General features: G+C 52.0%; 49 protein-coding genes, 1 tRNA gene and 1 riboswitch (2 of these 51 running past the window's edge). Of the genes, 31 read left to right on the top strand and 19 right to left on the bottom strand.

The window, feature by feature from the left end; translation table 11 throughout:
• The 5 genes from BN6471_RS02585 to BN6471_RS02565 all read left to right on the top strand — a co-directional run.
• Window positions 1-351, top strand: partial view of a DUF4340 domain-containing protein gene (locus BN6471_RS02585; protein WP_082903294.1) — the end only. The gene continues 954 nt to the left of window position 1, outside the view; 351 of the gene's 1305 nt are visible here — the last part of the coding sequence; its start codon lies off the left edge, out of view; its stop codon occupies window positions 349-351.
• A 48-nt stretch (window positions 352-399) separates the two neighbouring features.
• Complete coding sequence (locus tag BN6471_RS02580) at window positions 400-1605, top strand: sugar ABC transporter substrate-binding protein (RefSeq protein WP_066645234.1); 1206 nt, start codon at window positions 400-402, stop codon at window positions 1603-1605.
• Window positions 1606-1720: 115 nt separating this feature from the next.
• Window positions 1721-3217 (top strand): sugar ABC transporter ATP-binding protein, encoded by a 1497-nt coding sequence (locus tag BN6471_RS02575; protein WP_066645233.1) that lies wholly within the window; start codon window positions 1721-1723, stop codon window positions 3215-3217.
• A complete protein-coding gene (locus tag BN6471_RS02570; RefSeq protein ID WP_066645232.1) occupies window positions 3210-4187 on the top strand; it encodes an ABC transporter permease in 978 nt (325 codons plus the stop codon). Before BN6471_RS02575 ends, BN6471_RS02570 begins: the two co-directional genes overlap by 8 nt.
• A gap of 16 nt (window positions 4188-4203) precedes the next feature.
• A complete protein-coding gene (locus BN6471_RS02565; protein WP_066645231.1) occupies window positions 4204-5181 on the top strand; it encodes an ABC transporter permease in 978 nt (325 codons plus the stop codon).
• Between the two features lie 57 nt (window positions 5182-5238).
• Here BN6471_RS02565 and BN6471_RS02560 read toward each other — a convergent pair whose 3' ends face one another.
• From BN6471_RS02560 to BN6471_RS02550, 3 genes are all read right to left on the bottom strand, one after another.
• Entirely contained in the window at window positions 5239-5904 is a 666-nt protein-coding gene (locus BN6471_RS02560; protein ID WP_066645230.1) for an anaerobic ribonucleoside-triphosphate reductase activating protein, read from the bottom strand.
• The gene (locus tag BN6471_RS02555) at window positions 5901-8000 is read right to left on the bottom strand and encodes a ribonucleoside triphosphate reductase (RefSeq protein ID WP_066645229.1); all 2100 of its coding nucleotides are present in this window, start codon (window positions 7998-8000) and stop codon (window positions 5901-5903) included. Before BN6471_RS02555 ends, BN6471_RS02560 begins: the two co-directional genes overlap by 4 nt.
• 99 nt (window positions 8001-8099) lie before the next feature.
• Window positions 8100-8286, bottom strand: a riboswitch (cobalamin riboswitch).
• Between the two features lie 113 nt (window positions 8287-8399).
• On the bottom strand, window positions 8400-8609 hold the full coding sequence (locus BN6471_RS02550) for an Arc family DNA-binding protein (protein ID WP_066645226.1): 210 nt from the start codon (window positions 8607-8609) through the stop codon (window positions 8400-8402).
• A gap of 125 nt (window positions 8610-8734) precedes the next feature.
• On the opposite strand from BN6471_RS02550, the gene BN6471_RS02545 reads away from it, so the two are divergent.
• Window positions 8735-8947, top strand: coding sequence for a hypothetical protein (locus BN6471_RS02545; protein WP_066645222.1), 213 nt, complete (start codon window positions 8735-8737; stop codon window positions 8945-8947).
• Window positions 8948-9065: 118 nt separating this feature from the next.
• On the opposite strand, the gene BN6471_RS02540 is transcribed toward BN6471_RS02545, so the two are convergent.
• Window positions 9066-9803: a 4Fe-4S binding protein gene (locus BN6471_RS02540; protein ID WP_162270165.1), complete on the bottom strand. Its 738-nt coding sequence runs from the start codon at window positions 9801-9803 to the stop codon at window positions 9066-9068.
• A gap of 5 nt (window positions 9804-9808) precedes the next feature.
• A complete protein-coding gene (locus tag BN6471_RS02535) occupies window positions 9809-10513 on the bottom strand; it encodes a TetR/AcrR family transcriptional regulator (RefSeq protein WP_066645220.1) in 705 nt (234 codons plus the stop codon).
• A 160-nt stretch (window positions 10514-10673) separates the two neighbouring features.
• On the opposite strand from BN6471_RS02535, the gene BN6471_RS02530 reads away from it, so the two are divergent.
• Both BN6471_RS02530 and BN6471_RS02525 read left to right on the top strand, forming a co-directional pair.
• Complete coding sequence (locus BN6471_RS02530; protein WP_066645217.1) at window positions 10674-12986, top strand: ABC transporter ATP-binding protein; 2313 nt, start codon at window positions 10674-10676, stop codon at window positions 12984-12986.
• Window positions 12979-14862, top strand: a complete 1884-nt coding sequence (locus BN6471_RS02525; protein WP_066645212.1) for an ABC transporter ATP-binding protein — start codon at window positions 12979-12981, stop codon at window positions 14860-14862. Before BN6471_RS02530 ends, BN6471_RS02525 begins: the two co-directional genes overlap by 8 nt.
• A 56-nt stretch (window positions 14863-14918) precedes the next feature.
• On the opposite strand, the gene BN6471_RS02520 is transcribed toward BN6471_RS02525, so the two are convergent.
• Window positions 14919-15368 (bottom strand): aminoacyl-tRNA deacylase, encoded by a 450-nt coding sequence (locus BN6471_RS02520; RefSeq protein ID WP_082903289.1) that lies wholly within the window; start codon window positions 15366-15368, stop codon window positions 14919-14921.
• A gap of 252 nt (window positions 15369-15620) precedes the next feature.
• On the opposite strand from BN6471_RS02520, the gene BN6471_RS02515 reads away from it, so the two are divergent.
• The 3 genes from BN6471_RS02515 (at window position 15621) to BN6471_RS02505 (ending at window position 18290) form a co-directional block, all read left to right on the top strand.
• On the top strand, window positions 15621-16088 hold the full coding sequence (locus tag BN6471_RS02515; protein WP_066645208.1) for an RpiB/LacA/LacB family sugar-phosphate isomerase: 468 nt from the start codon (window positions 15621-15623) through the stop codon (window positions 16086-16088).
• Between the two features lie 133 nt (window positions 16089-16221).
• On the top strand, window positions 16222-16950 hold the full coding sequence (locus tag BN6471_RS02510; RefSeq protein WP_066645206.1) for a LytR/AlgR family response regulator transcription factor: 729 nt from the start codon (window positions 16222-16224) through the stop codon (window positions 16948-16950).
• On the top strand, window positions 16947-18290 hold the full coding sequence (locus BN6471_RS02505; protein WP_066645204.1) for an ATP-binding protein: 1344 nt from the start codon (window positions 16947-16949) through the stop codon (window positions 18288-18290). Before BN6471_RS02510 ends, BN6471_RS02505 begins: the two co-directional genes overlap by 4 nt.
• A gap of 329 nt (window positions 18291-18619) precedes the next feature.
• On the opposite strand, the gene BN6471_RS12815 is transcribed toward BN6471_RS02505, so the two are convergent.
• From BN6471_RS12815 to BN6471_RS02480, 4 genes are all read right to left on the bottom strand, one after another.
• Complete coding sequence (locus BN6471_RS12815; protein WP_147553969.1) at window positions 18620-19297, bottom strand: hypothetical protein; 678 nt, start codon at window positions 19295-19297, stop codon at window positions 18620-18622.
• A gap of 210 nt (window positions 19298-19507) precedes the next feature.
• Window positions 19508-19599 (bottom strand) — tRNA-Ser (locus BN6471_RS02490).
• A 98-nt stretch (window positions 19600-19697) separates the two neighbouring features.
• The gene (locus BN6471_RS02485) at window positions 19698-20309 is read right to left on the bottom strand and encodes a TetR/AcrR family transcriptional regulator (protein WP_066645198.1); all 612 of its coding nucleotides are present in this window, start codon (window positions 20307-20309) and stop codon (window positions 19698-19700) included.
• Window positions 20310-20328: 19 nt separating this feature from the next.
• The gene (locus BN6471_RS02480) at window positions 20329-21021 is read right to left on the bottom strand and encodes a TetR/AcrR family transcriptional regulator (RefSeq protein ID WP_066645192.1); all 693 of its coding nucleotides are present in this window, start codon (window positions 21019-21021) and stop codon (window positions 20329-20331) included.
• Between the two features lie 296 nt (window positions 21022-21317).
• Between BN6471_RS02480 and BN6471_RS02475 the strand changes: the two genes are divergently transcribed.
• The gene (locus tag BN6471_RS02475; protein WP_066645191.1) at window positions 21318-21596 is read left to right on the top strand and encodes an HU family DNA-binding protein; all 279 of its coding nucleotides are present in this window, start codon (window positions 21318-21320) and stop codon (window positions 21594-21596) included.
• Between the two features lie 2 nt (window positions 21597-21598).
• On the top strand, window positions 21599-22348 hold the full coding sequence (locus BN6471_RS02470) for an MIP family channel protein (RefSeq protein ID WP_278287588.1): 750 nt from the start codon (window positions 21599-21601) through the stop codon (window positions 22346-22348).
• A 100-nt stretch (window positions 22349-22448) separates the two neighbouring features.
• Here the strand turns inward: BN6471_RS02470 and BN6471_RS02465 are convergent, their stop codons facing one another.
• Both BN6471_RS02465 and BN6471_RS02460 read right to left on the bottom strand, forming a co-directional pair.
• On the bottom strand, window positions 22449-23102 hold the full coding sequence (locus BN6471_RS02465) for a potassium channel family protein (RefSeq protein WP_066645189.1): 654 nt from the start codon (window positions 23100-23102) through the stop codon (window positions 22449-22451).
• 52 nt (window positions 23103-23154) lie between these two features.
• On the bottom strand, window positions 23155-24525 hold the full coding sequence (locus BN6471_RS02460) for a TrkH family potassium uptake protein (RefSeq protein WP_066645184.1): 1371 nt from the start codon (window positions 24523-24525) through the stop codon (window positions 23155-23157).
• A gap of 178 nt (window positions 24526-24703) precedes the next feature.
• On the opposite strand from BN6471_RS02460, the gene spo0A reads away from it, so the two are divergent.
• From spo0A to BN6471_RS02445, 3 genes are all read left to right on the top strand, one after another.
• Window positions 24704-25480: a sporulation transcription factor Spo0A gene (gene spo0A, locus BN6471_RS02455; protein WP_082903288.1), complete on the top strand. Its 777-nt coding sequence runs from the start codon at window positions 24704-24706 to the stop codon at window positions 25478-25480.
• 450 nt (window positions 25481-25930) lie between these two features.
• Window positions 25931-26272 (top strand): PadR family transcriptional regulator, encoded by a 342-nt coding sequence (locus BN6471_RS02450; RefSeq protein WP_066645178.1) that lies wholly within the window; start codon window positions 25931-25933, stop codon window positions 26270-26272.
• On the top strand, window positions 26273-27334 hold the full coding sequence (locus BN6471_RS02445) for an HAAS signaling domain-containing protein (RefSeq protein WP_066645177.1): 1062 nt from the start codon (window positions 26273-26275) through the stop codon (window positions 27332-27334). It begins immediately after the preceding gene.
• A gap of 78 nt (window positions 27335-27412) precedes the next feature.
• On the opposite strand, the gene BN6471_RS02440 is transcribed toward BN6471_RS02445, so the two are convergent.
• The 4 genes from BN6471_RS02440 to BN6471_RS02425 all read right to left on the bottom strand — a co-directional run bounded on the left by BN6471_RS02440 (window position 27413) and on the right by BN6471_RS02425 (window position 33315).
• Entirely contained in the window at window positions 27413-29071 is a 1659-nt protein-coding gene (locus BN6471_RS02440) for a phosphoenolpyruvate carboxykinase (ATP) (RefSeq protein ID WP_066645176.1), read from the bottom strand.
• 195 nt (window positions 29072-29266) lie between these two features.
• Entirely contained in the window at window positions 29267-30853 is a 1587-nt protein-coding gene (pckA, locus tag BN6471_RS02435) for a phosphoenolpyruvate carboxykinase (ATP) (protein ID WP_066645175.1), read from the bottom strand.
• 112 nt (window positions 30854-30965) lie between these two features.
• The gene (gene rsmA, locus BN6471_RS02430) at window positions 30966-31811 is read right to left on the bottom strand and encodes a 16S rRNA (adenine(1518)-N(6)/adenine(1519)-N(6))-dimethyltransferase RsmA (RefSeq protein ID WP_066645174.1); all 846 of its coding nucleotides are present in this window, start codon (window positions 31809-31811) and stop codon (window positions 30966-30968) included.
• Between the two features lie 64 nt (window positions 31812-31875).
• Window positions 31876-33315 carry a 3D domain-containing protein gene (locus BN6471_RS02425; protein WP_066645172.1) on the bottom strand — a complete coding sequence of 480 codons (1440 nt, stop codon included), beginning with the start codon at window positions 33313-33315 and terminating at the stop codon, window positions 31876-31878.
• Between the two features lie 299 nt (window positions 33316-33614).
• Here BN6471_RS02425 and BN6471_RS02420 point away from each other — a divergent pair, with 299 nt between their 5' ends.
• Together BN6471_RS02420 and BN6471_RS02415 are read left to right on the top strand one after the other, a co-directional pair.
• Window positions 33615-35753 carry a penicillin-binding transpeptidase domain-containing protein gene (locus tag BN6471_RS02420; protein WP_066645170.1) on the top strand — a complete coding sequence of 713 codons (2139 nt, stop codon included), beginning with the start codon at window positions 33615-33617 and terminating at the stop codon, window positions 35751-35753.
• Between the two features lie 24 nt (window positions 35754-35777).
• On the top strand, window positions 35778-36407 hold the full coding sequence (locus tag BN6471_RS02415) for an HdeD family acid-resistance protein (protein WP_066645168.1): 630 nt from the start codon (window positions 35778-35780) through the stop codon (window positions 36405-36407).
• A 3-nt stretch (window positions 36408-36410) separates the two neighbouring features.
• Here BN6471_RS02415 and BN6471_RS02410 read toward each other — a convergent pair whose 3' ends face one another.
• Window positions 36411-36947 (bottom strand): DUF2284 domain-containing protein, encoded by a 537-nt coding sequence (locus BN6471_RS02410; protein ID WP_066645162.1) that lies wholly within the window; start codon window positions 36945-36947, stop codon window positions 36411-36413.
• A 208-nt stretch (window positions 36948-37155) separates the two neighbouring features.
• Window positions 37156-39531 carry a glycoside hydrolase family 3 C-terminal domain-containing protein gene (locus BN6471_RS02405; protein WP_066645160.1) on the bottom strand — a complete coding sequence of 792 codons (2376 nt, stop codon included), beginning with the start codon at window positions 39529-39531 and terminating at the stop codon, window positions 37156-37158.
• A gap of 322 nt (window positions 39532-39853) precedes the next feature.
• Here BN6471_RS02405 and BN6471_RS02400 point away from each other — a divergent pair, with 322 nt between their 5' ends.
• The 7 genes from BN6471_RS02400 to BN6471_RS13065 all read left to right on the top strand — a co-directional run bounded on the left by BN6471_RS02400 (window position 39854) and on the right by BN6471_RS13065 (window position 49290).
• Window positions 39854-41422: a peptidoglycan-binding protein gene (locus BN6471_RS02400; RefSeq protein ID WP_082903284.1), complete on the top strand. Its 1569-nt coding sequence runs from the start codon at window positions 39854-39856 to the stop codon at window positions 41420-41422.
• Window positions 41423-41749: 327 nt separating this feature from the next.
• The gene (gene tilS, locus BN6471_RS02395) at window positions 41750-43132 is read left to right on the top strand and encodes a tRNA lysidine(34) synthetase TilS (RefSeq protein WP_066645156.1); all 1383 of its coding nucleotides are present in this window, start codon (window positions 41750-41752) and stop codon (window positions 43130-43132) included.
• Window positions 43132-43680, top strand: a complete 549-nt coding sequence (gene hpt, locus BN6471_RS02390) for a hypoxanthine phosphoribosyltransferase (RefSeq protein ID WP_066645154.1) — start codon at window positions 43132-43134, stop codon at window positions 43678-43680. The genes tilS and hpt overlap by 1 nt, the downstream gene beginning before the upstream one ends.
• A gap of 97 nt (window positions 43681-43777) precedes the next feature.
• Window positions 43778-45790 (top strand): ATP-dependent zinc metalloprotease FtsH, encoded by a 2013-nt coding sequence (gene ftsH / locus BN6471_RS02385; protein WP_407919470.1) that lies wholly within the window; start codon window positions 43778-43780, stop codon window positions 45788-45790.
• A 146-nt stretch (window positions 45791-45936) separates the two neighbouring features.
• Window positions 45937-46767, top strand: a complete 831-nt coding sequence (locus BN6471_RS02380) for a PHP domain-containing protein (protein ID WP_066645150.1) — start codon at window positions 45937-45939, stop codon at window positions 46765-46767.
• A gap of 67 nt (window positions 46768-46834) precedes the next feature.
• Window positions 46835-47860: a ribose-phosphate diphosphokinase gene (locus BN6471_RS02375; protein ID WP_066645148.1), complete on the top strand. Its 1026-nt coding sequence runs from the start codon at window positions 46835-46837 to the stop codon at window positions 47858-47860.
• 158 nt (window positions 47861-48018) lie between these two features.
• Window positions 48019-49290, top strand: coding sequence for a carboxypeptidase-like regulatory domain-containing protein (locus tag BN6471_RS13065; protein WP_066645146.1), 1272 nt, complete (start codon window positions 48019-48021; stop codon window positions 49288-49290).
• A gap of 55 nt (window positions 49291-49345) precedes the next feature.
• Here BN6471_RS13065 and BN6471_RS02365 read toward each other — a convergent pair whose 3' ends face one another.
• Window positions 49346-50836, bottom strand: coding sequence for a phosphohexomutase domain-containing protein (locus BN6471_RS02365; RefSeq protein WP_066645144.1), 1491 nt, complete (start codon window positions 50834-50836; stop codon window positions 49346-49348).
• Between the two features lie 211 nt (window positions 50837-51047).
• On the opposite strand from BN6471_RS02365, the gene mreB reads away from it, so the two are divergent.
• The 6 genes from mreB to glmM all read left to right on the top strand — a co-directional run.
• On the top strand, window positions 51048-52097 hold the full coding sequence (gene mreB / locus BN6471_RS02360; protein ID WP_066645142.1) for a rod shape-determining protein: 1050 nt from the start codon (window positions 51048-51050) through the stop codon (window positions 52095-52097).
• A 175-nt stretch (window positions 52098-52272) separates the two neighbouring features.
• Window positions 52273-53355 (top strand): LCP family protein, encoded by a 1083-nt coding sequence (locus tag BN6471_RS02355; RefSeq protein WP_162270164.1) that lies wholly within the window; start codon window positions 52273-52275, stop codon window positions 53353-53355.
• A gap of 92 nt (window positions 53356-53447) precedes the next feature.
• Entirely contained in the window at window positions 53448-54587 is a 1140-nt protein-coding gene (locus BN6471_RS02350; RefSeq protein ID WP_066645136.1) for an LCP family protein, read from the top strand.
• Window positions 54588-54717: 130 nt separating this feature from the next.
• Window positions 54718-55296, top strand: a complete 579-nt coding sequence (locus BN6471_RS02345; RefSeq protein WP_066645134.1) for a YcxB family protein — start codon at window positions 54718-54720, stop codon at window positions 55294-55296.
• Window positions 55297-55365: 69 nt separating this feature from the next.
• A complete protein-coding gene (gene trxB / locus BN6471_RS02340) occupies window positions 55366-56319 on the top strand; it encodes a thioredoxin-disulfide reductase (protein ID WP_278287586.1) in 954 nt (317 codons plus the stop codon).
• Between the two features lie 28 nt (window positions 56320-56347).
• Window positions 56348-57671, top strand: partial view of a phosphoglucosamine mutase gene (glmM, locus tag BN6471_RS02335; protein WP_066645131.1) — the 5' portion only. 23 nt of this gene lie beyond the right edge of the window; 1324 of the gene's 1347 nt are visible here — the first part of the coding sequence; it begins with the start codon at window positions 56348-56350; its stop codon lies off the right edge, out of view.

The raw sequence follows: 57671 nt of genomic DNA, 5'->3' as shown, positions 1-57671 counted from the left end.
ATGAAGATAGGCGGAAAAGATTATATCTTCGAGGTCAACAGCGGGGCGAAAACAGCTTCGGTAAACGGCAGGCTGATCGACTATGACGATTTCGTAAGCGTCTACTATAAATATGTGCTGCTCTTAGCGGACGGCCGCGACGAGGCGGGGGCAAAGGAAATGGGTGCCGTGGCACAGATGAAAACGACACTTATGGACGGGCAGCAGCTCTCGCTTAGCATCGTGCCAAGGGATGAGCAGACCTACTTCATGATCCTTTCGGACGGAACGTCCGTCTATTATATGGACAGGGAACGGCTGGATGCGCTGTTGGAGCGCGTTGCGGCCGTGACCGGGGATACATCCGCGTGATACCGGTTTTCCGGTATTGAATATAAATAAAAAGGAGGAATAAAGAAAATGAAAAAGAGTACAAAATTGGTGGCGGTCGTTATTGCGATTATGCTCGTAGCAGTAGCTTTGATCGCTTGTACGGCTGCTCCGGAAGCATCCGGTAGTGCTGCTGCGTCCGAGTCTGCTGCCCCGGCGGCATCTGAAGGCGGGCAGGCATCTGCATCCGCGGAGGGCGGCGCAGCGAAAACGGACGTTGTGATCGGTAAGGTGCCGATCACATTAAAGCACGACGTTCACGGCAACGATGCGAAGTGGGCGAAAATCTATGCGGACGAAAAGTATGGCGCTACATACGAAGTAATCGATCCGGATAACGACCTCAATAAAGAAATCGCTGCGGTAGAAACGTTCATCAGCAAAGGCGTTGACGGGATCATCCTTCATCCGGTAACGGAAGACGGCGTTGACGAGATCATCAACGAAGTGCGCGATGCCGATATCAACATCATGACGTACAATGTGAAGGCGAAAGGCGAAAAGGTTCCTTTCCTCGGCATTGACGAAGCGGAAGTTGCTTCCCAGATGGGCGCGGACATGGCGAAACAGTGGATCGAGCTTTATCCTGACAAACCGGTTCAGGTAGGTCTTGTAAGCTGGACGGATATCGCGTTCTGCTTCGATAACCGCAGCGGCCCGTTCCTGGAAGGCGTTAAGACGGTCGTTGACTACCTGCCTACAGAGGACAGAGGCTTCAAGAACAGCGCCGGCGAAACGCTGACAGGCGCTACTTATTGGGAGCATGCAGGCGGCGACCTTGAAAAAGCTACGAAGGTCACTTCCGATGCGATCACAAAGTACCCGGATGTAAACGTCGTTTACGGCGACAACGTTTCAAACGGCCTTGGCGCACTGGCGGCATATGAAGCGGCCGGCCGCGGCAAAGCGGTAGACGGCGTTCCGCAGACGGAGATCATCGCTTCGACAGATGCTTCCGACGGCGAGCTCAACAAAATCGCTGACCCGACGTCTTCGCTGAAGTACTGCCTCGGCATGCAGCCGCAGACATTCGCGTATGCACAGGTCGACATGATCATGAAGCTGATCAATGGCGAAATGGACAACGACGTATACGTAGAAGAAATGGTTCCGGATACCTATTTCAACTACTACAAGGATTCCGTACAGTCCATGCAGGATTGGTACAACACACAGTACATGCCTGAAAACAAGCTGGATCTGGTTGGTACGTTCGGAGACAACAAAGTAGCGTAAGCTGCAAGGCTGAAAGAAGCAAGAAACAGATTGCAGGCAGGGGAGCGGTAGCTCCCCTGCCTGCAAAAAGTTAAAGATTTGCCGTTCGCGGTAAAAATCAGAAATGGAGGTTCAAATGCCTGAGCATATTTTGGAAATAAAAAACATTTCAAAACATTTCACCGGTGTCAAGGCGCTTGACGACGTTAGTTTTAACATTGTAAAAGGTTCATGCCATTGTCTGGTTGGTGAAAACGGTGCGGGGAAGTCTACGTTGATCAAAATATTGACGGGCGCGCATCCAAAAACCTCCGGTACGATCCTGTATAATGGAAAAGAGTTCAATCCTTCCAGCACGAAAGACGCGATGAAAAGCGGTATCGGCTGCCTGTTCCAGGAATTGAATGTTGTTGAGAAGCTGCGGGTGGAAGAAAATATTTGCCTCGGACTTGAGGAAACAAAATTCGGCATCATCAAAAAAAGTTCCAACCAGAAGGTTTTCGACGTACTGCGCAGGATCGACGCTACAATCGAGCCGAAGCAGTATATTGAAGAGCTGAGCGTTGCCAAGAGGCAAGTCGTCGAAATGGCGAAGGCGCTCGCAATGGATTCGGACGTTATTATCATGGACGAACCGACTGCGGCGCTGACAGAAGAAGAAGTCAACCGCCTGTTCGAGATCATAGCCGATCTTAAAAAACAGGGGATTACGATCATATATATTTCCCACCGTCTGGAAGAGATCATGGAGCTTGCGGACTACATCACAGTCCTGCGCGATGGAAAACATATTGAAACAAAACCACGCAGCGAGGTCGCGGATCGCAGCGACCTGATCCAGATGATGATCGGTAAGGTCATTGTGGAGGATTACGTTCCCAACGATGTGGATAAGACTAAAAAAGCGATCGAAGTAAAGAGCCTGACGACGGATAAACTGAAAAACATCAATTTTGATCTTTATAAAGGCGAGATACTTGGGTTTTACGGATTGATCGGCGCGGGCAAGACGGAGATTGCGCGGGCGCTTTTCGGGGCAGACCCGTTTATCGGCGAGGTGCTGGTGGACGGAGAGGCCGCAGACCTGAAAACGCCGGGCAAGGCGCTTGCAAAGGGGATTGCCCTCGTGCCGGAGGAACGCCGTACGCAGGGGATCTGCACGGCGCTTTCTATCGCTTCCAACACGCCGATGATGAATTATAAGACGGTTTCCAAAAACGGGATGCTCAACAAGGCAAAGCAGGCGGAGATCGCCAAAGAGTACATTGAATCGATCGGCATCGCCTGCCGCAACGAAAACCAATCCGTTGCCTACCTCTCGGGCGGAAACCAGCAGAAAGTCGTTCTGGCTAAGTGCCTGAACGCCGATCCGAAGGTGCTTTTGCTGGACGAGCCGACAAGGGGCGTTGACGTAGGGGCAAAGCAGGAGATATACCAGATCATCCGCAAGATGGTCAAGGATGGATGTTCGGCTGTCGTATTCTCCAGCGAACTGCCGGAAATCCTTGGGTTGTGCGACCGGATCGTGCTTTTGTTTGACGGCGAAGTCAAAGCTGTGATGAACAACGATGAAACGCTCAAAACGCAAGAAATCATGCACATTGTTACGGGAGGAGGTACGGATCATGAATAAAGAGAAAACGCTGACACAGAAAAAAGGCCTGAAAATGACCTCCGACGGCGTACAGAACCTGACGATCTTCCTGATTTTTGTGGCGGCATGTATTGTAGGTTTTATCCTGCAGCCAGACCTGTTCTTTGGGTACACGAATATATTGAACATTTTTGTAAACTCGTCCAGCATCATCATGGTCGGTGCGGCGGTCACGCTGGTACTGATTTCGGGGAACCTTGACCTGTCGGTCGGCGGCGTCGGCGCAATGGGCGCCGTATTGTTCGGCCTGATGTCCATTGCCGGCATACCTGTCCTGCTGGCGGCGGTTCTTTCGGTATTGGCCGGCGCAGGCTTTGGATTTTTGAGCGGATATTCCATTGCGAAGTTCAAGCTGCCGTCTTTTATCATTTCATTGGCATTCAGCTATATCTGCCGCGGCGTGGCGCTGATCGGCGCGGGCGGCGCGGTGGTATTCAACCTTCCGCAGGATATCGGCGTCATCGGGCAGACGATCGGCGGCGTTCCGCTGCCTATGGTATATGCACTGATCGCTGTCGTCATCTTTATGATCATCCAAAGCAAAACGACGTTCGGCAGCAAGGTTTATGCAGTCGGTTCCAATATGACGTCTGCAAAGCTTTCGGGTATCAATGACAAGAAAGTCGTTTCAAGGGTGTTTATGGGTTCGGGCATGATGGCGGCTTTCGCCGGCGTTGTCCTGACTTCCCGCCTGGCTGCCGCCGACAGCGGTATCTTTCCGGAACTGCATGCGGACTGTATCATCGTTGCGGTACTTGGCGGTACGGATATCAACGGCGGGCGCGGTACGGTGTTCGGCATGCTGATCGGCGCACTGTTCATTGCGGTGCTGACCAATATCATGAACATGCAGGGCATGACGGAATATATCCAAAACGTGGTACGCGGCGTGGTACTGATCCTTGCGATCCTGATGAACAACATCATCCGCGACCGGATCAAGGTTTGAGAAGGGAGGAAGAACAATGAGTAAATTAGGAAGATCTTCAAAACAAAATATTGTCCTTCTGATTATTTTGGTTGCATTATGCGTGTTCTTTTTCTCGCAGAATGATCGGTTTATCAGTATGCGCAATATGATGAGCATGGTTCGCCAAAGCCTGCCCAACCTGCTTCTTGCCTGCTCGATGATGTTCGTGATCGCGAGCGGCGCGATCGACCTGTCGGTCGGGGGCGTCATGGGGCTTTCGGCAATGTTCTATGGCTACCTGTGTATCTGGGGCGTGAACCCGTGGCTGGCGATCCCGATCATCATGGTGTTCGGCGCAGGCATCGGCGTGCTCAACACGGTCATCATGGAAAAGCTGAAAATCCCGGCGATCATGGCGACGCTCGCTACGTGGATCATTACCGCAGGCATGGCGCTTACGGTTTGCAACGCGATCCCGATCAGCGACGAGCTGGTGAAGCCGATCACAGCATGGAACTCGATGAAGTTCTTTGACAGTATCCCGCTGGCGTTGTTTATCGTAGTGGCGGTTATCATCGTATTTATTTTCCTCGAGAAGAAAACGCTCCTCGGTAAGTATGCGATCGCCATCGGCGGAAACGACAGCGCAGCGTATTATGCAGGTATCAACGTATTTAAGATGCGCATGATTTTCTTCATCTTAAGCGGTGTGATCGCGGCGTTTTCGGGCATCTGGCAGGTGGGCCGCCTTGGCAGCGCCGACCCGACCATCGGCGTGGGCATGGAGTTTTCCGTCATTGCAGCCGTCATACTGGGCGGCGTCAACATCAAGGGCGGGGAAGGAACGATCTTAGGGGTCGTGATCGGTACGCTGATCCTGATGATCCTCACCAACGGTATGCAGATGATGGGTATCGATTCCTTCTTCCAGCAGATCGTAACGGGTATCGTGCTGTATGTGGCGGTGCTTGTGAACAGCTTGGGAGGCGCTAAGAAAAAAATCAATAAAAAAATGGTTGCGGCAAAGGAGTGACCGAAACAGTTGGAGGATAGAAAAGCCCCGGCCAAAAGGCCGGGGCTTTTCCTTTGGTCAACACCTGGAAAAGGTGTTTGGCTGACTGCCGGAAAGCTCTTTTGCAAAAGCTTCGAGCTCCCGCGGGGAATAGATGCGGAGCTTTTCCACGCCTACGGGCCGGTAAAGCTGCAGCGCATAGGCGGGAAGCGTATCCACTTCGCGGGCCATGGTATGCAGGTCGCGGATGGTAAGCTGCGGGATCACAGTCGTGCGTAATTCCCACTCAACATCCGAACCAAACAGGATATCGAGCGTTTCGCGCACGGGAGCAGCATCCGCCAGCCCGCCGCAAATCTCCGGATAGCGCGCAAAGGGAGCTTTATAGTCCATGGCGATGTAATCAAGGAGATTACGCTCAAGCAGCGTTTTAACCACAGCAGGATTGCTGCCGTTGGTATCCAGCTTGACATCGTAACCTAACTCTTTCAGCTGTCCTGCAAACGCGGCGATATCCTTTTGCAGCGTGGGCTCGCCGCCGGAAAGCACGATTCCGTCGAGCAGGCCCGCCCGCTTTTTCAGGAAGGCCATGACCTCTTCGTTGTCCATGAAGTCTGTGGCGGTGAGGAGCTCCCGGTTATGGCAGAAGCTGCAATCGTAATTGCAGCCTGCCGTAAATACCACCGCCGCAAGGCGGTGCGGAAAATCGATGGTTCCGTTTTTTAAAAGCCCCGCGATGTTCACAGCGTATTTTCTTTGACCGCGTACTTGATACGCTCGTCGTATTCCATCTTTTTGCCTTTGTGGAAGTTCTGCACCGGGCGCAGGTAACCGACGACGCGGCTCCATACCTCCGTATCGTTTCCGCATTCCGGGCAGGTGAACTGCTCGCCGTCCAGGTAGCCGTGCTCCTGGCAAATGGAGAACGTGGGCGTCAACGAAATATACGGGAGCTTGTAGTTGGTGAAAATCTTACGGATGAGTTTTTTGGCGACCTCGATATCCGAGATGCGCTCGCCCATGTAAAGATGCAGCACCGTACCGCCCGTATACAGGCTTTGCAGCTCGTCCTGCAAGTCCATCGTTTCAAAGATGTCGTCCGTGAAGCCGACGGGAAGCTGCGTGGAATTGGTATAGTAAGGAACCTTTTCGTCACCCGCGCAAATGATTTCAGGATATTTTTTGCGGTCAAGCTCCGCCAAACGGTAGCTGGTACCTTCTGCCGGCGTTGCTTCCAGATTATAGAAGTGGCCGGTCTCCTCCTGGATCTGCGTCATTAAATCGCGCATGTAATTCATGATCGAGACGGCGAATTCCTGCCCTTTTTCCGTGGTCAGGTCCGTGCCGTCGCCAAAGAAGTTTAAGAGCGCTTCGTTCATGCCCAGTACGCCGATCGTATTGAAGTGGTTGAACCAATACTGGCCGGTACGCATTTTGATGTTGCGCAGATAGTGGGCGGAGAACGGGTATAAGCCCTTATCCGTCTGGTCTTCGATGATCTTACGCTTGATTTCCAAACTGTTTTTGGCCATCATGACAAGCTGCCACAGCCGTGCTTTGAATTCGCCTTCGGATTTGGAAAGGTAACCGATGCGCGGCAGGTTGATGGTCACAACGCCGATGGAACCCGTCATGGGGTTGGAGCCGAACAGGCCGCCCCCGCGTTTCCGAAGCTCCTTGGTATCAAGCCGCAGGCGGCAGCACATGGAAAGCGCGTCCTCCGGGCTTAAGTCGGAATTGATATAGTTGGAGAAATACGGGATACCGTATTTACAGGTGATCTCCATGAATTTATTGACCACCGGGCTGTCCCAGTCAAATTCGTTGGTCACGTTGATGGTGGGGATGGGGAACGTGAATACGCGGCCTTTGGAATCGCCCTCCAGCATCACCTCACAGAAACATTCGTTGAAAAGATCCATTTCCTTCTGGAACTCCCCGTATGTCTCGCGCCGCACCTGGCCGCCCGTGATGACCGCTTCGTCCTTTAAGGTGCGCGGCACGACGATATCGAACGTCAGGTTGGAAAACGGGCACTGGAAGCCTACGCGCGTGGGCACGTTGATGTTGAAGATGAATTCCTGCAGCGCCTGCTTGACTTCCTTTTTGGTCATGTTGTCGTAGCGGATGAACGGGGCGCAATAAGTGTCGATGGAGGACCATGCCTGCGCGCCTGCCGTCTCGCCCTGCGTGGTGAACGTGGAATTGACGACCTGCCCTAAGAAAGAACGCAGGTGGTTTGCCGGGGAAGACTCCACCTTGCCCGGAACGCCGCCGAACCCGTCCATCAAAAGCTGTTTTAAATCCCATCCCGCGCAATAAGGGCCGAAAAAACCGAGGTCGTGGATATGGAAATCGCCGCCCGTATGCGCCTCGCGCACTTCCTGCGGATAGATCTCATGCAGCCAGTATTGCTTGGTGAACGTCTCGCGCACATAGTTGTTCATGCCGTTGATGGATTTTTGCGTGTTGGCGTTTTCCTTGATCTGCCAGTCCTTATCGTCGAGATAGTCGGAGAACATATCGATGGTCGCGCCGATAAGGGCGTTTGATTCCCTTGCGGCACGGCGTTTTTCACGGTACAGGATGTAGGCTTTCGCCGTTTTTGCGTGTCCGCCCTCGATGAGGACTTTTTCCACGAGATCCTGGATCTGCTCGACGTCCGCGACTTCCGTTTTCAACTGCAGGTTGGCAAGGTCGACAACATCGTCGCTGATTTTCTGCGCGGTATCAAAATCGTCGCCGCCTACCGCGGTAACGGCCTTGAAGATGGCCCATGTGATTTTTTCTTTCTGGAAAGCCTGTGTGCTCCCATCCCTTTTTTTGATTTGTGTGATCATGATTCTTCTCCTTGTGTGATAAGTGTGGATAAGGCGCAAGAATAAAAAAACGCCCGGATCAAGAGCGTATAACTCTTTTGCCATACTCCGTGGCAGTATTTGAGTGAATTTTTGCGGGCTGGTATTCTGGCTCGAGCTTCAAACGCCGCACGCCCCTTCCCGGGACTTGCCGTCCCAGTGGCATTTTGCATGTGGCTACACTCTTACAGCGGCGGGACCGCGCGGGATTTGCACCCGTCTTCCCAATTATGACCCCAAGGGGATCACCCGCAAGACACAATATACTGTATGATAGTATTTAATCAATCCATAGATATTGTATTGCTAATGTATAGAAAAGTCAATAGGATATTTTACAAAAAAGTTACAAAAAAGCGCCCGCGCCGGGCGCTTTACTTTTTATTCGTTGATTTTGCCGTGCTTTGCCTCGAATTCGGCGATGTGTTTTTTGATCAGTTGGATCATTTCCATGTTGGCGGAACGCCCATTGTAGCTCGCGACAAAGTGAAGCTGATCAAGCAGCTCTCGTGACAGGCGCAATGTATAAGTGGTGCCCGCAGTCCGGGCGGGCATTTGTAAAAGATGTTTTTCATTCATCCTTTGTTTCATTCCCCGTTTTCATGACAGTTTCTATATGAACTCATTTTATAGTTATTATAACTATATTTATCATTCGATTGTGAAAAATGAATGCAAATATCATTTATTATGCATTCATAAGGAGGTTGGTTTTTATGAAAATCTTATTATTTACGGATGATGAAATAGAAATCGAGCATTATAATACAATGAAGGTTTTGCTTCCGCCGGACTGCGCCCTCGCAGCGGCAGACCGCGCCGTGGTTATCGTAACTGACGAACAAAGCTGGTTTGTCGGGGCGGTAGGCACGGCGGCGGAGCTGGCGGGCAAACCGTGCGATGTGCTGCAAATAAAAAAGCCCCGCTAGGGGCGTACCGGATGGTATCAAAATAGCCATCCGAGACTGCGGTAAACTACGTCTATCGGGAGCGCGACGACTGGCGGCAACAAGTATTGGCAGAAAGCTTACTCAAGGCAAAAAGCCCTCACACTGCCGGTCGGCTTTGGTGAGGTTGTCCTCCAGCTTCTTTGCCGCGACGCGGAAAAGGGGATTGGAAAGCTTGCGCGCGCGCCGGGCACTGTTTTACGCAGGCAAAACAGCGGATGCACTTTTGCGTATCCGTTTTCCTGGGGGCAGCCGCGTCGATCGCGCCCGCAGGACAGATCTTTGCGCATACGCCGCAGCCGGTACACGACTTATCCCCCTTGGGGGCAAACGGCACGCTGCCGTACGGACGGTAGGGATGCCCGCCGGGAAGGGCCGGACGGAAAGCGGGAAGCGGATCCAATTTTGCGGCAAACGCCCTCGCGAGCGCGAGATCGTCCGCGTTCGGGCGGCCGGAAGCGATTTTTTCCGAAAAGGTATGCTGCGCAAGTCCCGCAAAGGCGGCGACCGTATCAAAATCCTGCTTGGCACAAACGTCTGAAAGCTCCAGCAGCGCATCGTCAAACGCGCGGTTCCCGTAGCTCACAACAAGAATGGCGGGCGTGTGGTCGCCGTGCAGATGGTTCAAAAGACCGCCGTCAATTTGGGGGATACGGCCATAATAGACGGGCACGCCTAAAACGACCAGGTCGTCCTTGGTAAAAAAGTGCTCCTTTAGCCGCGTCTCCCGGTCTGTCAGGCCGACATGCGCATATCCTGCGTCCAGTTTTCCGGCGATTTCTTCCACATACTTTTTCGTCCCGCCGGTGGGACTGAAATAAACTGCCGTTGTTTTCATATGGGTCATTCTCCTTTTTCGGACGGATCGCGCCTGGGATGGCAATGCTTGTGCATTTCACGCATCTTGCGGCGGCGTCCGTCGCGATCCCAATTCCGCCAGATTCCATCGAGGTTGATATGCTGCGCTTTGCGCAGCTCGGCTTTTACATCGAACAGCACTTCCATCTCTCCTCGGCTCGCTTCCTCAAAGCTGAACCCGCCGCCGGACATCACCCAGGCAAACGATGTGCTCATCAAAAGCTGGTGCATGAGCGAGAGCAGCATCTTAGGGTCGGACATGTTACGCATTTCGCCTGCGGCCTGTGCCTTTTTTATAATGTCCTGCTGCAGCGCAAGCATGGAATCCCGTTTATCGTCCAGCCGAAACGTCCCCACATCGCGGTTTAAATTCTTGATGAAGAGCTGGCGCGCAATTTCTGTGCCGGAATCGTTAATGCGCTCAAAAAAAGGTTTATAGGAAAACCATAATTGTTCGATAAAATTTTCGGCATTGAGGATTTCTACGAACGAGGAGGTATCGATGTCATAAGAGATTTCGTGATAGTCGTCCAAAAGATCGTCTTTTGACTTGAAGTAATAATAAAAGGTGTGCTTGTTGACCCCGCTGGCCTTACAGATCTCGTTGATGGTGACATTCTCGAAACCTTTTTCTCGAAACAGGCTAAGCGCGATCTGTTTGATTCTTTCTTTGGTATTCCTCTCGGCCATGACGACACTTCTCTTTCCAGTATTTCAACATTGAGGTTATCATATTTATGCAACCGTGTCAATAATTATTAAAAACATATTGACAATATTATGCAACCGCAGTATCATAAACCAATCAAGAAGTTTCGATTTTTCAAAAAGAAAGGAAAAAGAAAGTTATATGAGGCGCATACTGAAGTATTTAAAGCCTTATGCCATGCTCATCTTGGCAGCGGTCATCCTGCTGTTCGGGCAGGCGTACTGCGACCTGTCGCTTCCTAACTATATGTCGAAGATCGTCGATACCGGCATACAGCAGGGCGGCATCGAGCGCGCGGCGCCGCAGGCGGTGAGCGAAGGGACGATGAACACCTTACAGGCGTTTATGGACGACGGCCAGAAAAACTTGGCGAAGGCAAGCTACACGCTCGTGACAAAAGACAGTGCGGATTATGATACCTATTTAAAGGAATACCCGGCGCTCGAAAATGAAAATATCTATGTGGAGAACAAGGTAGACGAGAAAACGCAGCTTGAGCTGGGAGCGGTTTTTGCAAAGCCGTTCGCATCTGTAAGCGCGATCAACCAGGTGATCGAGGCGGAAAAGAGCGGCTCTAACACAATCGCGCTGGATAAGCAGCAAAACGAGGACGGTACGGAAAAAACGGCGGAGATCCCGCCGGCAGTGACGCAGTTTATGATGTATTATGCACAGCAGCCGGAGGGCACGGATTTCTTTGCCGCCCTGAACGCGTACCCGGACGCCCAGCAGGTATACGGGGCATTGGGCAAGCTGCTCGACGAGAAGCTCGGCGGTATGGACGCCAGCACGCTCCAGCAAATGGCGATCCCGGCGGTCAAGGCCGAATATGCGGCACTGGGGATGGACACCATGGCAATCCAGCAAAGCTACATCCTGAGCAACGGCGGCCTGATGCTTCTTTTGGCGCTGGGCAGCGCGGCATGCACGGTTGTGGTCGGGCTGCTTGCGGCAAAAACCGGAGCGGGCGTTGCGCGCGACCTGCGGGAGCGGACATTCACCAAGGTGGAGAACTTCTCCAATGTGGAATTTGATAAATTTTCGACGGCGTCGCTCATTACGCGCAACACCAACGACGTGACGCAGATACAGATGGTGCTGATCCTCATGATCCGCATGGTCATTTATGCGCCGATCATGGGCGTGGGCGGCGTCATCATGGCGCTCAATAAAAGCGTTTCCATGTCGTGGATTATCGCGCTTGCGGTCATTGTGCTGCTGGGGTTCATCGGTTCGATCTTTGCGGTCGTCATGCCCAAGTTCAAGAAGATACAGGGTTTGGTCGACAGGCTGAACCTTGTCATGCGCGAGAGCCTTTCAGGGCTGATGGTCATTCGTGCCTTCAATACGCAGAAATTTGAGCTCGACCGTTTTGATAAAGCAAACGAAGACCTCACCAAGACATCGCTGTTCGTCAACCGGGCAATGGTGCTGATGATGCCCGTCATGATGCTGATCATGAACGGGATATCCGTACTCATCATCTGGGTAGGCGCCAACCAGATCGCGGCTTCTTCCATGCAGGTGGGCGATATGATGGCCTTCATCCAATACGCGATGCAGATCATTATGGCGTTCCTCATGATGTCGATGATGTTCATCATGCTGCCGCGTGCTTCCGTATCGGCAAACCGTATCGCGGACGTGCTGGATACGGATCCGGCGATCAAAGACCCCAAAAACCCGAAGAAGTTTACAGACCCCAAGGGGCTGCTTGAATTCAAGGACGTGTGTTTTGCCTATCCGGGCGCGGACGAAAATGTGCTTACCGATATCAATTTTGTCGCCAGGCCGGGAGAGACAACGGCTTTCATCGGCTCGACCGGGTCGGGGAAATCCACGGTGGCAAACCTGATCCCGCGTTTTTACGACGTGACGAGCGGGAGCGTGACCATCGACGGGATCGACGTGCGCGACGTCACGCGCCACGACCTGCGCGACCAGCTGGGATATGTGCCGCAGAAGTCGGTACTGTTTTCCGGGACGGTCGCTTCCAACCTGCGGCTGGGCGACGAGGACGCAACCGACGGGCAGCTTGAAAAAGCGGCGGAGCAGGCGCAGGCCATGGAGTTTATCTCTAAGAGCAAGCGCGGTTTTGACGGCGGGATATCGCAGGGAGGCGCGAACGTCTCCGGCGGGCAGAAGCAACGGCTTTCCATTGCCCGCGCGCTGGTAAAAGACCCCAACATTTATATTTTTGACGACAGCTTTTCGGCGCTCGACTTCAAAACGGATGCGACGCTGAGGGCAGCCATCCGGGAACAGACGCAGGATAAGACGGTGCTTATCATCGCGCAGCGGGTAGGCACGATCATGGACGCGCAGCAGATCATCGTGCTGGACGAAGGCAGGATCGTCGGCAGGGGTACGCACAAGGAATTGATGAAGGATTGCGAGGCGTACCGCGAGATCGCGCTGTCACAGCTTTCGGAGGAGGAACTGACAAATGAGTGAAAAGACGAATAAACGGCCTCCGATGGGAGGTAAAAGAGGCCCGATGGGCGGTGGCGGCCCCGGACACAACGTACCTGTGACGGGTGCGAAAGCAAAGGACTTCAAGGGTTCCATGAGCCGGCTCTTAAAATATATCGGAAATTATAAGGGCGCGGTCATCACGGTATTTATCTTTGCCATCGCTTCCACGATTTTCACGATCATCGGGCCGAAGCTGATGGGCAACGCGACGACGGTACTGTTTGAAGGCGTGATGGGGCAGATCAGCGGCAGCGGGACGGGGATCGACTTTACGCAGATCGGCCAGATACTGATCACCCTGTTGGTGCTGTACGGAATATCCGCATTATTCAGCTACATCCAGGGATTCATCATGACGGGCGTTTCCATGAAAGTTACTTACCGCCTGCGCAAGGACATCAGTGAGAAGATGAATACGCTCCCGCTTTCATACTTTGACAAGAACAGCCACGGCGACGTGCTTTCGCGCGTGACAAACGACGTGGATACGATCAACCAGACCTTAAACCAGAGCTTATCGCAGATCATCACGTCGGTGACGATGGTGATCGGCGTGGTGATCATGATGCTGACGATCAGCGCCCTGATGACGGTTGTCGTGGTCTGCATCATCCCCATTGCGCTACTACTGATCTTCCAGGTGGTCAAGCGTTCGCAGAAGTTTTTTAAACAGCAGCAGGAATACCTGGGCACGGTCAACGGGCACGTGGAAGAAATGTACGGGGGGCACAACGTGATCTCCGCCTATAATGGAGAAGCGGAAAGCATCGAGGTGTTCAACAAAGAAAACGGCAAGCTGTACAATGCGGCATGGAAGGCGAATTTCATGTCCGGTATGATGCAGCCCATCATGGGTTTCATCGGCAACCTCGGCTATGTTGCGGTATGCGTGCTGGGCGGGTATTTGGCGGCGAACGGGACGATCACGGTCGGTAACATCCAGTCGTTCGTTCAGTATGTGCGTAACTTTACGATGCCCCTGTCGCAGCTGGCAAATATATCGAACATCCTGCAGCAGACGGCTGCGGCCGCAGAGCGTGTGTTCGAGTTTTTAAACGAAGAGGAGGAATCCCCGGACACGGCAAACCCTGTGAAGCTCGAAAAAGTGGAAGGCAACGTGGAGTTTGAGGATGTGCACTTTGGTTATACGCCGGAAAAGATCATCATCAACGATTTTTCCGCCAAGGTAAACCCCGGGCAGAAGATCGCGATCGTCGGCCCGACGGGGGCAGGCAAGACGACGATGATCAAGCTGCTCATGCGTTTTTATGACTTGAACGGCGGCAGGATCCTGATCGACGGGCATGACGCGATGGACTTTACGCGTGCGGACCTGCGGCGGCATTTCGGCATGGTGTTGCAGGACACATGGCTTTACAACGATACGATCATGGAGAACATCCGTTACGGGCGCATGGACGCGACGGACGAGGAAGTGATCGCCGCGGCGAAGGCCGCATATGCAGACCACTTCATCAAGGCGCTGCCGCATGGGTATGAGATGGTCTTAAACGAGGACGCATCCAATATCTCGCAGGGGCAGAAACAGCTGCTGACCATTGCGCGGGCGATCCTTGCCGACCCGGATATGCTTATTTTGGACGAAGCGACGAGCTCCGTGGATACGCGTACCGAGGCCTTGATCCAAAAAGCGATGGACAAGCTGATGGAAGGCAGGACGAGCTTTGTTATTGCGCACAGGCTGTCGACGATCAAGGATGCAGACCTGATCTTAGTCATGAAGGACGGCGACATTGTGGAGCAGGGCACGCACGACGAGTTGCTTAAGCAAAACGGGTTTTACGCCGACCTTTACAACAGCCAATTCGCAGCCCCGGCCATCGCCGCGTCATAAACAAGACAGGAAAATGAAAAAGCCGCCTGATATGGCGGCTTTTTGACTGGAAAATTTTATTCGACGAAACCGAGCATGCGGTTTAAGCGGATCACGTCTTCGGGTTTGATCTTCAGCGTTTGCAAAGGGTCGCCCGTGCCCCCGTAGATGTAATCGTGTATGGTCAGGCTCTTGTCAAAAAGGCAGGGCAGGTTATGGCCGATCAGCGGCAGGTTGCCCGTTTTATAGCCCGTAGCCTGGGCGACGACTTTAGGGTTCGCCAGCTGCAGGGTATGGAAGCCGTGCTCTGCGGCCAGCGATTTCAAGTTGACCTTGCCGCGCTGTGCGTTCATGATGAGTGCGGCAAGGCTCTGGTCGGCTTGTACGACAAACACAGGCGCGCACTCTTCCAAGGGGAAATATTTGCCCGAATCCTCCACGGTGAGGATCGGCTCATCGTGGGCGATGATCTCAAAATCGGCTTTGTTCATCGTTAAAAATTCTGTCAGTTGTTCCAATGAAAACACGTATTGTCCTCCTTTTTTGCAGTCCTTTGGGAGCGGGCAGCAGATTCTGCATCTTCCACAGGATTTGGTTCCATTTATTTTATTTTATCACAAAATGTAGTGTTTTGAAAAGGCGTTCCCCTCGATTTCCCCTGTCCGGTTGACGCGGATTATGCTTTGTTGTACAATAAAAATACAAAAAATAAACGTAAAAAACCAAATCATATTTTATAAAAACAACATAACTACACAAAAACAAAGGAGGCAAAGGCCATGGAAAAAATCGTAATTGGTTCAGATCTGAGCGGGTTTACGCTGAAAGAGGCTGTGAAAAAGCATCTGGAAGAGCTGGGGTTTGAGGTGACGGATGTGGGGACGCTCAGCCCGGATCAGCCGGTGGAATATTACCAGGTCGGCAGCAATTTGGGGGAAGCGATCTCCAGCGGGAAGTTTGAGCGCGGCGTCGTGATGTGCGGTACGGGCATGGGTGTGAGCCTCATCGCCAACAAATATCCGGGCGTATATTGCGGATTGTGCGAATCCGTTTATGCGGTAGACCGCGCAAGGACGTTCAACAACATCAATGTGCTCGGCATGGGCGGCTTTTTTGCGGCGCCGGAGCTGGGGTGCAAGATGGTGGATACCTTCCTTAAAACGGAATGGAAACAGGGCGAGGATGCGGAAACCGCCGCAACCTTGGAGGATGCATACAGGTATATGCAGGAGCTGGAGAAAAAATAAGGGCGGATGCACAAAAAGCCTGCAAAACCTGCGGGCTTTTTTGTTGTGATAAATTACACGGCGAACGGAAATATGATACAATATAATATTGGAAGTGATGGTAACCTGGCGTTGCCGTAGGGGGAGTATTGGCTTGAAAATCGCGATCGTGGACGACAATAAACCTGATCTTAAGTTACTTGGCGGTTTTATAGCAGGCTATTGCAGGGAAAACCGCGTGGATTATGAGCTGGCTGCCGCGGCGGGCGGCGGCGCTTTCCTGCACGGCTTTTGCGCCGGCAGGTATGACCTTGTTTTTCTCGATATCTTTATGCAGGGGATGGACGGGATGGAGGTCGCCCAAAAAATCCGCGAAACGGACGGCGACGTGTTGATCGTATTTACGACCACGAGTTCGTCTTATGCGGTCAAAAGCTACCGGGTACGGGCCTTTGATTACCTAGTGAAGCCGTTTTCGTACGAACAATTTTGCCAGACCATGTGCCTGTGCGACAAGGCGCTGGCAAAAAAACGGCATTATATCGAGATCAAGGAAGGCCGCGTGATCCGCAAGGTCTTGCTTGAGGATATCATCTATACGGACTATGCGAATCATTATATTTACGTCCACACGAAGACGGAAGTGGTCAAGAGTTATCTGTCCTTTGCCGATTTTTCGCCTATGCTGCTCTCCTTTCCGCAGTTCCTCTGCTGTTACCGCAACTGCATCGTGAACCTGGACCATGTCCTGATGCTAAAGGACAGGGATTTTGAGATGACGGACGGTGTGCGTGTGCCCATCAAAAAGGAATGGTACCAGGAAATCCGCCAGAAATATGCAGACCACATTTTTGGTGAAATGGAACGGGAGGAAAGGGTATGAGCCTTCCTTTCGCGTTTTTGTTTTTTATTGCGCCGACACTTTTTCATTTGTACTTTTTTTTCGTGGTTTTTAATGGACGCATGCGTTTTTCCGCAGGCAAAGAAATAGCAATCTTTACGGCAATCGTAGCGGGGGCGGCCTGCCTTTGTTTATACTATGTGCATGGGCCGGCGGAAGGTCTGGGACGCAATCTGCCGATGGTGGTATTCATTGCCGCCCTGATCGCATCGCAGTTTTTAATGTACCGTGCGGCAATACCGCAAATCATTTTTACTTATTTCCTCATCACGACATGCCTGGATTGTGTTTTTTCCCTTGGAAAAGTCTTGCAAATTTATTGGTTGAATGATTTTTTGCCGACGGATATTTCTTTCGTTGTTTCCTATACGGTTGTTTTGATCATCGTTGCACCGCTCATGTACCTGATGCTGGGAAAAATGTTGCGGCCGCTTGTAGAACAAGAGAAAAAAACGCCGGGTGCTTCGGTGTGGAATTTTTTGTGGGCGGTTCCCTTTCTCTTTTTTGTTCTTTATAAAGCGGTCATTTCCTTTGATTACAGCTCCCCGTCCGAGTATCTTGGCGATCCGCCCATCTTGGTGATCGTTGTCTGGTCGGCGTGCTTGTTCCTTTCGTATTATGTGATCCTGGAAGCTTTGCTGCGGACGGTGAAACAGGCGGAATTGCAGGAAGAGCTGCGTATTTCAAAAATCCTGCTTTCAGTGCAGGAGCGCGAATACCGTACGCTGCGAACATGGATCGAAGAGGCGGGCAGGAAACAACACGACAGGAAGCATTACCTGCTTTTGATGAAAAGCTATATCGGTTCGGGGCAGCTTGTAAAGCTGGAAAGCATGATCGATGGAGAACTCGACGATTTGCAGCAAAGCGATGTGCGGATCTGTGAAAATTATGCGGCTGACGCGATCGTCCGCTATTATATGGATCTGGCGGCGGCGCAGGACATCCGCTTTGAACACCGTATCAAGCTTCCGGAAGCGCTCGCCGTGCCCGACCAGGAGTTATGTGTGGTAGTGGGAAATATTTTGGAAAATGCGCTGGAGGCATGTGCCCGGCAAAAAAGCAGGGCGCGTTTTATCAGCATCCGTGCAGAAACTACGGGCAAGGACGTAGTAGCGATTTCGGTCAAGAACAGCTATGAAGGAAAGATTGTTCCTTCGGGCAATGGACGGTTCTTGTCGGCAAAACGCAATCAGGAGGGCATTGGTATCGCCTCGATACAGAACATCGTTTCCAAAAACAACGGACTGGCCGAATTTCGTTACCGGGACGGCGTTTTTATATCGCGCATCCTGCTGAACCCGCCGCGGGATATGGATTGACCCGCGAGTGTTGTAGCCGCAGACTGGCTGCGGGCTACCAGAACACACCTTGGGGCATGAACCCGCACCGGCTGTATGATAGGAGTGGGATGACCGGTGAACACAAGCGGTAACATAATTATTGTAAAAAAACAGATGTACAGAATCAATTTTTTTACAAAAAGCGTTGGTTTTTTACTGAAAAGGCACTCTGCGTTTATTGTTCTCATATGATATATTTATTCTAAGAGCACACAAAAACAAACGAACGGAGCATTCTCCATTTGCCTTTGGCAGTAGTTTTGCAGTTAATAACACAGAAAGGCCATAATTTTTATTGCATGCGAATATTAATATCCATATTTGGCTTTTAAATTCGATTTTGCATTCACATACCAGCTATCCAGAGCGGATTTTTGCTCGTTCAAAGGACGCATAGCCTTTTGATAATCATCTTCTATTGCGTTTATAACACTTTCGGGGATATCTCCCAATGTACGCTCTGCATTTCGTATAGCAAGGCGTTTTGCAAGGTATGCATCCTGCATCTGAGAAGTTATCTCATCATTGGTTTTGTTATATTCTAATTCGAGAGCAAAAAGCTCTGCCTCGTACTCCGCGCGACGATCGGGTGTTGGATCAGGAGTAGGTGCGGGTGTGGGTATCGGTGTAGGTTGAGGAGTCGGCACAAATGTAGGCTCTGGCGTTGTAATCGGTTCCGGTGAAGGCGTACCAACTTGATTATTTGATGTCGACGATCCGGAAGATGTGTTAGATGTTTTAGAATTGGGCTTTTTTGTTGCAGATGGAGTAGCCGAAGGCGACGGAGTTGCGCTTACCTTAGGAGTAGGGGTAGCCGTTGGTGCAGCAGAATGCGTCATTGTAGCAGACGGAGACGGTGTAATGGAAGCGACCGCAACTTCAGACGGACTAGGGCTTGGGGCTTCTTGTTCGGGCGAAGCAAAACAGCCTGCAAGAATTGAAAGTGAAAAAACACAACACAGAATTACAATCAATACTCTTTTCATAATCTATACCATCCTTTTATTTGTATGAATTGCATTTTTTATAATTTAAAATTATTCAGTATCATTATAACTATAACACATTCACTGTATTCTTGCAGTTTCTGTCATTTAGTTATATGGTGTATACAAAAATATATGCCAAGTCAAAGATTATATAAAATCTGTAGGTGATACCGGGCAAAAGAAAAAACCGCATGATTGCGGTTTTTCTGGCGGACAGAGGGAGATTCGAACTCCCGGAACGCTATTAACGTTCACACGATTTCCAATCGTGCGCCTTAAGCCAACTCAGCCATCTGTCCAAATATATTTTCTTTACAGCGAAAACTATTTTATCACAAAACAGGCATGCTAACAAGCTATTTTCTCATTTTTCTGCAAAAATCCCGTAAATAAAGGATCAACGGGTTTTCCGTTTTCCTTTCGGCTTCAGCTTCAGGGGCGTCAGGACTAAGAGGTCGACCAAATCGCCTTGATCGCCTTTATATACGAGCGAATGTTTGTTGGCCAGAAGGATAAGGCCGTTGACCACGGATGATACCAGCGGGACAAGCAAAGGATATTCATTCTTTGGAACCTTGCATTTTTCCAGATAGCCATTCATGATCTCCATATAGGGATGGCCGTCATATGAATTCCTGTAAAGCGCATGGCCTGCCGGCCAGAAAGTTTGGCCGGGCGCATCCGGATGAAGCAAATAATGGTATTGGGGATGCTTGACCATATAGCGCACATAGGCCTTGAGCAAAGCAACAAAGGGTTCTTCGTCAGAGGCCTTTTTTACGGCACGGTTGATATAAGGATACATATGCGCAAGTACATAAGGAATCGTCGCCCCGATGAGGGCATTTTTATTTTCATAATATTTATAGGCGGTCGCATGTGTGACACCACATTCCGCCGCAATTTTGCGCAGGGAAATCTTATCGACCCCATAGGCTTCGATATGGCGGATCGTTGTTTCCAGCAGCAGGTTTTGTATATTCCTCGTTTTTTTTGCCGTCGGTTCCATAAACGATTGCCCCCTCGCGTCAGAAATATCTTTTAAAAAAATATTTTACCAGTTGGTTGACCGTCTCCTCGCGGTTTTCGTCCGCAAAGAGGCGTTTGTCAGCGAACACAAAGGAAAGGCCGTATATGAATGCAAAAACCGTGATCTGCCCAAGGCACACCTCAGGGTCGTCTTCGGCAGGCTCCAGCTCTGCGGGGATCGCAGAAGAAATACGCGCCCTAAAATCCTTCTTTTTCAGAAGGGCATCGATAATAGGGGCGGGGAGCTTGCTGAAACGGTTCAGGGTTTTCAGGCTGGGGAATCCGGGATACTTCCCTTTGCAAACAAGCCCTTTATCACCGGGCTCAAGGATATAGGCAGGCGTTTTTGTGACTTGTGGCTGCTGCAAAACCTGCCAGTGAAAAGGATATTTTTCGATGAGCGTCAGGTAAATATTGGCCAGCAAAGCGATCTTCTGCTCAAAATTCTGGGAGGAACACAGCACAATTTCTGTCGCTGTAGAGGTCAACTGCGCCAAAATACGTTCATTCAGCGCCTCGATCAGTGCATCTTTATCTGCGAAATGATTATATATGGCATGCGGAGTGACATGGCAAAGAGCCGCCAGTTTACGCATGGTAAGTTCTTCCAAGCGGTGATCATTTAAAAACATCAAACTGCCCGCAATCAATTCCTCCTTAAGGGAACGCGGTTGCGATTTCTTTTTTTCCAATGTATCATTCCACTCCTGGTAAGTATTATACTATAGCGATATTGAAGTTACAATGAGCGAAACGCAAAAAATGGCTGTAAAATTAGATTTTGAACGGTAAAAAAGCGACAGAAACAGTAAAAACAAGAGGCATATATTGACTTTTTTACCTTTAATGAATACAATGTAAAAAGGGTATAGTAACCATTGTATACATATCGTGTTTAGCTGTTTAATATCAAATTTGCTGGCTGTAAGCAATACGAAGCACGCAGGCCATCGTTTGTTTTATAGAATGTATATTGAGGAGGAAAAGTATGAATAAGAAGTGTTTGGTTGAAAAGGTTGCCGAAAGAACGGGATTCATGAAAAAGGACGTCGAAGTAATGACCGATGCCTTGCTGGATAGCATTGCACAGACGCTGGCAAAGAATGAAAAGGTGCAGTTTGTGGGCTTTGGAACCTTTGAGGTACGCACGCGTGCCGCAAGACAATGTAAGAACCCGCGCACAGGGGAGATGATTAAGATCGGTGCAACGAAAAACCCTGCTTTCAAGGCAGGGAAAAACTTGAAAAAAGCCATCGAAACACGGTAATTATAAGTTCTTTATATTATAGGAGGTATCATTTTATGAAAAAGTATCTTGCTGAATTCATCGGAACGTTTGTTCTCGTGCTGTTTGGCTGCGGGACGGCGGCGCTTTCGGGCGGGATCGGCGGAGTGACGGGGGTCGTGGGTATCGCGCTCGCGTTTGGCCTTTCTATCGTGGCGATGGCGTATTGCATCGGCAACATTTCCGGCTGCCACATCAATCCGGCGGTGTCGTTTGCAATGCTTCTTTCAAGGCGCATGAGCGGTAAGGATTTCATCGGCTATGTGGTCGCACAGGTGTTGGGCGCGATCTTGGCGAGCGCAATCCTGATGTTCATCGTAAACAGCGCTGAGCTGGGCGGCATTGCGCAGACGGGCCTTGGGCAGGACGGCTTCGGCGACGCTTCTTTCGTAGGACTCTCCATGGGCGGCGCGTTTGTTGTGGAAGTGATTCTGACTTTCGTTTTCGTATTGACGGTCTTGGGCGTAACATCTTCTGAAAAGATGGGATCGGTTGCCGGTATCGTGATCGGTCTGACGCTTGCTTTTGTGCACATCATCGGGATCCCGCTGACAGGGACGTCCGTTAATCCGGCAAGAAGCCTTGCCCCGGCGATCTTTATGGGCGGCGAAGCACTCGGGCAGGTATGGTTGTTCATCGTGGCTCCGCTGATCGGCGCCGCGATTGCTGCCGTGATCTGGATCGGTTTTATGAAAGGCAAGCAAGATAAAAGGGAATCCGGCGAGATCCTGTAAATAAGAATTTCCCTGCCGCCAGATCAGGGCGGCAGGAAAATATGGTCAGTGATCCTGCAATGAAAAAACGGCCGTTTCGGCCGTTTTTTTGATAGCTTTTTTATTTGTTTTCTTCAAGCTTGCTGATTTGCTCTTCCGAGCCGATCACGATCACCACATCGCCCGCGGAAATGCGGTCGCCCGGGAGCGGGTTGACGTTGACGTCCGTTTCGCCGTGACGGATCGCAATCACGCTGAGTCCGTATTTTTTACGGAAATCCAAATCGATGAGCGTTTCGCCTACCCAGGCTGCGTGTGCTTCGAGTTCGGCGATGCCATAGTCGTCCGAAAGCTCGATGAAGTCAAGGATATTGGACGAGAGAAGGTTGTGTGCGACGCGGATGCCCATATCGCGTTCCGGGAATACGACTTTATCGACCCCCATCTTATAGAGCACCTTCGCATGCACCTCGCTCTGCGCTTTGACGACCACCAGGTCGATGCCCTGCTCCTTACAGATGAGGGCGGCCATGATGCTGGATTGGATTTCGCCGAGGCATACGCAGGCAACGTCAAAATTACGGATGCCGAGCGATTTTAACGCGTTTTCATCCGTAGCGTCTGCCTGTACGCCGTGCGTCGCATAGTGCATGGCGTCATTGATCTTCTCTTCATTTTTGTCGATGACGAGCACATCGGCATCCTGCTCCACCAGGGTTCTTGCAACACTGGTACCAAAGCGGCCCAGCCCAATGACTACATATTGTTTTTTCATAACTTCTCCATTTGCCGTCTTGATGGCGGACGGCCTGCCATAATATTTATACCTAACCGATCATGATCTTATCTTCCGGATAACGGTAGTTACAGCTTTGCTGGCGGGACATGCGTTTTGCAAGCGCGAGGGATACGGTAAAGAAACCGACCCTGCCGCCAAACATCGTCAGGATCAGCAAAATCTGGCTTGCGGGGGACAACGCCGCGGTAATGCCGCACGAAAGCCCAACCGTGCCGAAAGCGGAAGTCACCTCGTAGAGGATATCGGATACGCTGATGTGGTGTTGGTCAAAGACAGAGATCAGCGTGGTCATAACGGCGACGGAAAGCATGGCCAGGGTGATGATCGTGATGGCACGCATCACGAGCTGTTTATTGATACGCCGTTTGCCGAGCACAACATCCTGCTTGCCGCGGATGACCGTGATAATGAGCGCTAAGAGCATGATGGCTGTCGTGGTTTTGATCCCGCCGCCCGTGCCTGAGGGCGAGGCGCCGATGAACATCAGGGCCACGGTAGCGATCTTGGAGGCAGGCGTCAGGTCTGCCTGCGGGATGCTTGCGAACCCGGCCGTACGCGTCGTTACGGACTGGAAGGCTGCCCCCAGGACTTTATCCCCGTCGGTAAAGCCGGGTGCGCCCAATGTTTTAGGGTTGCCGGACTCCATAACGAGGAAGAAAATAAAGCCGCCCAACAATAAGATGCCGGTGGCGATGAGAACGATTTTTGTGTGCAGGGAAAAACGGTATTTATGCCCTTGCCTCGCCTTGCGGTAAAGCTCCACCACGACGAAGAAGCCGAGCCCTCCTATAATGATGAGGCCCATGATGGTCGAAAGGACGAGCGGGTCTTTGCCGTACGACACGATGCTGTCGCCCAGCCCCAGAATATCGAACCCGGCATTACAGAATGCGGAAACGGAATGGAACAGGCTGTAATAGATGCCTGTGCTGACCCCGTATTCCGGGATGAAACGGATGGATAATAAAAGCATCCCCGCCACCTCTGAAATGAGGGTGACGATCAGGACGTTTCGTGTCATGCGGACAACGCCCTGCAGGTTGGACTCATTCAGGGAATCGCGGATCACGAGGCGGTCTTTTAAAGTGATGCGCCGCCCGAGCAGCATATAGACCATGGAGGTCGCGGTCATAAAGCCAATGCCGCCGAGCTGGATCATTATCAGCATGACGAACTGGCCGAAAAGCGTATAAGCCGTGCCGATCTCGACAACGGTGAGGCCGGTCACGCAGATGGCGGAGGTGGATGAAAAAAGAGCCGTTAAAAAACCCACCGATTCACCAGAGGTCGAAGCAATCGGCAGGCATAACAACAGCGCACCTATTAAGATCATACCACCAAACCCGAAAACCAGTATTTCAGCCGGATTCAGGGCTTTCCGTTTTTTCAGAATACGCAAAACTCTTCTCCTGTAAATGAAGAATTATATTTAAATCAATTCCAATTATACACGTTCTGCCTAAAAAGTACAGTCCTGATAAAAAAACTTTTTCAAAATCTGTAATATTTTGACGTTCCCATGAATATATTAATATATAAGTACTTTTTTTAGGGAATTTTTACATGGAGGTAAAGGGATGCTGGAAGCTTTGGACGTATTGATCGTGGAAGATGACCGAAAGACAGCGGAACATTTGGAAAAATATTTAAAAAAACAGGAAGATATCCATCAGGTAGACCAGGTCCAGTCGGCGGAAGAGGCGCTGGAGATGCTGCGGCTCGTACAGTATGACGTCGTAGTCCTCGATTTGGTGATGCCTTCGTGCGACGGGTTTGGCTTTTTGGAACGTATGGCGAATATGCGGGAAGTATCCCATCCGGATGCGATCGTCGTTTCTGCCATCAACAACGAGGAAGTGATCCGCAAAAGCTTTTTGTTGGGCGCCAAATATTATATGATCAAGCCGTTTCAGGAAGAGATCATGTACCGCAGGATCTGGGACGTGGTGCGTTTAAGCCAGCCGGGGGAAAACAAAGACGGGGGAGCGGTGCTCGTGAAGGACAGCGCGGATATCAACCAACGTATTACGGACCTGTTCCTGGCGATCGGCGTACCGCCGCACCTCAAAGGGTACCAGTACTTAAAGGAAGCGGTTCGCCTTGCGGTGGAGGACAGGATGATCGTTTACAGCATTACGAAAAAGCTGTACCCGGAGGTAGCGAAACGGTTCGATGTAACGGCGACCAAGGTGGAGCTGGCGATCCGCCATGCCATCGAAGTGATGTGGGAGCGGGGAAATATGGATGCCCTCGACAAAGCACTGGGATTCCGCGTTAACAGCAGCGGGCATAAGCCTACCAACGGGGAGTTTATCGCCCTGTTGGCGGACAGGCTGCTAAGCCAGGGGGCATAATGGAATATTTATGCATATACACATTTCTGTGCAAATTATTCCAAAATGCATAATTGTGGAGGATGTGGATAAGTCGGTGGATAGCTTGATGAAAAAAAGGCTTAATAAAAGCAATTGTGTATGACTATGTGGATAAGTGGGATAACTTCATGCATATCAGGTCGCATTTTATGAATAAATTATAAAATGCTGAAAAAAAGTGTGAATGTAAAAACTGGATAAAATTTCATTCAGTGTTTTGTAAAAACGCATATAGAGCGACCTTGATGAATATTTATGCAGAAAAATTTTTTGCGTAACAGGTTGCCCCAACAAAAAACAACCCGGAACATAACCCTTCCGGGCTGTTTTTTTATCGAGGAATTTATAGTGAGCGCTTGACAATAGTGTGCGATGTACAGTATAATCCAACTATAGTGTGCGATACACACTATTGGAGGTGACACAGTTATGGATACGCCGGAAGAGATTTTGAACGGGTTGACGCAGGAGCTGCGGCGAGGCACGATCGTGATGTGCGTACTCGCGCAGCTTAAAAAACCGCGCTATGGCTATTCGCTGGTACAGCGCCTGACGCAGGCAGGTATGCCCACGGAGGCGGGCACGCTTTATCCGCTGCTTAGAAGGCTGGAAAAGCAGGGGCTTTTAAAAAGCGAATGGGAAACGGAAGGGGCCAAGCCGCGTAAATATTACGCGATCACGCGGCAGGGGCAGGAAGTGTATGATAAGCTGCTGGCGCAATGGAAAGAGATGACGAAGACCATCGGGAGCATAACAGGGGAGGACGAATAAATGACGACACGGGAAATGATCGACCGGTATATATATGATGTGGTGCGGCGGCTTCCTTCGGCGCAGCGAAAGGACATCAGCCGCGAGCTGCAGGGTTTGATCGACGATATGCTGGAGGAACGGACGGAAAACGGGAAGACGGAACAGGAAAATGCAGAGGACGTATTAAAGGAACTGGGTGCGCCTTCTGCATTGGCGGGAAAATACAGGGACGATAAACAGTACCTCATCGGGCCGGAATATTATGAACAATACTGGTTTGTGTTGAAAATCGTGCTTATCGCGGTGACGGTCGGCATGGCCATCGCTTCCATTGTACAGGGCGCGGCGTGGATGATCGATGCGGCGGGTACTACGCAGGCGCAATTGATCGGCAATACTGCCCTGGGCGTAGGCGAAGCGGCCGCCAATATCATCATGGGACTTGTGCAGGGCTTTGCCTGGGTAACGATCATTTTTGTGATCATCGAACGTTGTTCTCTCAAGGTCAATATAAAAGAGGCGGTGTCGGACGCGTGGAAGCCGCAGGATTTAAAGGACAGGCCGATCCCCACGGAAAAAGCCATGATCAAAAAGGGGGATTCCATCGCGGGCATTGTCTTTACGGTGGCGGTCATTATCCTCTTCAATTTTGTTCCTTACCTGATGAGCTTCTGGCTTACCGATGCAAGCGGCGTCCTGCACTTTGTCCCGCTCTTTAACCTTGGAACCCTGCAGGCTTTCCTGCCGCTGTTCAATATCTGCTTTATCCTTGGCATCATTCGCGAAGTGCTGCGTGTGGCGGTGGGCAGGCACACGCTGTGGCTGGGGATCGTGACAACGGTATTGAATGTGGCGGCGCTGATCATTTCCTGCGCGATCTTCTTCAACCCGGCTATCTGGAACATGGATATGATCAGCCAGGCAGCGGCGATCAACCCGCAGTTCTTTGGCGGCTCCGCAGCTACGCTGAGTACGTTCTTTGGCTACTTCACCCGTTTCTTCGGCTGTATCCTGATCTTTGCCTTTGTACTGGACAGTGCGACCTCGCTTTACAAAGGAATCCGCTATGGGCATGCCTGAGTACTAAGAAAACGGCAATGAAAAACCGACGGGTATATCCCGTCGGTTTTTGTTTTCGCCTTACAGCGGGCTATGGGGTCAGATTTTTTCTGCCTGCTCCACAACTTTTTTGAGTACGTCAAGCGTTTCGCCAGGTAGCTTATTGAATTCGTCCCTGGAGGAGATAAAGTCGATCCTGTCTTTCATACGCGCGACAAGCTGCTTTTTGTATTCCGCATCCTTGAAGTCCGGGTCAAAACCGTCAACGGGCAGATAGCTCATACCGTCGATGTTGCCAAAGGATGTGAAGGCAGCCGTGCCTTCGATGATCGCTTCGAGACTGCCCAGCGTGATTTGGGGCGTAACTTTCTTCTCGCCGAAGTGGCCTGTGTTGAAGATATAGCAATCGAGGCCTTTGTCCGCGAACAGGGAACGGAAACCGACATAGTCGTCCGCCAGCCTGTAGGTACGGAAGGGGTTTGCATACGGCTCGACAACGAGGGCGTCCGGATCGACGCCGGGCGCAAGGCGCTCCGCCGTTGTGCGCTTTGTTGCCAGTGTCGCGCCCATCGTGGAAGCGAGCACCGGATCGTCGATCTTCATGACCGGCGGCAGCGTCGGGTCTTTCATCAGCCAGATGATCGCGTTGGCAGGCTCGTGGAAAACGTCTACCCTGTTCGGGCTCCACAGCTTGGATTTCATCGCGCGGCCGTTGCCGTTGCGGATATCCTCCGTAACGAGGACTTTGTGTCCCTGATCGTCCAGCGTTACACCGTTGTTCTGTACGGTAACGAGGTATTTGTTGTCTTCGGAATCCATCGGATAATCCTGCGTTTTATCAAAGTACGCAGGCTCGAGGGCCACGGAGGAAGCGTCGTTCCTGTCGATGACGAAAGCATCGTCGTGCAGAACTGTAATATCGTATTTCCCGCCGTGGTGTGCGTGCGTGATCGTGGATTTACCGCTGCCGGAAAGGCCGAACACGCCGGCTACGAACTTGCTGCCGTCTTTTAAGTTATAGCGCTTCTGGCCGCCGTGGCAGGAAACGAAACCGTTGCGGTTGGCAACGCCCCAGGCGAGCGTAAGCGTGCCCTTCTTGTGTTCGCCGAAATAGCGCATACCGAGCAGGCAGGCGCAGTTGTGCTCGGGCGCAAAGAACGCGAGCCCCATGGGGAAGTCCGGGTGGGACCACTGCGGGTCGGAGAAGATGTAAAGGTCGCCTTCCGGGATCTCTTTGGATTCACTGTACATTTTGTAGTATTCTTCCGTCAGGTACTGGAAGTTATACAGCCAGGAATACATGATGTTCTCTTCGCCTTCCGGGATGCACAGGTGCGCTTTTACCATAAATTCGGGCGCCAGGCCGATATACGCCTGCGCGTGGTAAAGCGCCCGGTTGCGCGTCTGGTAGATCGCTTCGCGGATGATCGGGCCGAACTTTGCTTCCGTTACGGGGTTGCCGTAATAGTCGTTGCTGCCGAGGATACAGCGCGCCGCCGCTGCGCGTCCGCCGACGTTGCCGTCGTTAAAGAGCAGGATTTTCGCGTCTGCCGGAAGGCCCGTTTTTTCCGGCTCGTAGACCGGAAGATCCGTCACAACGGTACCAGGGGAATCGTAAGCAAGCTTATACGCTTCCTTTAACGATTCTACGGGATAAACGTTGTTGCCGTAAAAGCCCGTTTCAATGATCGTGCGCATAGCCGAGAAATACGTACCCTTTTTGATCTCGCCCCATGCATAGTTTTGTTTTGTTGACATGCCCAAAGCCTCCTAAAATAGTATTCGATAAATGATTTAAAACACACTATGATATATGATAAAGATAAATTTATAACCTATCCCATATTATATTAATTCTATATTAATCCCTTTAAACCTTTATTTATTTCAGAATAATAAAAAAGACGCCGGTCATCATGACCGGCGTCTTTTTGGTGTAATTTTTCCAGGACATCAGCCTCTCGGGCCGGCGTCCGTGATGTTTTTAGGCATGTTCGGGTATTTGGATGAGAAGTTGTCTGCAAACATTTTTGCGAGCTTCTTCGCGGATTCGTCATAAGCGGCTTTATCCTGCCATGTGTCGCGCGGGTTCATGATCTCGTCCGGGACATCCGGGCAGCTTTGCGGAACGTCTACATTGAACACATCGTCATGCTGATACGCTGCTTTTTCCAGTTCGCCGTTCAAAGCTGCGGTGATCATTGCGCGGGTATATTTCAGCTTCATGCGGCTGCCGACCCCATAAGGGCCGCCGGACCAGCCTGTATTGACGAGATATACCTTGGTATTGTACTTTTTGAGGCGTTCGCCCAGCATTTCCGCGTATACGGCGGGGTCAAGAGGCATGAACGGCGCGCCGAAGCAGGTGGAGAAAGTCGGCTGCGGCTCCGTGACGCCGCGCTCCGTACCGGCCAGCTTGGACGTGAAACCCGTTACAAAGTGATACATCGCAGCATTTTCATCCAGTCTGCTGATGGGCGGCAAAACGCCGAATGCGTCGGCTGTCAGGAAGATCATAACTTTCGGTATATCGCCTACGCCCGGGATAGCGGCGTTGGAAATAAAGTCTACCGGATAGCCCACACGGGTATTTTCCGTGAGGCTGCCGTCAAAGAAATCGGGCACGCGCGTCACGGGATCAATGATCACGTTTTCGACAAGGCTGCCGAATTTGATCGCATTGTAAATTTCAGGCTCGCCCTCGGGATCGAGGTTGATTGTTTTTGCGTAACAGCCGCCCTCAAAGTTAAAAATGCCGTGCTCAGACCAGCCGTGCTCGTCATCACCGATGAGTTTGCGGTTCGGGTCGGCGGACAGCGTCGTTTTGCCCGTACCGGAAAGACCGAAGAAAACTGCCGTTTCGCCTGTCTGCGGGTCCATGTTGGCAGAGCAGTGCATGGGCAGGACGTTGCTTTCCTTAGGCATGAGATAGTTCATGACCGAGAATACGCTCTTTTTAATTTCGCCGGCATATTGCGAACCGGCGATGACCACCAGCTTTGCCTCGTAATCAATCATGATTGCGGCTTCGCTGTGTACGCCGTCCACTTCGGGGATACATTTGAAACCGGGCGCGGCGATGATCGTAAAATCCGCCTCGCCGTAGGACGCGAGCTGGTCTGCCGTAGGACGGATCAGAAGCTGGTGAATGAACAGGTTCTCGCTTGCAAGTTCATTGATGATACGGAATTTCTTCGTGTATGCCGGATCGGCGCCTGCAAAACCGTCAAAAATAAAGACTTCGCGGTTCTGAAGGTAAGCGCACAGCTTCTCCTTGATCGCGTCGAATTTCGCTTTTTCGATGGGAACATTGATTTTGCCCCATTTGATGTCATCGTGGATACCGGGGGTATCGACGACGAATTTATCCTCGGGAGAACGCCCCGTGTATTTCCCTGTGGTAACGACGAGCGCGCCTTTGTCACTCAACTGGCCTTCGCCCCTTCTAAGCGCCGCTTCCACGAGCGCCGCGGGGGAGAGGTTGCGCCAAACTGCCGTGGGATTCAAGATCCCTAACTTTTCCAAACCATACGTTTCCATAGTAACCTCCTAAAATCCGATTGTTTTTGTAATAAATGATGATTAAAGTTAATTATACTACGATAGGGAGGATTTGTAAAACAAATTGTGAAAAATATTACAAGAAAAACACTTATTTCTGAAAGAATTCTTTTGCTAAACTGCAAAATTGAACGGGAGTAAGGCTTTGGGCCCGTGTTTTAGGATCGATATTGCAATTTTTTAAAATTGTAATTACAGAGTCTGCGCTGCCGAGCGACTTTAAATTGTTCAGCAGCGTTTTGCGCCGCATGGAAAAAGCGGCGCGCACGATTTTGACATACTTCTCTCGCGGTACGTCGCACAGCGGCTCATCAAGGGAAAAGCGTAGGATGGCAGAGTCTACGTCCGGGGCGGGATAAAAACAATTCCGGGAGACCTCGAAAAGGATTTCCGGACGGCCGTAATACAAACAGGAGGCGGTAAGGGAGCTATAGTCCGTATCCCCGGGCTGGGCGCACAGGCGCTGTGCGACCTCTTTTTGTACCATGGCGGTGATGCTTAGGATGGGGGCCTCGCTTTCCAGGAGCATCATCAGGATTTTGCTGGTGATATAATAGGGAAGGTTCCCGCACACATGGAAGGGCCGCCCGCCAAAATATGTCCGGCATATTTCCTGCAGGTCGCATTTTAAAATATCGCCTTCTATAACCGTGACATTGGAAAAGCCGCTTAGCGTTTTTGAGTGCAGCGCAAGCAGGCCGGTATCGATCTCCACCGAAACAACTTTTTTGGCACGGACGGAAAGCGCGCGCGTAAGCGCGCCGAGGCCGGTGCCGATCTCGAGGACATAATCGCTTTCCGCAAGGCCGATACCGCCCGCGATCTTGCCCACGATATTTTCATCGCACAGAAAATTTTGCCCGAACTTTTTTAGCGGGGACAGGTTATTCTCGCTTAATAACTGTGTGATTTCGCGCGGGGATGTGACGTTTACCATACATGCTCCTTTTTGTTGCAGACAAAAACGGCGGGAAGGATGCTCCCGCCGTTGCAAATTCCCTTTAGCCGATGACGTAAACGGTAACGCCGTGCTTCCGTCCAAAAGCGTTGCAGGCATCATCGTTCGGCTGGTCGCCCATATAGATATCGATGACATTTCCGCCCATACCGCCGCGGTCTTCCACGACGTATTCGCCGTATCCATCGATATAGATCCGCGTGCCGAGCGGAAGCGAGTTGCAGGCAACTGTCCGGCCTGCCGAAGGATACGTGCCGGAGGAAGTTTTACTGCCGCTGTTGCAGTAAGAACAATATGCGGTGAGCTGGAACTTCATGCCCTGCTTGCCGTCGAGGTCGGTATCGCCTTTGTTGCTGCTGCCCGAAGAGCTTCCCTTATTGGAGCTGCTTCCTTTATTGGAAGAGCTGCTGCTGTTTTTCTTTCCGGAACTGCCGGACGTGGACTTCTTGGGCTCTGGCGTCGGCTCTGGCTTTACATAAGTACCGACTTCCATGATTTGGTTAACGGGCTGCTGGATCACGTCTTCCGAAATAGAGTCGCGCGAGATCAGCGCCCCGTTTTTATAAAGCTCTTTGTAAGTGATCTGCAGAACGCCTTCTGCGCCTTCCTGAACGATCTGCGTCTTGCCCTTTTCAAGCTTGTCATTTTCGCGGGTCGTATTTTCAAACGGAATCGGCTGTGTTTCCGTCGTTTCCTGCGTGGTAACGATAATATGGTCGATCACCATACCCGAACGCACAAGTGAATCGGGAGAGGGATAGACCTCGTCGTCCGGCGCAATCACGACGCCCGCTTTATCGAGGGCATCCTGCACGGTATGTCCGGCTACGATGCTGACCTCGATCTCCTGCCCGTTGCTCTTGATTGTCAGGGGCATGGCGCGGTAGATCGTGATGGACTGTCCTTCATAAACGGCGGAAGAAAGATCGGTGGATACGATATCGTCGGAGCCGATCGTAACGCCGTTGTCATCCAAAAATTCCTGTACGGTGCGCGCGCTGGTAGATGCCTGCAATACGCGTCCGTTGTCATTTAGTGTGATTTCTGTCGTGGGTTTGGCAAAGGATGTAGGGATCGCGATACACGAAGTAATCACGATGGCCGCGCAGACGACCGCGATATTGCGGAAAAAATGGTCGCGTATACCGCCGCTGCGCCCACCCGCGTTCCTGCCGCTGCGTCCGCCTGTGAAAACAACACGACCGGAACCGGACGTACTTTGCACAGGATTGGAGGAAGCTGCCGCAGCCGCCCTTTTCCCGCCGCGCTTACGCGAGATTCCCGACGTTTTGGTCGTGGAAAGCGAGGAAAAAATCTCGGCCAGCTTCCCAGGCTTCTTCCGGTTGCGTGCGCGCCTGCTCCTTGAGCCGATCGGGGTCAGGTCTTCATCCGAAAAATTTGGTTTCTGCGTCGTATAAAGAATCCCTTTATATTTCCTGTTAGGATTGATTTCGTCGTCTTTTTTCTTTTTATAAATTGACATGTAAAACCTCCGCAGCCGGCACTGCCATACCGGTACTTATCCGCAGTATATAGCAAAATGGGGAAAAAGTCAATTTTTGCAGACCCAAAAGGAACGTTTTGGAGATGAAAAACAGTGGAAGTGGGGGAGCCGGGGCAGGCCGGAAAAAACGCCGCAGGGCCTGCATCCGGAGGAAAAGCCGGCGCAAGAAAAAAATTGTAAACAAATCGTTATATTTTTGCAAATCATATGAAATAATAGTATAATCATAAGAAAAATCCAGGAGAGAACCGCGTGTATCCCGCGGAGATGGTCTGTTGATGGCAAAAAAAATCCTTATATATATAATGATAGTTATTTTCTCGGCCGGTCTTTGTGCGGGCGCGCTTTTTGGCTGCGCAAAAACGGACGGCGCGCTCAGTACCGGGTATGCTTTTGTGGACGCGCTGGTCAAAAAAAATTATGACGAAGCATACAGCTATGTGTATACGCTGACGTCCGACGTAAAGACAAAGGACGATTTTGTGGCCCGGTTCAATAATATTTACGAAGCGCTGGAGATCACGGATATCAGGCTCGTGGATCGCAGCGTGGAGCAAAAGCCGGATTCCGAAACGGAGTATACGCTTACCTATACCCTCAATATGGCCAGCGGGCTTTTGGGGGAGATAAACTACGAGTACAGCGCGGACATCGTCAAAGGGCCGCAGGGCTATACCGTGCTGTATATGCCCGACCTGATCCTGCCCATGCTGGAAGAGGGCGACAAGGTGCGCGCGGTCACGCAGACGGGGAAGCGCGGCGAGATTTTTTCCGCGGACGGAACTGTGCTGGCGAAAAACGATTATGCGCAGAGCATTTATATCGACTTGGAGAAGGAGCCGGATATCGACGAGGTCAAAAGCTTTTTGCAGTCAAATTACGGGATAGACCCGGAAAAGGTGCAAAAGAAATACGACAACGCGGTAGAAAAGGGTTTTACATCCGAGGTGCTGGCGACCTATCCGAAAGGGACGCTCACGGAGGAGCAAAAACAGGGGATCTCCTCCGTTGCGGGCTTGGGGATCGACGAGACGAAAATGACGCCCGCGCGGTATTATCCATTGAAAGACGATGCGGCGCATATCATCGGGTATCTGGGGTCGCCGGACGAAGACCAAATCAACGAAGAGGCGGGCATCACGGAGAATTCGACAGTCGGTAAGACGGGACTGGAGAGACAGTACGAGGACGTTCTGCGCGGTACGAACGGCAAGGCGGTATATATCGAAGATGACAAGGGAAACCGCAAGGAAACGCTTTATGAGGATGCAAAAACGGACGGCTCGGACGTCACGCTTACGATCGACGCCAAAAAGCAGCAGGACGCTTATACGCTGATGGCGGCAAATATTGCCGAGGGCGACAGCGGCGCGGTGGTCGTGCTGGACTATACGAACGGCGATGTAAAGGCGATGGTATCCTATCCGTCGTTCGATAACAACCTGTTCAACTTTGCGCTTGATGCGGCGGTCGTAGAGCACTACATGGGGGACGACAGCAATTCCCCGATGCTCAACCGTGCGACGCAGTCGGTCTATACGCCGGGATCTACCTTCAAGCCGTTTTCGGCAGCCGCGGCGATGGAAGAGGGAAAATTAACGGACAGTTCGACGCTTCCTTTTACAGAGGAAAAGCGTACTGACGGTACGGTAGGATATACATGGACGCCGGACGTGCCGGGCTGGGTATACCCGCCGATCAATACAAAGGAAATCGCGGGTGGAGACCGTTCGTTTTTATACGCGATGAAATCGTCGGATAATATTTATTTTGCCTACTATGCACTGCAGGTCGGCGTGGATGCCTTCAAAGCTTATATGGAAAGGATCGGGATGGGCGAGGCGCCTGCCTTTGAATTGCCGGTGACGGCATCGAGTATGATCAACGAGGGGTCGGAATTCAGCCTGGATCTGTTGGCGCGTACCGCCTATGGTACAGGCGAGCTGCAAATCAGTCCCCTGCAGGTGGCATGCATGTATACTGCGTTTGAAAACAACGGCAATATGCTGAATCCCACGATCCTGAAAAATATTTCCCATACGGATGAGAACGGCGGCCAGGTCATAGACCAGGAAAGCGAACATACGGTTTTTAAGGAAGCGACGATGTCCGGTTCTACGATCAATATGCAGATGCCGGCCTTAGAAGAGGTCATGAAAACGGGTACGGCGGCGCTTGCCAAGCTCGGCGGAAGGGAAGGCATTTACGGAAAGACGGGAACCGCGCAGTTTGGACCGCAAAATTCGCGGGAATGGAACTGGGTGGTGTCTATCGACCCGCAGACGCAGTGCCTGTACCTGGTGATCGTAGAAACGGATGTTAACGAGGGAAGTAAGCCGAAGCTCAATATTTTGAGCGGGCTTGTGGACGAAAGCAAATATGACCTTGCACTGCAGCAAATGGTGCAGGACAGCTAAAAAGTATATAAAAGGGGTATGGAAATGAAGACACTGATCAGGGTTTTGAAGGTGGTTCTGGGGATCCTTTTGTTCCTGGCCGGTATCCTGCTTTTGACAGCGCCGGTGGTGGGGGCCGTCTTTGTCGTGGGGATCGCGGGTATTGCGATGATGGCAGTAGGCGTGGTGCAGCTGGTCTGCGGATGTTCCCGCAGGAACGCTGAGGGCATTTTTGCGGCGAATATCGTGGTATCTGTTATGAATATCGCGCTGGGCGCGCTGATCTGGATGTTTGCAAGCAGTGTGCTGATCGCATTTTTACCGCTGCTCGTGGGCATTTGGCTGGCGGTGTTCGGCGTGACGCGTATCGTCGAAGGCAATGCGCTCAAAAAACAGCAGGCGCAGAAATGGAAATGGTGTATGGGGATCGGCGTGGTATCGATCGTGGGCGCGGTGCTGCTCATCGTACTGCATTGGGTCGCGGCGATGGATATCATCGGTATCCTGCTGGGGGCGTTTGCCATCATTTATGGGCTCAACGTTTTAAGCGAGGGTGTCGTGAAAGAAAAACCGGTGAGCGCAGGGGAGCGGATAAAAGAGGATGAAGAAATCTCCGAATCCCGGAATGCGGAGTTCCGCAGGTTTGAAGAAAAATTGCATAAGGACGATCAATGATATTCAATAGAGGATGAGGCCGGTATTGGTCACGGTGTTTGTACCATGGATATAGGAAAGGCCTGCCTCCCTGCACAGCTCGGATACGTCTATGCCGCATGCTTCAACGGAAATGATATGCTTTTCGGGAAAGCGGCAGGGCGCGTCGGGATAGCTGCATGCCTCGCACAGGGTGCATTTGCCTGCCCCGAGGACAAGGAAGCCGGACGTTTCCTTTGCAAGGTCGTCCCGGACGGCGTAGGCAATGCGGTTGAAGGCTTCGTTGGAAGCGAGCATGCCTTCAAAATCGAAGGAATCTTCGAGCGTCCCCACGTATTGGAAAACGATGGCGTGGGCAAAGGAGCGCACGCGTTTGGAAAGCGCATGCACATCGCCGCAGCCGGGCGGGCAGCTCCAGTTGGTGCCATAGCAGCCGCATTTGTTCATTTCGCATAATTTGCGCAGCTCCGGGTAAAAACGGATACTGCCGGCCGCGACCGGCGCTGCAAAGTGCGCGCCGTGTTTTTTCAGGGAATGGAGGATATTACTTTCACTGGGCATGGTTAAGGCTCCTATGTGGTGTTCCCTGCGGTATGAGCCGCAGGCTTTTTATTATTATAACACAATACAGATCCGGTACGGACTGCAAGTAAAAGGCCGATGGTACACCATCGGCCTTTTACTGATTGGGGGGTATGTATTGTTTTTGCTGTCGTAACACTAGGTGCCGCGACAGTATATATATAACCGGGTCAAAAGCTTATAAACACTATTTCGATTTTATTTTTCTTTTCCTGCGCTTTCGGCTGGCAGTGATGAAAGCAAGGAGCCCGATCAGTACCTGTCCGTTTGCGATCATCAATACGCCGCGCGCCATGCAGTAGGTCAGCAGCCCGCCCGAAAGCGAAACGAGTACGCGGAAGGGGTTTTGGTCGAGAAGCTGGAGCATGATCTGCTGGCCTAAATAATTATCGCTGACGATATATTTTTTGGCGAACCATTTGGCGACCCGGTGGATCTGGCGCCCGATCGCCGCCGAATCGAAATCGGTGAGCGTCGCGTTGATCGTGAACGGGTGTTTGCTGAATGAGATCTGCGGGATTTTGTCGAACAGGCTGTAAAAAGCGACAGCGTCCCAGTGGCCGTCCGTAGCAAGCGGATATTTGGGCGGCGTCATGCCCCGCGGGATGCTGACCATCGCTTTTAAGCGGATGTCGCGCGAAGACGCGCCGACAAGTACCGTGCAGTCGTCCATGAGCTTCCAGCCGCCGTGGTAAAAGGAAAAATCGCGCTCGGACAGTGTAAAGGACAATTCTTTCGTTTCCCCCGGCTGCAGGAACACTTTGCCGAACGCACACAAATGTTTTTCGGCCGGGCCATGCTCGATATAGACCTGTGCGGCTTCGGCGCCGGCGACTTTTCCCGTGTTGGTCACGGTAAAGGAAAGGGACAGGGACTGGCCTGCCAGCAGCGTATCCCTGGAAAGGCGCAGGTCGGAATAGGAAAACGTCGTATAGGAAAGGCCATAGCCGAACGGAAAGAGCACGTCCATTTTGGCCGCATCGTAATACCGGTAACCGACATAAATACTTTCGCGGTACTCCACATTGTGCCTGTCGTCCGAGAAGAAACGGTAGGAAGGCGTGTCGCTCAAATGGATAGGATAGGTTTCCGCCAGCTTTCCGCTTGGGTTTACGGCGCCTGTCAGCAACTGCGCCGCCGCCGAAGCCGAAGCTTCGCCGCCGAGGTAGCAGTGCAAAAGGGAGGTAACGCAGCCAATCCACGGCATTTCCACGGGTGCGCCGCCGCACAGAAGGACTACGACAGGCTTGGTGGCAGCGACCTGCTCGATGAGCTCCGCCTGGTTTTGCGGGATGCAGATATGCGTCCGGTCGATCCCTTCCATTTCGTAGTGCGCAGGTAAGCCCGCAAAGATGACCGCAACGTCTGCTTCGTCCGCGACCCGTTTGGCGTCGGTGAGGAGCGATTCGTCCGTTTCATCCTTCGTGCTGTCATACCCCTTGCTGTAGATGAAATGGATCCCGTACTTCGGAAATTCCTCGAGCGCGGTCTCAAGCTGGAGCGGATTGATCATTGAGCTGCCCGCGCCCTGGTATCTTGGCTTTTCGGCAAATTCGCCGAGCAGGGCGACCTTGGTTCCCGGTTTTAAAGGAAGGAGGCCGTTTTCGTTCTTCAGCAGGACGGCGCTGCTTGCGGCGGCCTCCCGCGCGATCTCATGGTTTTTCTGTGCGTCATATGTATAGGGTTTGCTTTTTTCTGCTTCACAGCGGAAAACAAAGGAAAGGACGCGCCGTACGCAGGCATCGAGCGCCTGCTGGTCAAGCGTACCTTTCGCAACGCTGCGCATGATACGTTCCGTATTTTCTTCGCCGGAATAGGGCATCTCCAGATCCATGCCGGCGGCGATCCCCTTTTCGCGGTTATAGCAAGCGCCCCAGTCGGAAACGACGAGGCCGTCAAAGCCCCAGTCCTCGCGCAGGATCCCGGCGATCAGCTCTTTCTTTTCCCCGCAGTAATCACCGTTCAGCATATTGTATGCGCTCATGACGGCATAGGGCCTGGCCGTTTTGATGGCGCGCTCGAACCCCTGCAGGTAGATTTCGTGCAACGCGCGTTCGTCCACGATGGAATTGGACACCATGCGGAAATACTCGCGGTTGTTGGCGGCAAAGTGCTTAATACATGCGCCTGTGCCCGTACTTTGTATGCCCTTGATCATCTGTGCGCCGAGGTCGCCGGACAGGATGGGGTCTTCGGAGAAATACTCAAAGTTACGCCCGCAAAGCGGGGAACGCTTGATATTGATGCCCGGCCCCAAAACAAGCGATACGCCCTGGTCGCGCGCCTCGCTTCCCAGTGCCTCGCCTACGCGGTACAGAAGGTCTTTGTCCCACGAGCAGGCTGTCGTTGCCGCAGGCGGAAAACAGGTTGCGGGAACGGAAGATTCCAGCATGGCGCTCTCTTTGTCGTACTGTTTGCGCAGGCCGTGCGGGCCGTCCGTCATCAAGGCCTCGGGAACGCCGAGAGAGGCGATGGGGAAAGTGTTCCAGGCGTTGAGCCCGGAACAAAGATCTGCTTTTTGTTCCAATGTCAGTTGGGAAAGGATATCCTCGATCTGATTCATACATATACCTCTTGGGAATACTTTATATAACATATAACCAAATATAGGGACTGATATTACAATTCCAGGCACGATTTCCGTGCTTTTGCATGTGTTGTGGGAGCAAGACCATTATACCACAGATCGGTATGGCGGCATAGACGAGGGACGGGATGTCATAAAATGGTAAGAAATATTAAAATAAAATGCAAATTTACCCATTTGAACGCGGTTCACAGAGGATAAAAAGACTAAATATTACAGAAATATTAAATAAAATATAGACAATTGAGATAAATAGGTGTATAATCCGTATTAAACTTGTAACAGAAAAGGAGTTTTTATGAAACAGATTTTTAGGAGGTTCAAGTCTGCCGTTGGATTTCGCAGGCGCGGAGCTTCAGTGTACAAGGGACATACATCTTCGGTTGTACATCGTTACAGGGCAAGAAAGAAAAAGCAGTTTTTGATTGCTGTCGGCGTTGTGGCGGCGGCGGTCATGGTCCCGATCCTGGCGACAGCGGCTTACGGCGACGAGATATTCCATGCGCCGGAAGTAGTGGAACAGGTACAACAGGCGCAGGAAACGCAAATACCTTCTGTGGAACCGACACCCACACCTACGCTGGCGGTTGAGCCGGGTCTTGTATTTGAAGGTACGCAAGGCGAAGAACCAACGGATGATTCCAGCGTACAGGCGCAGGGAGAAACGGAAGCGGTAAGCCAGCCTACGCCTGCCCCCGAGGAAGCGATAGCCCCTGAGGCGGCGCCGTCAGCGGAAGAAACGCCGTCAGCGGAAACGACCCAGGCCCCGGAAGCGACGCAGGCGCCGGAAGAAACACCGGCCCAGGCGCCGGAGGAAACACCGGCGGCAGAAGAAACGCAGGCGCCGGAGGCGACCCAGGCTCCGGAAGCGACGCCGGCAGCGGAAGAAACACCGGCCCAGGCACCAGAGGCGACGCAGACGCCTGAGCAGACGCAGGCACCGGCAGCGGAACAGCAGGCACCCGCAGCAGAACAGGCAGCCGCGGCAGCGCCTGTGCAGAACGAAAGGCAGAAGTTGTACACCGGGGATATCCAGCCGGAAACAACGGATCCGCTGATCGCTACGCTCCAGTCACGCCTGATGGAGCTGCATTATATGGACGAGGACGAGCCGACTGAGTTCTTTGGCCCCCTTACCAAGCAGGCAGTGAGCTATTTTCAACGTAAACATGGCCTTGAGGTAACAGGCGTAGCCACTTACGATACGCTGCAGGCGCTGTTTGCAGATGACGCAAAGCCTTACACGGTAATGATCGGCGCAAGCGGCACAGATGTGGAAGAGATCCAGAAGAGGCTGGACAGCTTGGGCTATGATGTGAGCGCGACCGGGTATTTTGGTACGGACACGGAAGGAGCGGTAAAGGCCTTCCAGAAAAACAACGAACTGGGGATCGACGGGAACGTCGGATATTACACAAAAGAGGCGCTTTATTCCTCCGATGCGATCACGGCTTCGGGAGAAGAAGCAGGCAGCTCGCGTTCGGGGGATTCTGACGAAAGCGCATCGTCTTCTACACTGGAGAGATTCATCGACGTGCTGGAAGACCAGCTGGGGAAACCTTATGTGCTGGGCGCGAAAGGGCCGAACGCATTCGATTGCTCGGGGCTCATATACTATGCCCTGAACCAGGCGGGATATGACATCGACTATATGACGTCGGCAGGCTGGAGAAGCTCTGGTTTTACAACGATCAAGAGCATCGGCGACCTGCAGCGCGGCGACATCATCTGCATGAGCGGACATGTTGCGGTCTACATGGGCGACGGCACGGTGATCGACGCATCTTCGAGCCAGAACGCGATGATGCACAGGGATTTCGGTTCGTGGTTTAAGAATGGGTTTATCCACGCGAAACGGGTATTCTAAACAGGTAACGAAAAAACGGCATGGCAAACGCTATGCCGTTTTTGTTTTGTGGATCGGACGCCGTATCAACATTTGCTGATTGCGTTTACCAGGAAAAATCGGTTTCCAAAGCGGGAACGCGAAGGGAAACAACCGCTGGTAAAGTGCGCCCGCGGGGTAGCAGCATGTTCCGCCCGCGAAGAAAGCGGAGCGGACAAACATAGTGTTCATGTTGTGTTCATATGGAAAGCATACAATATATTCTGTAGAAATGACGCGGTTTCCCTGATAAATACGGTTGTAAAGTTGGCTTTTACAGTATATTATATATAGTAGGGAAATTTTGACATGGAAAAGATTGTACGGGAGTTTATACAAGAAAACAACCTGATCGAAGCAGGACAGACCGTTGGTGTGGCTGTATCGGGAGGACCGGACTCCATGGCGCTGCTGTCTTGCCTTTGTTTCCTTGCGCCTCTCGCTTTTTTTTCTGTGGTGTGCGTGCACTTTGAACATGGGATCCGCGGGCAGGAATCTTTAGATGACGCGGATTTCGTCAGCCGTTACTGTGCAGAGCACAACATACCGTTTTACATGAGTGCGGCGGATGTTCCGTCCCTTGCGGAAGAATGGCATATGGGCAAGCAAAGCGCGGCCAAACGTGCACGGGAGGAGTACTTTAAAAGCCTCATTCAAAACGGCGACGTGGATGTGATCGCAACAGCGCATCATTTGGACGACAACGCGGAAAGCGTGCTCATGCATATCCTGCGGGGAAGCGGCACGGACGGGCTGCGGGGCATCCATCCCCAAAATGGGCCGATGATCCGCCCGCTGTTATGCGTGACAAGGCAGCAGATCCTTGCGTACCTGGAGGAAAAAGAGATCGGGTATGTGACGGACAGGACGAACGGGGAAAACGAGTATACCCGGAATTTTATCAGGAATGTGCTTATGCCGCAGCTTAGGGATCGCATCAACCCGGATGTTGCGGGGGCGCTGAACCGCTTGAGCGTGATCGCGGAATACGACGCAGGGTTCATACGCGGGGAAGCGGAAAAGGAATTTGGGAATTGTGCGCAAGTCTTGAACGGAAGTGTGGAGATCGATATTGAAGCATTAAGCCGCCTGAGCAAAGCAGTCCGCTGCAGGATCGTGCGGCTGGCGTGCGAGAGGCTGCATATTACGCAGGATGTGGAAAATGCCCACGTGCTTTGCGTGCTTGCGCTGGCGGAAAGAAACAGGACGGGCGCGCGGGCGAATCTTTCAAACAACCTGTATGCGGCTGTGGAATATGGAAAGCTGCTGATCGGGTTTTCTGCCCGGGAGGCGGATGTGAGCTTCTGTATGCCCTTTGATTTTGAAGCGGCGAACGAACTGCCGGACGGCAGCAGGATAATATGCGGTGAGGTATACGAATGCGACTATGAAAACAGCGACCCGGACGTCGCTTATGTGGATGCGGACAAGCTGCCGCAGAGGTTGATGCTCCGGACGCGGTACCGCGGAGATACGATACATCCGCTGGGCGCGCCGGGGAAAAAGAAGCTGAAGGATTATTTTATCGACAAGAAGCTGCCCCGCCAGGAGCGCGAAAGGACGCCGCTCTTAGCGGACGGAAGCCGGATCATTTGGGCGGCCGGGCATGTGATAGATGATGAATGCCGCGTAACAGGGGATACAACGCGCATTTACTGTTTGAAATATACAAAAAAGCAGGAGGATGCATAATGGAGCATTATGTAGAGAGGGACATTGAAAGCGTTCTGCTTTCCAAAGAGAAGATCGCAGAGCGGGTAATGGAGCTGGGGGAACAGATATCCAAGGATTATGAAGGGAAAGATTTTATCGCGGTCGGCATTTTGCGCGGCAGCGTCGTGTTTTTTTCGGATTTGATGCGCCAAATCAAAATCCCGATGGAAATTGATTTTATGGCAGTTTCAAGCTACGGACAGGGCAGTTCTTCCACGGGCAGCGTACAGATCAAGTACGATATGCAAGAGGACATCCGCGGAAAGCATTTGCTGATCATTGAAGACATCATCGATTCCGGATGGACGCTTAAAAACCTGACAAAGCTTTTACACGGCCGCCAGCCGGCAAGTATCGAGATATGCTGTCTTCTTAATAAGCAGGACAGGCGCGAGGTAGAAGTCCCGGTGAAGTATATCGGGTTTGATATCCCGGATGAATTCGTGGTGGGATATGGCCTCGATTATGCGGCAAAATACAGGAATTATGAAAGCGTGGGCATTTTGAAACGCAGCGTTTACGAATAAGCTGGTTGTTTGAAAAGGCATCTGCGTTGGTAAAAATATAAAGTAAGTAATTTTGGGGGTTATACTCAATAAGCAGTGGATGCCCCAAGGCAGGAGGATAGAAAGTTTGGCAAAATTTTTCAGAGGGCCGTTTATCTATATATTGATTATTGTTGTCATCATTATAGCGGCACAGTTTCTGGGCAACCCGGAAACCTCAACGGTAGAAGAGTTGCAGTATTATCAGTTTTTGGATAAGGTAGCTGCAAAAGATGTAAAGGATGTTGCGATCCAGGACCGGACGCTTGTTGGACGTACCAACGATACCAAGGTCACGGATGAGAATTTCCCACGGGAATATGATTTTTCGACGACAATCCCCGAATCGATCGGGCAGTTCAACCAGGATATCGCGCAGGTAACGGGAAGCTCGAACCCTACGGACTATGGGTTTCAGCTTAACTATGTCCCGACGCCGGAACCGAATATATTCCTGCAGTTCCTGCCGTACCTGATCCTGATCGTATTGTTCTTAGTGTTGTGGATGGTTATCATCCGCCGCGCCCAAGGCGGCGCGGGCGGCACGGGCAGCGCGATGTCGTTTGGCAAGAGCAAGGCGAGGATGACGGACGGCGGCGAAACGCATAAGACGTTCGCGGACGTTGCCGGTGCGGATGAAGAAAAAGAAGAACTGGTGGAGATCGTCCAGTTCCTGAAGAACCCGGCGCGGTTTAAGGAGCTGGGGGCGCGGATCCCAAAGGGCGTTTTGCTGGTAGGCCCTCCCGGCGGCGGTAAAACGTTGCTCGCCAAAGCGGTGGCCGGCGAAGCAAAGGTGCCGTTCTTCTCGATCAGCGGTTCTGATTTTGTGGAAATGTTCGTAGGCGTGGGCGCATCGCGCGTACGCGACCTGTTTGAAAATGCGAAGAAGAACGCACCGTGTATCGTGTTCATCGACGAAATCGACGCGGTCGGGCGCCAGAGGGGCGCAGGCCTGGGCGGCGGCCACGACGAGCGTGAGCAGACCTTAAACCAGCTGCTCGTCGAGATGGATGGATTTGAAGTGAACGAAGGCATTATCGTGATGGCGGCGACGAACAGGAAAGATATCCTTGACCCGGCGCTTTTGAGGGCGGGACGCTTTGACAGGCAGATCATCGTCAACTACCCGGACGTAAAGGGCAGGGAAGATATCCTGAAGGTGCACGCAAAGGGCAAACCGTTCGAGAGCGATGTGGACTTTAAGGTGATCGCGAGGAGGACGCCGGGCTTTATCGGCGCGGATCTTGAGAACGTACTCAACGAAGCGGCGATTTTGGCTGCGCGCCGGCGCAAGAAAAAGATCGGTATGCCGGAAATCGAGGAAGCGATCACGCGCGTGATCGCGGGGCCGGAAAAGAAGAGCCGTGTCATGACGGAAGCCGACAAGCGGTGCACGGCTTACCATGAAGTAGGACACGCGATTTTGGCGCATGTGCTCGACAAGACAGACCCGGTGCACGAGGTATCCATTATCCCGCGCGGCATGGCGGCCGGTTATACGATGACATTGCCCGAAGAAGATAAGCAGCACGTTTTCAAGAGCAAGCTTGTGGACGAGATCACGATGATGCTGGGCGGGCGTGTGGCGGAAGCGCTGACCTTAAAGGATGTTTCCACCGGCGCGATCAGCGATTTGCAGCGGGCGACGGAAACGGCAAAGGATATGGTTATGAAATATGGCATGAGCGACGAGCTGGGGCCGGTATTTTTAGCCTCCGGGCACGAGGTGTTCCTCGGCAAAGACTTTGGACAGACGCCTGAATATTCGGAAACGACGGCAGCCAAGATCGATGCGGAAGTGACGAAGATCGTGGAAGGCGCATATGGGCGTGCAAAGGAGATCCTGAGCACGAACCTAAAGAAGCTGATCAACATCGGCGAAGTGCTGATGCGCAAAGAAAAGCTGACGGGCGAAGAGTTCAAACGCCTGTTCGAGGATGAGATCGACGTCGATGACCCGGAAGCATGGACGGTCGAGGAGAAAAAGGATACGGAAAAAGAACCGGAGCCGATCTCCCCGCCGGATCAGCCGATAGACGCGGAAGCGGTGGAAACGATCATTGTAACTCCGCCCAAGCCGGAAGACACATGAAATGCGAAAATCAATAGAGCCAAAGGCGGCAATTGATTTTATGCAGTTCAGCGGTTTCGTCTTGCGGAGCAAAACGGAACTTCCTTAAATACAAATAATAGGAGCGCGATACGTCGCGCTTTCCTATTTTTTCATGGAGTAAACAAATGCTTGATTTACATATGCACTCAACAGCGTCGGACGGTACGGATACGCCGAGGGAGATCGTCACGAAGTGCGCAAAACTAAGACTGGAGCTTTCCGCGATCACGGATCATGATACGATCGATGCGCAAAGAGAAGCGATCGATACGGCAAAAGCACATAAGATACGCTATATTACGGGGGTGGAAATTTCCGTGCGGCACTTAGGGGAGCTTCACCTTCTGGGCTACGGCGTGGATATTGAAAACGAGGCGCTCAAAACAATGATGGAGGATCTGCGTACTTCGCGCGTCGAACGTGTATACGCGATCATCAAGGCTTTAAAAGAACACAACATCAATATTACCTTTGAGGATGTGGAGCGCTTTGCGGGCGGCAATACGCTGGGAAGGCCGCACGTTGCGCTTGCGCTCATTGAAAAGGGGTATGCGGGCGATTTGCAGGATGCGTTCGTCAAATACCTGAACGAAAACGGGCTTTGCTATGTGCAGAGGCGCAAGCTCAATATGCAGCAAGCCCTGGACCTGATCCTGGACGCGGGCGGCGTGCCTGTGCTGGCGCACCCCAAGTTTGTGAAAACGGACGATATCGCTTCGCTGGTCGCGGATATGAAAACATTAGGCCTTCAGGGCATTGAAGCATATTATCCCGCGCATACGGACGCGGAAGTGAAGAAGTACCTGGATATCGCACAGGCAAACGACCTGCTGGTAACGCAGGGCAGCGATTACCACGGGAAAATGCGCCCGTACGCGGCGATCGCGTGCGAAAAACGTACGGGCGAAAGACTCACGGATTCCATCAAATTTTTAATCCAAAACTATGCAATTTGATTGAAAAGGCATAGGGCGGGTGCTATAATAAACATATAATCACATGAAACAAGGATGGTATGATTTTATGCTTAGTGGTAATCCGGATATCAAGATCTTCGCAGGCTCCTCTGGTCTCCCTTTCGCAAAGAAAATGTGCAATTACCTGGGGGCGGAGTTGGGCGCTTCCGAGGTTATACATTTTTCCGACGGAAATATTTTTATACGTATCAAAGAAACGGTACGTGACAAAGACGTTTATGTGGTGCTCCCTATCGGTTTGGATCCAAACAACGAGTTAGTGGAGCTTTTATTTTGGATGGACTCTTTCAAACGCGCAAGCGCAAGCTCGGTCACGGCAATCGTCCCCTACTATGGCTATGCCAAAGGCGACAAGAAGGACGAACCGAGGGTGTCGATCCGCGCACGGGTATGCGCCGACTGCCTTGAGACGGCGGGCGCTGACCGCGTGATTACGATGGACCTGCACAGTGCGCAGGTGCAGGGCTTTTTCAAGATCCCGGTGGATCACCTTCGTTCCCTGCCGATCCTTTGCGAATACATCAAGGGCATGGACATCATGGAAGACGCGGTGGTCGTTTCCCCGGACGCGGGCTTTGCTAAGATGGCCAGGAAGTATGCGGATTATTTGGGCGTTCCGGTCGCGATCGGCGATAAAACGCGCAGCGGCCATGACGAAAACGCACAGATTCTGGAACTGATCGGTAATGTGGAAGGCAAAAACTGCATCATCGTGGACGATTTCTCCATTTCCGGCGGCACGCTCGTCGATGTGGCGCATATGCTGAAAGCGCGCGGCGCAAAGCGCATCGTTTCCTGCCTTGCGCATATCATGCTGCGTGAAAAGGGCGTAAAGGCGATCAACGACAGCCCGATCGAATATGTCATTTCGACGGACAGTGTGGAAAATCCGTTTATTGTCGGACACCAGAAGTTCCTCACGGTTTCCGTTGCCCCGCTCTTTGCAGAAGCGGTGTACAGGATCCATGAGCGTGAATCGGTGAGCACGCTGTTCTCGGCAGTGCCGGAGAAGATCAAAGAGGATATCCCGGATGCGCCGTGTGCATGCGTATGCGCGTGCGAAGAAGACTAAGCTGTTTTTCGGATATAAAATCCCTGTTTTCAAAAAACAGGGATTTTTTTGAAGAATGGGATTGGGAACGTAAAATTGCGTTTAGGAACATTTGTATGATAGAATACGTCTAATGGTTGTCATGATCAATACGGAATCATAGTTATGAGGTGAACTGAATGAAACAGACAAAGAAAATATTGGGGATTCTTCTGGCAGTCGTGCTGATGCTTGCCATGTTCGCACCGGTAGCGTTTGCAGAAACGGAAGACCCGCAGCCTACGGATACAGTGGAGCCGACAGCGACGCCCACGGCAACGCCGACTCCTACGCCTACGCCGACAGCGACGCCCACACCCACACAAAAACCGACGGCAACGCCAACGGCGACACCGACAGCGACGCCTGCGCCTACACCGTCCGAAGAGCCGACCCCGGAACCGTCGGAAGAACAGGACATCAATCTGACGATCTATGTATATACGCAGGAAGGACAGGGCGCGGACGGTTATACCGTCATCATAGATAAAAGTTCGCAGACGGCAAATAAAGACGGTATGGTAACATTTCCCGGCGTCACGGTGGAAGAACACAACATTTCCGTCAAAGATGCGAATGGAAAGCTTTCCACAGGGATGCTTCACCTGTCGCGCGGAAATACGACGGGCATTACGGAACAGGCCATGGGTGGAAAATACAGTATTTCTGTCGGACAGGACGTGACCAACCTGTATCTGGGCGCGGTCTACGTGCCGGAAGAAGCGTTGCAGATCTATTCCGCGGGCACATCGAAGCCCAATCCGCCCGAGGCGGCAGCTACGCCTACTCCCGCGACGGGAAGCTTCAACGTTACAGCGAATTTTAAAGATTCCTCGGACAAGGCGATCGGCGGCGTTACCGTGACGGTAACGGAAAGCGAGCTGCCTACGCCTTCGGTCGGCGCGACAGGAGCGGATGGGAAGTTCGTTTTCAACAACGCGGCGTTCAAGACATATGTTTGGACGATCCTCGCGCCAAACGCGGAAGCGGACAGCGCAACGGTGCTGAATATCGAGTTCCGCCAGGGCACGCAGACAAAGATCGCTGAAACGACAAGCGACGGGTATGTGGTGGAAATGTCCGCGGCGGCAAAAGACCTGTACATGGATTTCAAGCAGGACGCCAGCGGCAAATTTGTACTGGACAAGGTTTCAGACCAGGCGTCAAGCGGCATCAGCTCCATGCTTGTGGGCATCATTGCCATGATCGTGATCATTGTGGTGGTCGTGGTCATCATCGTACTGGTGAACCGCAGCAGGAAGAAGAAAAAAGCATACCAGGTAAAACAGAACGAATTCCGCGGCAGGGAAAAGGAATTTGAAGAATCCAAAGCGGATGCAAAGATGAAGGAACAGGAAGGCCCAAAACGAACGGGCGGAGCCAATAAATTTGACGACAGGTCAAGATTCTAAGGTTTTAGACATGAAAAAGGGCGGTGCATATGTACCGCCCTTTTATGATTGTTTTTTATACGCCCAGGTAATTTTTGACCGGGGACAGGTCAAGCTTATCGTATTGCTTTAAAAACGCATACAGCTTTTCCGTGATGATGCGTGCGCCGCCCTTCTCGTCGCTCTCCACATTGACGGGGATGAGCGGGTCGTGCAGGGACAATCGGACGAGGAACCAGCCGTCGCCATGATCCTTGTCAAAGGAAACGCGGATGCCCTCGTGGTTGTCCGGTGCGATCCGGAAGGAGGGTTCCTTTTCCGCATATGCCGTTAAGTCCGCGATCAGACGGTTGCCATATGCCTTGAAATCCTCCTCGCCGATATTCAGGCGGAATTCCTCGCTTTCCACCGGTTCTTTCAGGTCGGCAATCAGGTCAGAGATACTGTGCCCATCCTTTTTGAGTTTTGCCAGCTCGATCAGCAGGCGCGTTACCAGGTAGGCGCCGTCATCGAGAAAGTAATTTTCTTTGAGTGCCGCGTGGCCGGAGGTCTCGATCGCGAGCTGGGAATCCGTTCCGCTTTCATTTAAGCGGATGGATTCGTTGATCACGTTTTTATAGCCGCGTTTAAAACGATGGTGCGCGCCGCCGTGCGCTTTGATGAACTGCGCAAGCCCGCTCGAAGTGATGGAATCCGTCACGATGGTCGTGCCGGGGAATTCCTTTAACAGGATAGCGGATATGGCCGCGATCAGGCGGTTTTTGTTGAGCACGCTGCCGCCTTTGTCGACTGCGCCGGCGCGGTCGACGTCCGTATCAAAGATCAGGCCGAAATCTGCGTTTGTCTTTTTGACGGCGCCTACGATGCTGTCCATGGCCTTCTGGTCTTCCGGATTGGGGACATGGTTGGGAAACGTACCGTCCGGTTCCAAAAATTGGCTGCCGTCAGTATCCGCGCCGAGGGGCTTTAAGACCTTGTCTACATAAAAACCGCCCGCCCCGTTTCCGGCGTCCACGATGATTTTAAAACCTGCAAAGGGCTTGTCTTTGCCTGTGGCATCGCGGATCTTGTCGGCAAGGATCTTTGCATATACGCTCATGAAATCCGCTTGTGTCACGCTGCCGCTGTTGTCGCCGTCCTTTGCCGTATCGGCGATGCGGATGAGCTCCGCAATATCCTCTTTTTCAAGTCCCCCCTGCCTGGTAAAAAACTTGAGGCCGTTGCGGTTTGCGGGCAGGTGGCTTGCTGTGACCATCACCGAACCGTCGCATAAAAAGCCGTCGGTAACGGTGGTCATGAACATAGCGGGCGTAGAAGCCATGCCGCAGTCCACAACATCGGCGCCTGCGCTTACAAAGCCTTCGATACACGCCTTTTTTAAGTCGGGGCCGGTGACGCGCGAATCCGTACCGATGGCGATTTTAGGCTTTTGAGCGCCCGTTTTTTGTTTGAGCCATGAGGCGAACGCAAGCGACAAGTCGCGTGCGGCCTGCGCCGTCAGGCTGGTACCTTCCCCCAGGGCGATACCGCGTATGTCGCTGCCGTTTTGCAGTTTGCGATAATCCATAATGAATGTCTCCTCCCATATGGTAAAATAAAAAAATCTTTGTTGATACGTTTTATTGTAACTGGTATCGGCGGGTAGTTCAAGAGAGAGAATATGACAAAATCGTCACAAAACAGTTGAAATATAAGTGCCATTGTATTATGATATATGGTATATAGGCATGTATTATGCCATATGAAAAGCAAAGTATGATAAAGTGAGGCTTGCGTGAATGGGCGTGTTCGGAAATTTTAATGATATAGGAATCGACCTCGGTACGGCGACAGTGCTCGTATACGTCAGGGGAAAGGGGATCGTTCTGCGGGAACCCTCCGTTGTTGCGGTGGACAGGCTTTCGGGCAGGATGCTTGCGATCGGTGAAGAAGCGCGCATCATGCTGGGGCGTACGCCGGGCAACATCGTGGCGGTAAGGCCCCTTCGGGAAGGCGTGATCTCCAACTTCCACGATACGGAACGGATGCTGCGGTACTTCCTTCGGAAGGTGATCGGCAAGAGGCTGTTCTTTAAACCCCGGGTGGTCGTGTGCGTGCCGTCGGGCGTTACGGAAGTGGAAAAGCGTTCGGTGATCGAGGCGACGGAAGAAGCGGGCGCACGCCATACGTGCCTGATCGAGGAGCCGATTGCCGCGGCGATCGGCGCGGGCATCGATATCGGCGCACCGCAGGGCAATATGGTACTCGACATCGGCGGCGGTACGGCGGATATGGCTGTGATCTCGCTGGGCGGCGCGGTCATCAGCGATTCGATCAAGATCGCGGGAGACACGTTCGATGAATATATTTCAAGGTATATCAAGAAAAAATATAATATGCTGATCGGTGAGCGCACGGCAGAGGAGATCAAGATCAACATCGGCAGCGCGTTCCCGCGTAAGGAAGAAGCATACATGGAAGTCACGGGGCGCAACCTGATTTCTGGTCTGCCCAAGACCATCACCATCAGCTCCAACGAGACGATCGAAGCGATGCAGGAGCCGCTCGACCGGATTATGGAGACCATGCACAGCGTGCTCGAGCGCACGCCGCCGGAGCTTACGGCGGATATCGCGGAAAACGGCATTTGCATGACGGGCGGCGGATCGCTCCTTTATGGCCTGGACAGGCTTTTAACAGAGCGGACGAAGATTCCCTGCTATGTGGCGGAGGACGCGGTTTCGTGTGTGGCGATCGGTACGGGCAAGGCGCTTGAGAGCATTGACGTATACAGCGCGGGCGCGGTTTATGATTACCGCCGCGGGGATTATTATAACCAGGGATATTAATCAGGGAACAAAATGGATAGAAGAGCCGTCTTATGGTTAAGGCGGTTCTTTTTATATGGAATTGCATCATTTGTTTTAATAATTTGTGAATATTGCGTGAAAACGGGTACAAATGATTACATGTGTATTATGATAAAAGGCGGCAGGGGCGTAAAACCGTTTAGGGGGCTGCATGGTGGACTACAAAAAAATCATTAAAATATTGATCATTGTGTTGGTCGCACTGGGCGCGGCCGCAGGAACGGTGGCGGCGTTTTTTTACGGCAGGTATACGGAACTCAAGGAAAATCCGATGACAGCGTTTGAAACATTCTCCGGGGAAGGAACGGTCGTTTCCGAAGGGAAAACGTTCGCACAGCCTACGGAGTTTGTGACCGTCGACGGGAAGCGGTACGGAAAAAATCCAAACGTGGTCACGATCCTCATGTTGGGGGTCGACTGGGACGGGTCGGCAGAGCGCGCTGATGATGGAAAGCGCAGCGATATGATTATCCTCTGTACGATTGATATGGTAAAAAATACCATCGATTTCCATTCGGTCCCGCGCGATACGCGAACCACGGTGCATGCTGTGGATAAAAAAACAGGCAAGATACAGGATGAAACGTATCTCACAAAGATCAACCACGCGTATGCGCTGGGTGCGCTGCACAGCGACGAAGCGGGCGCCGAAAACGAAATGCTGGCAGTGCAGGAGCTGATCGATTGCGGGAAACAGCTCGATATCCCCGTGGCATATTACGTTTCATTGGAGCTGGCGAACCTGCCTGACTTAGCAAACGTACTGGGCGGCGTAGAGGTAGAGCTTGACCAGGATATCCCCGGGATCGGGAACAAGGGCGAAACCGTACTTCTGCAGGGGGATAATGTGCGGCATTACCTCGAAAAACGCAAGGACGTAGGCGGCGAAATGTCGCGCCAGCGCCACCAGCAGGCCTTCATCAAAGCCATCGCCAAGGCAGTGAAGAAGCTGGGCGCGGCACAGACGGCGGTGAGGCTGCTGCCGAGACTGGAGGAAATCGGTGTACAGACGAATATGAACTTAGACCAGGTGGCGGCGACTGCGGGTGTGCTCGACAAGATCGGTTCGATCGACAATATCAGCATGGAAACATTTGAGGAAAAGGACGACAGCTGGCAGGACTTTCCGGATCCGATCGTTCCAAACCCGCCGGAGTTGAATTATTATGTCATGGACGACCAGGAATTATTGGATACGATGCTCTCCCTTTATTATGTTCCGCCAGGCGGCCAATGAAAGAAAATTTTGGCTAAACAGTGGTATTCAGGGTTAATTTATATTATAATGTTGAACAGGTTTTGATTTGATTTTGTTAGGAGGACTAACAGTTGAATTATAAAAAAGCAATCAAAATATTGACGGTCATATTGATCGTGCTGGTATTAAGCGCAGGCGGTGTCACGTATGCCCTTTACGGAACATATACGGATTTGAAGGCAAACTCGATCGCGGCGTTCAATACGCCGGCGCCGGCGGCGGTCGCATCGGACGACATCAACTTTGACGCGAATGCAAACGTTGAAACGGTGACCATCGACGGGAAGACTTACCAGAAGAATCCGAATGTGGTCAGCATCCTGATGCTGGGTATCGATTGGGACGGCACGCAGGTCAAGGACGCGACGGGTGCGCGCAGCGATATGATCATGCTGTGCACGGTCGATATGGAAAACAACGAGATATCTTTCCTTTCCATTCCGCGCGATACGCGTACGATCGTGCATAAGGTAGACCAGAAGACGGGCAAGGTGGAATCCAAAGAGTACCTGACAAAGATCAACCATGCTTATATCCTGGGCGGCGGCAACGACACCACGAAATGGGGGCCGCAGAACGCAATGCGCGCTACAGAGGATCTGGTGGAAGTGGAAGGACAGCTCAGTATCCCGATCCAGTACTATATATCCATTGACTTAGAGCATCTGGCAGACCTTGCGGCAGCGCTGGGCGGCGTGGAAGTGACGCTCGACCAGGATTATCCGGATATCGGGAGCAAAGGCGATACGATCACGCTGGAAGGCAATGCGGTTCGCCTCTATTTGCAGAACAGGAAGCAGATGGACGACGGTGAATTGTCGCGCCAGCGCCACGAGCAGGAATTCATGATGGCGATCGCCAAAAAGATCAAGAAGCTGGGCGCGGTGCAGTCCGCATCCAAACTGTTCTCGCAGCTTTCGGGCGACGTGTTGCAGACGAATTTGGGACTTGACCAGATTGTCGCGATGGCAGGCGTGCTCGATAAGATCGGTTCCATCGACAACATCAAGATGGAAACATTTGAGGAACGGGACGACTGCTGGCAGAACTTCCCCGACCCGATCGTGACCAGCCCATCCAAGCTGAATTACTTTATTATGGACGAGGATGAACTGATGACGAAGATGCTGGAGCGTTATTACACACCGGTGGATGGCAGCCCGGGCGGAGCGCTTTCTTCAGGGGAAACGGAATCGCCGAGCGACGATTGAGTAGCATCATGCTTTTATAAGCGTACCTGCATTGCAGGTACGCTTTTTTATTTACAATCCGGGCAAGGCCTTTTTTATGGATTTTTACATGGAATTGGTGTAAAATATAAGGCAGTATCGGAGGGCGGCTATGCAGGATATCAATTTTACGACAAAGACGGATTACCAGATATTTAAAGATTATTGGATGTTTTCGCTGTTTGAAAAAAAGGGCCCGAACGGCAAGATGAATGCGTTTGCCAAATTTGTGACGGTTCTGTGTATCCTTATCGGTATTGCGGTGGTACTGATCATATGCAATTATGCTTTGCTCGACAACGCCATGGGAGTGGTGCCGGTGATTCTTTTAGGGGCGGTCGCGGCTGCTTTCGTATCCTGTTATGTCACCGTGACGAGGACGCAGCCCAAGAGGCAGTACAAGACGGTACAGGAAGCGGTGGAAAACCCGCAGAAGTATACGTTCACGCAAAAGCAGATGGAAGTGCGCGAGTATGATGCGGAAGAAGAACGCGAAACGCTGGCCGAGTTTGCGTATGACGACCTTGTCTATGCGTATGAAACGCCGGTGGCATTTTACCTGTTCATCAATGACATCAATGCATTCCTGATCCCCAAAGGACAAATAGAGGGGATAACGCTGCAGGAGTTTGCATCGTTTTTAAAGGGAAAGCTAGGGAAGCGGTATCTGAAAAGTAAAAAGTGCAGTTAAAGGGAATATGCGGCTGTTGATGGATAACTGGATAGACAGGATCCGTGTCTTTCCTGTATAATAATAGTAATTTGTAAAAGAGCGGTTTGCAAAGCATTTCTAAGGAGATGGAACAAAATGTATGATTTGATTATTGCAGGCTCCGGCCCGGCAGGATTGACCGCGGCGATCTATGCATGCAGGAGCGGCCTTAAAACGCTGCTCATAGAACGTGCGTTTGCCGGCGGGCAAATGGCGATCAGCCATATGATCGATAATTATCCGGGGTTTGAAAACGAAGTAACGGGCGCTGCCCTCGCCAACAGCATGAAGCTGCAGGCGCAAAAATCGGGCGCCGATATGGTCACGGAAGAGATCAAGTCCTTTGAGCTTACGGGCGAGACCAAGAAAGTGGCGACCAGCAAAAATACCTATGAGGCCAAGTCGGTCATTTTGGCGATGGGCGCGGAACCAAAGCGGCTGTGCATCCCGGGGGAAGAAGAGATGATCGGTGCGGGCGTATCTTATTGCGCAACGTGCGACGGCGCCTTTTTCAAGGATGGAGAGGTCGCAGTCATCGGCGGAGGGAATACGGCTGTGGAAGATGCGCTGTATTTGGCAAAATTTTGCAAAAAAATTTACCTGGTGCACCGCAGGGACCAGTTCCGGGCGAGCCCTTCTCTGGTGGAGGCGGCGCAAAAGCTTGATAATATCGAGTTTGTTTTAAACAGTATTCCGCTATCCGTGAACGGGGAATATACGGTGCAGAGTTTGTCCGTAAAGCACAACGATACGGGCGAAGAACGCCAGATCTTTGTAACGGGCGTATTTTTTGCAGTGGGGCAGATCCCCAAGACAAAGCTTGTCGCAGGGCAGGTGGAGCTGGACGAAGGCGGCTATATCAAATCGGATGAAGGATGCAAGACCAACCTTCCTAACGTATTTTGCGCGGGGGATATCCGCAGCAAGCCCTTGCGGCAGATCGTTACGGCGGTGGCTGACGGCGCCGTGGCCGCTACGGCCGCGCTGGGGTTTGAAATATAATTTACAAAGGATAAAAGTGAGGAAAAGCATGGCAAGACTTTTTGGTACGGATGGGGTGCGCGGCATCGCCAATGAAAAACTGACGTCGAAACTGGCGTACGACCTGGGGCGTGCAGGCGCCTACTGCCTGACAAATGAGATACACAGCGCGCGGATACTGATTGGGAAGGACACGCGCGGCAGCGGCGATATGCTGGAATCGGCGATGGTGGCGGGTATCTGTTCCGCGGGGGCGGAAGCTGTCGTGGCATGCACGCTGCCAACGTCCGCGATCGCGTATCTGACGCGGCATTCCGGATATGACGCGGGGGTCGTGATTTCCGCCTCCCACAATACGGTGGAATACAATGGGATCAAATTTTTCAATTCCAATGGATATAAGCTGGCGGACGAGATCGAAGACCGCATTGAAAATATCATTATGAACGATGCGGAAGAGATCCCGCAGCCGACGGGCAAGAAGATCGGCAGGCGGGTACGCCTCAAAAAAGCGGCGCAGGATTATATCGATTTTGTCGTGGAAACGACGGATGTGAACCTGGATGGTTTAAAGATCGTCCTTGACTGCGCGAACGGTGCGGCGAGCGAGGTAGCACCGTGGATATTCAAGCTTTTAGGAGCGGAGGTCATTCCGTACTATAACACGCCGGATGGAAACAATATCAATGAAAACTGCGGTTCCACGCATCCGGAACAGCTGTCGCGGCTGGTATCGGAGCTGGGAGCGGATTTGGGGCTGGCGTTTGACGGCGATGCAGATCGCTTGATTGCCGTGGACGAACATGGCAGCATTGTGGATGGCGATAAGATTATGGCGATCAGCGCGATGGATATGAAAAAACGTGGCGTGCTGAAAAAGGATACGGTGGTCACGACGGTAATGAGCAATATGGGAATGGAAGTGACGCTCAAGGAAAACGGGATCAATATGGTTCGCTCGGACGTCGGCGACCGCTACGTGCTGGAAGAAATGCTCAAGGACGGATACAATTTTGGCGGGGAGCAGTCAGGGCACATCATATTCCTCGACCATAGCACCACCGGGGACGGAATCCTTTCGGGCGTACAGCTTGCGGCGGTCATGAAGCGTGAGGATAAGCCGCTCGCACGCCTTGCGCGGCCTGTCAGTATCTATCCGCAGGTGCTTGTGAACGCGAAGGTGAGCGACGACAAAAAACACGATTATGAAACGGATGGGATGATCGCCAGTGAGATCAAAAAGCTGGAGCAGGAATTCCACGGGGAAGGCAGGGTATTGATCCGGACGTCGGGGACGGAGCCGCTTGTGCGCGTGATGATCGAAGGAAAAGATAAGGATGCGATCACCAAGCACGCCGTTTCCATGGCAAAAT

The sequence above is a fragment of the Christensenella timonensis genome, from assembly GCF_900087015.1.
Lineage (GTDB): Bacteria > Bacillota > Clostridia > Christensenellales > Christensenellaceae > Christensenella > Christensenella timonensis.
This window is presented reverse-complemented; position numbering and strand designations above follow the sequence as displayed.

What these genes read in the sequence shown, in the direction of transcription:
- BN6471_RS02580 (WP_066645234.1), top strand. Translation starts at nt 400, where the DNA reads ATGAAAAAGAGTACAAAATTGGTGGCGGTCGTTATTGCGATTATGCTC.
- BN6471_RS02575 (WP_066645233.1), top strand. Translation starts at nt 1,721, where the DNA reads ATGCCTGAGCATATTTTGGAAATAAAAAACATTTCAAAACATTTCACC.
- BN6471_RS02570 (WP_066645232.1), top strand. Translation starts at nt 3,210, where the DNA reads ATGAATAAAGAGAAAACGCTGACACAGAAAAAAGGCCTGAAAATGACC.
- BN6471_RS02565 (WP_066645231.1), top strand. Translation starts at nt 4,204, where the DNA reads ATGAGTAAATTAGGAAGATCTTCAAAACAAAATATTGTCCTTCTGATT.
- BN6471_RS02555 (WP_066645229.1), bottom strand. Translation starts at nt 8,000, where the DNA reads ATGATCACACAAATCAAAAAAAGGGATGGGAGCACACAGGCTTTCCAG.
- BN6471_RS02550 (WP_066645226.1), bottom strand. Translation starts at nt 8,609, where the DNA reads ATGAAACAAAGGATGAATGAAAAACATCTTTTACAAATGCCCGCCCGG.
- BN6471_RS02545 (WP_066645222.1), top strand. Translation starts at nt 8,735, where the DNA reads ATGAAAATCTTATTATTTACGGATGATGAAATAGAAATCGAGCATTAT.
- BN6471_RS02540 (WP_162270165.1), bottom strand. Translation starts at nt 9,803, where the DNA reads ATGAAAACAACGGCAGTTTATTTCAGTCCCACCGGCGGGACGAAAAAG.
- BN6471_RS02535 (WP_066645220.1), bottom strand. Translation starts at nt 10,513, where the DNA reads ATGGCCGAGAGGAATACCAAAGAAAGAATCAAACAGATCGCGCTTAGC.
- BN6471_RS02530 (WP_066645217.1), top strand. Translation starts at nt 10,674, where the DNA reads ATGAGGCGCATACTGAAGTATTTAAAGCCTTATGCCATGCTCATCTTG.
- BN6471_RS02525 (WP_066645212.1), top strand. Translation starts at nt 12,979, where the DNA reads ATGAGTGAAAAGACGAATAAACGGCCTCCGATGGGAGGTAAAAGAGGC.
- BN6471_RS02515 (WP_066645208.1), top strand. Translation starts at nt 15,621, where the DNA reads ATGGAAAAAATCGTAATTGGTTCAGATCTGAGCGGGTTTACGCTGAAA.
- BN6471_RS02505 (WP_066645204.1), top strand. Translation starts at nt 16,947, where the DNA reads ATGAGCCTTCCTTTCGCGTTTTTGTTTTTTATTGCGCCGACACTTTTT.
- BN6471_RS12815 (WP_147553969.1), bottom strand. Translation starts at nt 19,297, where the DNA reads ATGAAAAGAGTATTGATTGTAATTCTGTGTTGTGTTTTTTCACTTTCA.
- BN6471_RS02485 (WP_066645198.1), bottom strand. Translation starts at nt 20,309, where the DNA reads ATGGAACCGACGGCAAAAAAAACGAGGAATATACAAAACCTGCTGCTG.
- BN6471_RS02475 (WP_066645191.1), top strand. Translation starts at nt 21,318, where the DNA reads ATGAATAAGAAGTGTTTGGTTGAAAAGGTTGCCGAAAGAACGGGATTC.
- BN6471_RS02465 (WP_066645189.1), bottom strand. Translation starts at nt 23,102, where the DNA reads ATGAAAAAACAATATGTAGTCATTGGGCTGGGCCGCTTTGGTACCAGT.
- spo0A (WP_082903288.1), top strand. Translation starts at nt 24,704, where the DNA reads ATGCTGGAAGCTTTGGACGTATTGATCGTGGAAGATGACCGAAAGACA.
- BN6471_RS02450 (WP_066645178.1), top strand. Translation starts at nt 25,931, where the DNA reads ATGGATACGCCGGAAGAGATTTTGAACGGGTTGACGCAGGAGCTGCGG.
- BN6471_RS02445 (WP_066645177.1), top strand. Translation starts at nt 26,273, where the DNA reads ATGACGACACGGGAAATGATCGACCGGTATATATATGATGTGGTGCGG.
- BN6471_RS02440 (WP_066645176.1), bottom strand. Translation starts at nt 29,071, where the DNA reads ATGTCAACAAAACAAAACTATGCATGGGGCGAGATCAAAAAGGGTACG.
- pckA (WP_066645175.1), bottom strand. Translation starts at nt 30,853, where the DNA reads ATGGAAACGTATGGTTTGGAAAAGTTAGGGATCTTGAATCCCACGGCA.
- rsmA (WP_066645174.1), bottom strand. Translation starts at nt 31,811, where the DNA reads ATGGTAAACGTCACATCCCCGCGCGAAATCACACAGTTATTAAGCGAG.
- BN6471_RS02425 (WP_066645172.1), bottom strand. Translation starts at nt 33,315, where the DNA reads ATGTCAATTTATAAAAAGAAAAAAGACGACGAAATCAATCCTAACAGG.
- BN6471_RS02420 (WP_066645170.1), top strand. Translation starts at nt 33,615, where the DNA reads ATGGCAAAAAAAATCCTTATATATATAATGATAGTTATTTTCTCGGCC.
- BN6471_RS02415 (WP_066645168.1), top strand. Translation starts at nt 35,778, where the DNA reads ATGAAGACACTGATCAGGGTTTTGAAGGTGGTTCTGGGGATCCTTTTG.
- BN6471_RS02410 (WP_066645162.1), bottom strand. Translation starts at nt 36,947, where the DNA reads ATGCCCAGTGAAAGTAATATCCTCCATTCCCTGAAAAAACACGGCGCG.
- BN6471_RS02405 (WP_066645160.1), bottom strand. Translation starts at nt 39,531, where the DNA reads ATGAATCAGATCGAGGATATCCTTTCCCAACTGACATTGGAACAAAAA.
- BN6471_RS02400 (WP_082903284.1), top strand. Translation starts at nt 39,854, where the DNA reads ATGAAACAGATTTTTAGGAGGTTCAAGTCTGCCGTTGGATTTCGCAGG.
- tilS (WP_066645156.1), top strand. Translation starts at nt 41,750, where the DNA reads ATGGAAAAGATTGTACGGGAGTTTATACAAGAAAACAACCTGATCGAA.
- hpt (WP_066645154.1), top strand. Translation starts at nt 43,132, where the DNA reads ATGGAGCATTATGTAGAGAGGGACATTGAAAGCGTTCTGCTTTCCAAA.
- BN6471_RS02380 (WP_066645150.1), top strand. Translation starts at nt 45,937, where the DNA reads ATGCTTGATTTACATATGCACTCAACAGCGTCGGACGGTACGGATACG.
- BN6471_RS02375 (WP_066645148.1), top strand. Translation starts at nt 46,835, where the DNA reads ATGCTTAGTGGTAATCCGGATATCAAGATCTTCGCAGGCTCCTCTGGT.
- BN6471_RS13065 (WP_066645146.1), top strand. Translation starts at nt 48,019, where the DNA reads ATGAAACAGACAAAGAAAATATTGGGGATTCTTCTGGCAGTCGTGCTG.
- BN6471_RS02365 (WP_066645144.1), bottom strand. Translation starts at nt 50,836, where the DNA reads ATGGATTATCGCAAACTGCAAAACGGCAGCGACATACGCGGTATCGCC.
- mreB (WP_066645142.1), top strand. Translation starts at nt 51,048, where the DNA reads ATGGGCGTGTTCGGAAATTTTAATGATATAGGAATCGACCTCGGTACG.
- BN6471_RS02345 (WP_066645134.1), top strand. Translation starts at nt 54,718, where the DNA reads ATGCAGGATATCAATTTTACGACAAAGACGGATTACCAGATATTTAAA.